The organism is Cryobacterium sp. TMT2-14, assembly GCF_004402465.1.
Classification (GTDB): domain Bacteria; phylum Actinomycetota; class Actinomycetes; order Actinomycetales; family Microbacteriaceae; genus Cryobacterium; species Cryobacterium sandaracinum.
In genome coordinates this window covers 1-45,573 of sequence record NZ_SOFV01000020.1, presented here as the reverse complement: position 1 = coordinate 45,573, position 45,573 = coordinate 1, and the positions used below count along the sequence as shown (strand labels likewise).

Sequence of the window (45,573 nt, the reverse complement as noted above, 5' to 3'; positions counted from 1 at the left end):
GGGGCTGTCGCTTCGAGGCAACTTACATAACTTAGCTGCCCGGCCACACCCTGTCAAATCACGGAAAGCAGCCGATTCCAAGTGCGCCAAAGCGACTCGAACAACCACCCACCAGACCAAACACGCAGCCGGAGAGAGTTACCATCTTAGGCCTCCCCCACACTCACCTGAAACAGGAACAAGCATGAGACGAAGCGAAAAACTGTGGTTCCACATGAGGCCGGGAAGCTTTGCGGCTTTCCGCACCTGTGGGGTACGTTTGAATACATTACGGCCGACACACCGGACCGTCAAAACCAGCAACCGCCCGGGCGTGTCACGCCCCAACGGGGCGGAAACACGGCTTCCGTGCAGCCGGGACGGCACCCTATTTCAGCACAGCGGCAGTGCCGCTCGGGGCAAGAGACTCGGCCTCGTCGTTCTTCACTTCGGCGGAAACCGAGGCATCCGCAACGGGGTGGGCGGCGCCCCTGTCCCCGCGGTACTTCCACAGGCCGATGCCGACCACGACGCCCGCGAGCAGGAGGGACATCAGGAGTTCCATGCGGGTGCGTTCGAGAATGGCCATGCCCGCGAGCAGTGCAACGATGGCGCCGATGGCCAGCCAGGTCAGGTAGGGGAAGGCCCACATCTTCAGGCTCAGGCGACTGGCGGCATCCGTGCCCATGCGCCGTCGCAGGATCAGCTGCGACACGGCGATGACGAGCCAGACGAGAAGCGCGATCGCGCCAGAGGTGTTGACGAGGAGAAGGAAGACCGTGTCGGGCGCGATGTAGTTCAGACCCACCGTGATGAACCCGACGACGGTGGAAGACAAGACGGCGGCGCGCGGCACGCCGCGGACGGAGATTTTCGACCACGCCGGGGGTGCGTCCCCGCGTTCCGACAGGGAGAAAAGCATGCGGCTCGCGGTGTAGAGACCTGAGTTCAGGCAGGAGAGCACGCTGGTAAGCACGATGATGTCCATGATCGTGCCGGCCCCGGGGATTCCGTAGAGCTCGATCACAGCGACATAGGGACTCTTGGCCACGGAAGCGCTGTTCCACGGAAGCAGCGTGACGACGACGGCGATGGATCCGATGTAGAAGACGAGGATGCGCCAGACGGTGGATTTGACAGCCTTCTTGACCGCGTCGACCGGGTTCTCGGACTCGCCGGCAGCGATCGTGGCGATTTCGGCGCCGAAGAACGAGAAGACGACCACGAGCACGCCGCCGAGGACGGCGCCGCTGCCGCTGGGGAAGAACCCACCGTTGCCGGTGAGGTTGCTCAGGCCGGGGGCCGCGACGCCGGGCATCAACCCGAGGATGGCCACGACGCCGAGCAGCAGGAAGACGGCGATGGCCGCCACCTTGATCGACGCGAACCAGAACTCGAATTCACCGAACATTTTCACGGAGGCGACATTGGTGCCCGTGAGGAGCACCATCAGTAGGAGTGCCCAGACCCACTGGTCGACCTCCGGCACCCAGCGGTGCACGATGGCGGCGCCGGCCGTGGCCTCGATGCCGAGGACGATGATCCAGAACCAGGCGTACAACCAGCCGATGCTCAGCCCCGCCCAGCGACCGAGGGCTTTGTCGGCGTAGGTAGAGAACGAACCGGTTTCTGGATGCGCTGCCGCCATTTCGCCCAGCATCCGCATGACCAGGATAACGAGCAGTCCCGCGGCCGAGTAGGCCACGAGGATGCCCGGCCCGGCCTGCTGGATGGCAGCTCCGGACCCGACGAAAAGGCCGGCTCCGATCACGCCGGCGATTGCGATCATCGAGAGGTGTCGCGGTTTCAGGGACTTGGACAGCTGCTGGCTTCCCCCGCCCTTTTTTGCGGCAGTGCGGTCTGTGTCTGTCTCGTTGGCCATGTCACTCCAGTTTCAGTGGGATGCTGCCACCCCGACGGTGGGGCCGACTGCTATCCATTGGTGCTTCGTGAGTCAGCGTATGACCGGCGATTACCGGCGCCGAAATCAACCCGCGGGTGGAAACGTGCTTGTAACGTGCGATTAATCGGCGGGCATGAGTGCGAGGACTTCGTCGCGGATGCGCACCATCACCTCAGGGGTCCCGGCCTCCACGGTGAGTCGCAGCTCGGGCCGCACCTGCTTCTGTTGCTGCTGCGGCGCTCGCTCCGGCTCGGTGCGCGATGGGCGCACGTTAAACCACCAGAACGGTTCGTCGACGCTCGTGAGGCCGATGACCGTAAGGCCGTCGATCTCCTCGAAGTCGGCGGAACCCGTGTAGGCGTCGACGACGCGCGCGTAGACCCCGGGCAGGTCGTCGACGGCCATGCTGATCTCGCCGGAATGAGCGTAGGGCATGGCATCCGCCGCCAGCGCCGACAACGGGCGGGGCTGGAATCCGAGCTCCGCCAGAACGTGCAGGGCCGCGAGCAGACCGCTGTCGGCGCACCAGAACTGCGGGAAGTAGTAGTCGCCGGAGTACCCGAACCCGAACACTGCCCCGGTGGCCCGCAACTCGGCTCGCATCAGGGATCCGCCGACCGAGGTGGGGACCGCGGCCGCGCCGGCCGCCTCGATCGTCTCCGCCACGAAGCGGGAGACGTTGAGGTCGTGCAGAACCACCACATCCCGGCCAGGGTCCATAATCCGCGCGCTCGCGATGGCGCGCCGGGCGAGCACGGCGCCGATCGCGGACGGGGGCACGACGCACCCGGTCTCGTCGACCACCACGCAGCGGCCGCCGTCGGCGTCGAAGCCGAGCCCGAGGTCGGCCTCGTGCTGGATCACGGCATTCCGCAGATCGGTGAGAGTGGCCGGGTCGGCAGGGTCGATGGTGTGCGGCGGGAGGTCCGGGCCCTGATCGAAGAAGAGCGGGACGATGGTGAGGGCTGCTGGGCGCGGTGTTTCGGCGGGGTCCGCCGCCGCGGAGGCGCCGCCGGCCGGGTCTCCGGCAGCTTCGCGGACATCGTCGCCGAAAACGTAGGGCACCGTGACGGCGGCGGCGCCGCGGCCGGCGTCGACCACGACGGTGAGCCGGCGGATGCCGGTGAGCTTGACGAGCGCGCGCAGCCCGGCCGCGTAGTCGGGCAGCAGGTCGAACTCGCGGCGGCGGCCGGGTGTCGCCACCGAGGCCGGCCCGGCGGCCAGATAGCCGACGGCGCGGTCACGGATGGCGCCGAGACCGTGGTCGTGCCCGATCTCTTGGGCACCCGCCCGAAGCATGGTGAGCGAGGAGGCGGTGATCCGGGCGGCCGGGGCGTTTTGGGCTCCCGAGCCGAATCGAATTTCGTCGGTGGAGCACACGCCGAGGTCGACGACGGTGGCCCCTCGGGCTTCCGCACCCCGGGTGAAGGCGGCCACGAGCTCGCCCGCCTCGCCCCGGTCGTGACCGAGGAGTACCTCGCGGCTCTGCGCGCCGACTTCGTCGACGAAGGCAGCGGCGAGGGCAGCCACCAACTGCGCGGTCAACGGTGCGGCAGTCGTGCCGCAAACCTCGCCCGGGCCGACGACGGCGCCCAGGCAGGCGGCGGCATCCGTCTGGTCCGTCATTCCGCGGATCCCGACTCGGCGTCCGGCCCGGCGGCCGGCTGTGCGTCCGGCCCGTCGGTGCGGAGGCGCACCAGCTGCCAGCCCTGCGGGGCTGCGGTCAGCCGGGCGTGCCGGGCGCAGAGGTCGAAGGTGTGCGGCTCGCGCTGCACGGCAAGCGGACCGAGGACGGCCATCGCGTCGGCATAGTCGAAAGTGAGAGTCGCGGCGGATTCCTCCGAGCAGGCGACACGGGAGCAGGGCCGGAATGACATTGGCTACAGGATACCCGTCAACGGGTCGAACTAGGATGAGGGCATGTCTCGAGTTCGCCGTTCCGCCGTATCGACGCCGGCCCCCGTTCAGCGCGGGCGAGGTCGGGACCGGCACGGCCGGGGCATCCGCAGCTCGGCGACCGGGCCTTATTTGCCGCCTCTGCAGACGCGCATCGACAACTTCGATACGACCGTGGCGTCAACCGTTGACTACCTCCGCTCGGTCTGGCCGGAGCAGCTGGGTGATGTGAGGTTCGTGGTTGCGGCCGGTCCTTCCTCGGTGCTGCCGGCCATCGGAGTGGAGCGCTGGGCCGTGAACGCCGCGGAGCGTCGCGTGGTCTTCTACCGTTTGCCGATCCAGCGCCTGACGCGGCTGCATCGGAACGACGACCTGCACCGGCGGATGGTGATCGAGAGCTGCGTGTTCCGCGCGATCGCCGAGCTGCTCGGCAAGGACCCGTGGGACCTGGCGCCGGATCGGTTCCGGCACTTCTAAGGTTCCGCTCGCGTCTTTTGCTGGCGGCGGCCGGGGTGCGCTCGGTCGCTTTTTTGTGCCCGGATCCCCGTAATTACGGAGCTTGTGGCCGAAGTTTGCCCCAATTTGAACTAATTCCAAACCGTTTGACGGAGGGGACCGAACCTCATTCAGCACCAAGAACCGCTGAATCCCAACCACAGACCCTAAGGATTTTCTCATGCGCTCATTCACCAAGACCACGCTCAGCCTCGCCACCGCGGGCCTCCTCATCGCCGGCCTCTCCGCCTGCTCGACCACAGCCGATGCGACCGCCCCGGCCGAGAATTCCTCCTCCTCTTCCTCCCCTTCCTCCGAGGGAGCAACCCCCAAGGCCCTCGCTTCGATCCCCGCATTGTCGGGCGTCGACACGTCCGTTCTCCTCGACGCCGACTTCGCTGCGGCGCTGACCAGCCTCGGCCTCACCCCCGGCACCGTGGGCACCGCCACCCTGACCGACGGCAGCCTGCACTTCCCGATCACCGGTGGAAACGTGGACTACTACGACCCCGAAGAGGACTACCGGCCCTTCGTCCAGGGCTCCATCGAGCACGAGGGCTCCGGCTTCTCACTGACCGCCGGCGAGACCACGGTCGAATTGACCAACTTCACAATCGACCCGGGCACCAGCAAGCTGTTCGGTGACGTGAGCGTCAACGGAGAGTCAGCCGCCACCCAGGTCCTCCTCTTCAACCTCTACGGCGGGACCCTGAAGCCGCTCCAGATGGACGGCGATAACGCCATCCTCGAGGGCACCACCGTGCACATCTCGGCTGAGGCCGCCGGCCTGCTCAACGACACGTTCATGACGGATGCTGTCGCTGACCAGCTCCTGGTCGGCATCGCGAAGATCACGGTCGCCACCAAGTAACACCGCTTATCAGGAAGGGCCCGCTGCGCAGATGCGCAGCGGGCCCTTCCTTGTGTTGCTCGCGGTGGTCGAGACGCTGACCCGGCGGCCCGGCGGCCCGGCGGCCCGGCGGCCCGGCGGCCCGGTTCTGCCGCCCGGTTCTGCCGCCCGGTTCTGCCGCCCGCCCGGGGCATCCGGGGCGGCCGCGGTCGCAAACTGCGGGGATTTTCGCAACACGCCGCACACCCAGGCACCACAACCGGCATTTCGCGAAAATCTCCGCGCTTACGTCACACAGCGGATGCGAGGTGAGGGCCGTGTGACCGATGCCAGCGGCAAACAGTTCAACGGATTGCGCCGTGGCCCCTCTTCTCCTTCACAATATGGGCGTCATCGGGTTATCCACAGAGCGATGACTGGTGCCGATCTGGGGCATGGAATGTCAGTGGGTACCCGTAGCGTCTCCCTCATGAAGCCCACTTACAGCGAGAAGTTCGAGTCCCGGGGCGACACTTCGAGGCGATTCAGGCGACGCAGGCGGAGTCCGCCCGAGTCGACGCCCGATTCGCCGCGCAGGTCAATGGAGCCCGCCGGTATTCCGAGATCACGGCCCGGACCGCGACTCGGGGGAGCTCCGTGCACCTGCCCGACGGGACGCTGAAGAAGACGTCACCGACCGGGCGCATCCTCCTCAGCGAACCAGCCACGATCATCCGCCCGGCGGGGCATCCGGCGGAGAAGGAGGAGAAGGCGGAAGAGTAGAAGGTGAAGAAGGCGCGCGAGCCGGATTCGGACGTGCCGGTACCGTTCTGATCGGGCGGAACAGGCGTCGTGCCACCTCGGGGCGGGCGCGGTGGATCGACATGACGACGATGACGACGATAGCCGTGGCGATGGCCACCCGGGTAAGCGGAATCGACGGGACCAGCAAGCGGAGGGTGAGGGCCATCGGCACCAGAAGCCATTCCCAGCGGCCGCTGAGGGCGATGAACGGCAGCAGCAGCAGGGCATACCAGGAGTACCGCGGGCTCAGAATGAGCAGCGCACTGCCGATCATGACAAGTTGGCCCAGCCAGGGCTGGTCGGGGTCCGTCTTCCAGATCACGAGCACGGCGATGACGAAAAGCAGCACACCGGCAACGATGACGGCCGAGCCGCCCGGGGCGACCAGCGAGAGCAGGGCGAAGCGGGTGCCGTCCTCGTACCCTTCCTCGGAGAGGTAGCCGGGCAGATAGCCGAGCACCCCGATACCGGTGGTCAGCACATACGGCACGTACAGCAGCAGGAAGGTGGCCACGGCGGCCACGGCGACCTTCCACCCCTGGCGCCGCAGCATGGCAGGGGCCGCGAGCACGGGAATCAGCTTGGTCGCGATCGCCGCGCCGAGCGCGATCCCACCGCTCCAATAGCGCCGGCCGGTGACCAGGAACACCGCGCTCAACGTGAAGACGACGCCGAGCATGTCGATGTGGGAATTCGTGACCGCTTCCGTGGCCACGAGCGGACACCAGGCCCAAAGCGCGGCGAACCGCTGGTCGATGCCGCGGCGGCGCATCCCGACCAGCAGCATCACCGTGGTGCCGACGCTGAGCAGGAGGCCCGTCAGTTGCAGGGGCCAGTACTCCGCATTCGGCCCGGTGACCGCCCGGACGTCGGCGAAGAAGATCTCGGCGGCCGGCGGATAGATCGTGGGCACTCCGGTGCGGTTCAGTGCCGAACAGAGAATCTCGTCGGACTCGCTTTTCAGCGCCGTCTGGATGCGTTCGCCGACGCACACGAGATCGCCGGCCGCGGTCAGCTCCGGAGCCGGAAACAACCAGTCGGGGCGCAGGGCGTCGAGCCGATCGTCGGCCGGCGTGTAGGCATACGGCGAAATGCCCGCGGTGGCGACGATGCCGTCCCAGGCGTAGCGCGCGGAGTCCGTGCTCGTGTTCGGCGGACCGACCATGGCCGTGGCCCCGATCCCGACCGAACCCGCCAGGATCAGCACGACCACGGCCCGGCCCCGCACCCCGCGCAGCAGGACCACGGCGAGCGCGAAAAGCAGCCACAGCCCGCTGGTGCAGATGACCAGAGGCACCGTGTCGCGTCCCGGCTTGAACAGGTCATACGCGAGCACGCTGAAGGCCGTCAGGGCCGCACTGGCGGCAAGGAGGAGGGAGACAACGGCGATACGCACCCTGCCATCCTGACGGAACCCGGGCATTTGGGCCCAACCGTCCCGGTGCGCGTCACCGGACCGTAAGGATTGCGCCGCCTCTCAGGGCACCCCGGATGATGCAATGGAACCATGAGACGAATGATGTACGAGGCCCAGCGCGCGCTGGCCTCCCCGGTGCGCAATCCCCGGCTGGCGGTCGTGATCGGCCGGCTGCTCGGCGCCGCGTTCATCGTCTGCTTCGGCACCGGCCTGTACAGCCATTTCCTGCAGGAGCCGCTGCCGTGGATGCGGTTCCCGACCCGGCCCGCGTCGCTCTACCAGATCACCCAGGGCACGCACATCGTGGCCGGCATCGCATGCTTCCCGCTGCTGCTGGCCAAGCTCTACATCGTCTTCCCCGACCTGTTCCAGTGGCCGCCGGTGAAATCGTTCCTACACCTGCTCGAACGCGCGTCGATCGCCCTCTTCGTGGGCGCATCCCTGGTGCAGATCACCATCGGCCTGATCAACACCTACCAGTGGTACCCGTGGCCCTTTCCCTTCCGCGAGGTGCACTACGCCCTCGGCTGGGTGTTGGTGGGACTGCTGGTACTGCACATCGGCATCAAGCTGCCGATCATCACACGGTTCTGGAACGGGCGCGCCGCTGCCGAGCACGAGGCAACGGATGCCGCGAGCGACGTTGAGTCACCGGCCGACGTCGAGGCGGTGCGGCTCTGGGGCAGCGGACGTCCGTCCGGTGTGACGGGCCGGTTGATCGCCTGGATCGACGCCACGCCCTCGTTCGTGAGCGAGACGAAGACCGTGAGCGAGACGACGACCGTGAGTCGCCGGGGCTTCCTCACCACCGTCGGAATCGCCTGCGCCGCCGTGGTGGGGCTGACCGCCGGCCAGACCTTTGCGCCTCTGGACGCGGTGAACGTGTTCGGTCCGCGCAAGAAGGGCGTCGGTCCGCAGGGCCTCCCGGTGAACCGCACGGCCGAGGAGGCAAAGGTCACCGCGTCGGCCGTCGCCGCCGGCTGGGTGCTCACCCTCGCTGCCGGTGGCGTGGAGCGCAGCTTCAGCCGCGCCGAGCTCGAGGCCCTGCCGCAGACCGAGGTGGAACTGCCGATCGCCTGCGTCGAGGGCTGGAGCCAACTGGCGCTCTGGCGCGGGGTTCGCCTGTCGGAACTGGCCGACCTGGTCGGCGCCGACACCGGCGCATCCTTTCGCCTGATCAGTCTCGAAGAGCGCGGCAGCTTCAAGAAGACCGAGATGGGACCGGAATACGTGCGGGACCCGCTGACCCTGGTGGCGCTCGAGCTGAACGGCGAGACGCTCGACCTGCAGCACGGTTACCCGGCACGCATGATCGCCCCGGGACGGCCCGGAGTGCTGCAAACCAAATGGCTGAGCCGGATCGAGGCGATCACCGCATGAACACCGCAGGTATGACAACAGCACGCGCGACCACCGCGCTCCCCCACGCCGGCGACCGACGGATGCGCGCAGCCCGCACCACGCTGATCCTGCTCGGCACGTCCGGGCTCCTCTTCGGCCTCTACGTTCTTTTCGACACAGTGCGGATCACCCGACTGCCCGGGGTGGCGCTCTGGATCGGCGCGGCGATCGTGCTGCACGACGCCGTGCTGGCGCCCCTGGTCTTCTTCTGCGGCCTTCTGCTGCGCCGCGCGGGGCGCCGCGTCACGGGCACGATCGTGCTGGTCGTGCAGGCCGCCATCGTGGTCGGCTCGATCATGACGCTGATCGTGGTGCCCGCGATCGTCGCCCGGTCGCTCACCTCGAACAATCCGAGCATCCTTCCGCTCGACTACGGTCGGAACCTCGCTCTGTTCTGGGTGGCCGTCGCCCTGGTCGCGACGGTCTGGTCGGTCGTGCTCTACGCTCGCAGCAGGCGCGCGAACCAGCGGCCGTCCAGCCGCCAGTCCTGAGCCACGACCAGACCGGTCGCTCCGGCACGGTCGCGGAGGCCGTTAATGCCGATTTCCGCCCAGGGGAACACGGCGCTGCGGCTCCCGGTTGAATCCTCGATGGTGCCGAGGTAGCTGTCGTCCCGGGCCGGGTCGTGGCTGAGTTCGACCAGGAGAACGCCGTCCGGCGCCAGCAGGTCGGCGCAGCGCGTGAGCAGAACGGATGCGTCGCCGCCGATTCCGATGTTGCCGTCGACGAGCAGCGCGGCCGCCCAGCCACCCTCCAGCGGCAGAGGGTCGAAGACGCTGCCCTGCAACACGTCGAGGCCGGCGTCTGCGGCCATGCGCACGGCGGTCGCCGACACGTCGAGGCCGAGCGCGGTCAGCCCCAGCCCCATGGCGGCCCGCACCATGCGGCCGGGGCCGCAGCCGATGTCGAGCACCGGGCCGGTGATCCCGTCGAGCAGGCAGAGGTCGGTGTCGTCGGCGTCGGCGCTCCACCGACCGGCGTCGATGGTGGCGTGCTCGCCGGAGGATATCCGGCGCAGGTAGAGCACGTTGTCGGCGTTCCGCAGCGCGGCGGCATAGGGCTCCGCGCCGCCGGCACCGAAGGTGGTCGGTTCGGCCCACTCCCCCTCGAGTTGTGCGGCCAGCAGCGTCATCGGAAATTGTCCGTCGGGCTCGGCGGCATCATGGCGGCCAGAGCCGTGGCGAATCTGCCGGTGGGCGCGATCCCCGCCACCCGGTGGGCGTCTTCGATGGTGTCCACATCGGTGAGGGTAGGCAGCAGGTTCACGCGCAACCCGGCATCCGTCAGCCGTTTCAGCTGCACAGCGCCAGTATCGTCCCGGGACATCGGCACGCCGCGGATCAGGTCGCCGGTCGGGTCGTTCAGGGCGAGCGCCCAGAAGCCGCCGTCGTTCGCGAAGCCGAACCAGGCATCCACGTCATCGGTCCAGTCGGTGAAGACGGGTTCGAGCAGGGCGGGGGTGACCTGCGGGGTGTCCATGCCGACCAGCAGCATGGGACCCTCGCAGGCGTCGAACACGGCCGCGAGCCGCAGGTCGAGGGTGCCCTCCACCTGTGGCAGGATCTCGTAGCCGGCAGCTGCGTTCGGCGCAATCACACCGTCGAAGGCCAGGATGCGGCGGGTCGCGGGCAGGGCGGCGACCGCGGCGAGAGTGTCGTCGAGGCTGGCCGCCGCCAGATCGGCGGCCTGTTCGAGGCTCAGCGGCGGGTGCAGCCGGGTCTTCACCCGACCGGGAAGGCATTCCTTGGCGATCACGACGATGGTCGTCATCGGCGCGTCTCCCGGAGGAGGGCGGACATGTCATTGACCGCGGTCAGGGTGCCGCGCACGGTTCCGGTCACCTTGCTGCGGCCGACCCTGGGCGAATACGTCGTGTCAACCTCGAGGATGCGCCAGTTCGCCGACGCCGCCTTCAAGAACATCTCCAGCGGATACCCGCTGCGGCGGTCCTGGAGATTGAGGTCCAGCACGGATTCGCGGAGCGCGGCGCGCATGGGGCCGAGGTCATGGATGTTCACCCCTGTTATTCGGCGCAGACGCCAGGACAGACTGGAATTGGCGAGGCGCGCGTGCAGCGGCCAGGATTTGGCGGTCACGGGCCGGCGGCGGCCGAGCACCAGGTCGGCGGATCCGGCCCGCACGGGATCGACCAGGAGCGGCAGTTCGGCCGGGTCCATCGACGCGTCGGCGTCGCAGAAGGCGACAATCGGCGCGGTGGCCGCCAGGAGGCCCGCGTGAGCGGCGGCGCCGAAGCCGCGGCGCGCCTCGTGCACGACCTGGGCGCCGGCCATGGCGGCGATCTCAGCCGATCCGTCGGTCGAGCCATTGTCGACGACGATGGCCCGATACCCCTCCGGGAGTCGCGACAGTACCCAGGGCAGGGCGTCGGCTTCGTTCAGGCATGGCAGCACGAGGTCCACCTGGAACACAGTCATGGGTCGACACTATGGGGGCCGGCTCCGCCGAAACGGCCAAAGAGATTACAGAGTGAGGAAGAAACGGTGTCGCCTGCTCCGGCCCGGCACACCCGGTGCCTGCCGCTCTATCCTGATTTCGTGCCTCCTTCCCTGCCCCCGGGTGATTTGCGCCCGCTACCGCCTCTCGAGCGCCGCATCCTCGTCGTCGACGACGACCCGACGGTGTCCGAGATCGTCTGCCGGTATCTGCGGGCGTCCGGGTTCGTGGTCGACGAGGCGGCAGACGGCTTGGACGGGCTCGCGAAAGCCGAACAGCTGCGGCCAGACCTGGTCGTGCTCGACCGGATGCTGCCACTCCTGGACGGAATCGAGGTGTGCCGGCGCATCCGCGGGGACTGGGAGATCCCGGTGATCATGTTGACCGCCCTCAACCAGGAGGAGGACCGCATCGACGGCCTCGAGGCCGGCGCCGACGACTACCTGACCAAACCGTTCTCCCCGCGCGAACTCGTGCTGCGGGTGCAGTCGGTGCTGCGCCGGAGCACCGCGCCCGCCGTGCCGGCCGGTCTGGTCTCGGCCGGCGACTTCGCCCTGGACGCGCAGGCGCACGAGGTGCGGCTGCGCGGCGAGCCACTGGTGCTCACCGCGCGGGAATTCGACCTGCTGGCCCACCTGATCAGGCGTCCGCACACCGTGCTCAGCCGGGAGGACCTGCTTCGTTCCGTCTGGGGCTGGGAGTTCGGCGACCTGTCCACGGTGACGGTGCACGTGCGCCGGCTGCGGGAGAAGATCGAGGCTGACCCGGCGCAGCCCCGGCTGCTGAACACGGTCTGGGGGGTCGGCTACCGGTTCGACCCGGTTCCGCTGGCTCCCACGGGGCGGCAGTCATGACACCGGATGTGCTCCTCACGGTCTCGCTGTTCACGCTGGCCTGCGCGGTGGTCGTCGGCGGCGCCGGCCTGCTCACCCTGCGCCTGCTTTCCCGCACCTCCCTCGTACTGCAGCTGATGGTGATCGCCCTTGCCACGGTGGTGTCGGTCGTCGGCGGGATGGCGGCGGTCGCCTCACAGACATACGTCTCCCGGCACGACCTCACGGTCTTCTACTCCGTGGCCAGTGTCGCCGGACTGGTGTCACTGGCCATGGCCGCGGTGCTCAGCCGTCAGCTCGCCCGGGACAGCCGCTCCCTGCGCTCGGCCGCGGCCAGCATCGAGCGCGGCGAACGGATCGCGGCGACCGACCGGCACAGCAACAACGAGTTCACGGCGCTGGCCGGGGAACTGGCCGCGACCGGGGAACACCTCGCCGAATCCCGTGTCCGCGAGAATCAGATCGAGGAGTCACGGCACGAGCTGATCGCCTGGATCTCTCATGACCTGCGCACGCCGCTCGCGGGCATCCGTGCCATGGCCGAAGCCCTCGAGGACGGCATGGTCGAGGACCCGGAACGGTACTACACGCAGATGCGCGGGCAGGTGGACCGGCTCACGGGCATGGTCGACGACCTGTTCGAGCTGTCGAAAATCCACTCCGGCACCTTGCGCCTGAGGCTGCAGCCGGTCTCGCTCTACGACCTGATCAGCGACACCGTCGCCGGACTCTGGCCGATCGCCCAGGCCAAGTCGCTCGACCTGCGATTCGCCGGAGAGAAGGGGCTGACCATCCTCGCGGACCCGCGCGAACTGTCCCGGGTGGTCGGCAACCTCGTCATGAACGCCATCCAGCATTCGCCGGCCGGCAGCTCGATCGTGGTCTCGGTCACGGCCAACACCGGATCGGGTGCCGGTGCCACCGACCACGCCGTGATCTCGGTAACGGATGCCGCTGGCGGCATCCCCGAGCAGGACCTCAGCCGGGTCTTCGAAGCCGGCTGGCGGGCGAGCGGTCCGCGCACCCCGGTGGCCGAACCGTTGGGCACCGGCGGCGCTGGCCTCGGCCTGGCCATCGTGCAGGGGATCGTGCGGGCGCACCACGGCGAAGTGCGGGTGCGGAACGTGCCCGGCGGGTGCCGGTTCGAGGTGCTGTTGCCGCGGCATCCGATCGCTACGCGCTGATCCACGCCGGACGCCCCGAACGAATTCGACGGAGATTTTGACTGAATCGGCGCCAGAAGCGCCGAAAAAGCCGGTTCACACGAAAATCTCCGTCGAATTGGTTCATACCGGGGCTACCGGGTGACTGCGGCGCGCAGGGGCGCGTTCGCGAAAGCGCGCATGCCCTCCTCGAATGAAATGCTGGGTGCCCAGTCCAGTTCGCGGCGGAGTCGCCCCGAGGAGGCAGTGATGTGGCGCACATCGCCGAGCCGGAATTGCCCGGTGACGACGGGGGTCGGTCCGTCGGTGGCCACGCTGAGGGCCGCGGCCATCTCGCCGATGGTGTGCACGACGCCGCTGCCCACGTTGAAGGGGCGGAAAGTGGACGGCTCGATGCCGGCGGTCCAGTCGAGCGCGGCGAGGTTGGCCGAGGCGACGTCGGCGACGTGCACGAAGTCGCGACGCTGGCCGCCGTCTTCGTAGACCCGTGGGGCCTCGCCGCGTTCCAGCGCCGAGCGGAACAACGACGCGACACCCGCGTAGGGCGTGTTCTGCGGCATCCCCGGCCCGTAGACGTTGTGGTAACGGAGCGCCGCGGCCCGGCCTCCGGTGGCGCGGGCCCATGCCGACGCGAGGTATTCCTGACCCAGCTTGGTGCTCGCGTAGACGTTGCGCGGGTCGAGCGGGTCGTCCTCGGAGATGAGCAGTGGCTCGAGGGCCTCACCGGTGGCCTCATCGACGGGGTCGAACACGCCTCGCAGCAGATCGGCCTCGCGGCGCGGTCCCGGACGCGTGAAACCCTCCGAGCCGCGGTAGCTTCCCTCCCCATAGACCACCATCGAGGAGGCCAGCACGAACCGGTTGATCCCGGCCTCGGTCATCGCCGCGAGCAGAACGGCCGTGCCGACCTCGTTGCTGTGCACATAGTCGGGGGCGTCGGCGAAGTCCACGCCGAGGCCGACCTTCGCGGCCTGGTGACAGACGGCATCCGTGTCGCGGAGAGCGAGCGCGACGACGGATGCGTCGGTCACGTCGCCGACGATCACGTCAACACCGTTCGGCAGCACCGGGAGTCCACCGTGCACGTCACTGCGGAGGGAATCGAGCACCCGTACCTGCCAGCCGCGGGCGAGCGCGTCCCGGACGATCGCGCCGCCGATGAAACCGGCCCCACCCGTGACGAGCAGGCGCCGGGTCACGCGTCGGCTCCGGCCGGCGCGGCAGGGGCAGGTGCAGGACGACGATCGAGCACGACGCCGACCTGCTCGGGGGCGATCAGCTCGCGAGGGGAGAAATTCTCGGGCAGGGCACGCAGGATGCCGTCGATCGCGGCCAGGATCCGCGGCTGGGCGGCCCGGAGACGCGTGAAGACCAGGCTGGCGGAAACGGTATCCGGGTCGGCCTCGACCTCGGCCTGAGGTGTGTCGGTCTGAGCGGTGTCGGTTTGAACGGTGGGCACCGTGGCCAGGCCTGCGTCGGCGTCGGTGACGAAGGAGAGATTGACCGTGCCCATGTTGAGTTCGGCGGCCAGGACGACCTCCGGGTACTGCGTCATGTTGACGGTGTGCGCGCCCGCGGCGCGGAACCAGAGCGATTCCGCCCGGGTGGAGAACCGCGGGCCCTGAATCACGACGCAGGTGCCGGTGGGTGCGAAGTTCTCCTCCAGCGTCGCGAGCGCGGCGATCGCGAGGCGGCGCAACTCCGGATCGAACGGGTCGGCCGCGGCCAGGTGCGCGACCGTGCCCTGGTCGTAGAAGGTGTCGGCACGGCCCGAGGTGCGGTCGATGAACTGGTCGGTCACCACCAGCATCCCCGGCGGGTATGCGGGGCTGACGCCGCCGACGGCCGACGAGGAGATGATGGCCTTCACGCCCAGCGACGCGAGCGCCCAGATGTTGGCCCGATAGTTGATCAGGTGCGGCGCCACCGAATGGTCGCCGCCGTGCCGGGCCAGGAAGGCGACCCGCCGGCCGGCCCGCAATCCGATGGAGATCGACGCCGAGGGAGGGCCATAGGGCGTGATGATGTCGACGGATGTCTCGGTGCCGGCGTCGAAGAGCCGGTACAGTCCGGACCCGCCGATGACGGCGACGCCCACGTCGGCGGTGCTGGTGGTGCTAGTGGTGGTGCTGGTGGTCTCGATCACGGGATCTCCAGAGGTTGGAAGACGGTTAGCGGGGGTAGACCCGGATCGGGGCCGCCAGCGGCCCGGCCTGGCTCAGCGGGAATGCCGCGAGCAGCCCGTCGCCCGCGTAGGCCACCGAAGCCACGGTCGAGGTGCCGCCGGACACGAGGTAGCGCTGCGACTGCTCCAACGGCATCGTGGCCGAGCCGCCGGCCGGCACCGCCACTGTGCTGGATGTGCCATTGTCGGGGGTGGCCGTGTAGGTGGCGTCGACGGTGCCCATGTTGACCAGGTTGAGTTGCGGGGACGGGCCGTCGGCGGCGGCCACCAGGAACTCGTCGGCGAGGGCGTCGGACGACGCGAACCAGGCGAAGTCGCGGCCTGCGGAACCCGCCGCGGAACTCTGCGCCGCGGCCACGATCGGCTCGCTGGCGGTCAGTTCCAGCGAGTAGGTACCGGGCACGAGCCCGGTCAGGGGCACCTCGGTGGCAACCCCCGGCTGGATGTCGACCTGGACCGAGGCCCCGGCCGCCTGGCCGGTCGCACCGGTCACACCGACCTGGACCGTCGCCGCCACCGTTCCGGGAACAAGCACCCGCACCGAGGTGACGTCGTCACTAAGGCCGCCGACCTCGTCGGGGGCATCCGATCCGGCCGCGTTGGAGACGATCACGCCGGCGATCGCCAGGGCTTCGGCGGGGCCGTTTGAGGGACCGAGGAGGTCGACGCCGCCGGGTTCCAGCCCGCGCACGATGCTCTGCTGCAGCGTGGCCGCCACCTGGCCGCCCTTGGATTGCACGTGCAGCACGGGTGAGCGGAGGTTGGGGGCCAGTCCGGCGAGGGAAACGACCCGCTGGGTGCCCGGCTGCACGAGGATTCCGGTGGAGCCGGGGGCATCCACCTGACCGGTCTCGCCGAACACGGCCAGGTCGACGGTGGCCACGACCGTGGTGGGGTTGCTGAGCAGCACGAGGCTGGTGCGGCCGATGTCGGTGGAACCGCCGACGAGCCAGCTATCACCGGCCGCCTCCCCGCAGCCCGCGACGGCCAGGCCACCGAGCGATTCGCCGCCCGCGATCTGGGACTGGCTGCCCGTGACCAGCGGTGCCGCCCCCGACCCGGGCGGGGTCGGAACGCGCAGCAACTGCGGTGCGCCGAACGATTCGGGGTTCGCGTTGTCCGGGGCCGCGATGGCTGTAACCTCCGGTTCGATCCACCCCGGCTCGCCCGACGCCGCATGGGCGCCGAAAACGGCTGCAGCGCTTCCGACGGAACTGGCTGCCTGTGCCTGGCTGGAATCCTCGGCCAGCACGAGGAGCGGCCCCGGGCAGACTCGTTGCTGCTCGCTCGGAGTCGGCGACACGATGATGGACGACGGCCCCTTCTCAACCGTGGGCCAGGTGACGAGGGTTGCCGCGCCGACGGATGCGACGACGACTCCGAGACCGACCAATCCGGCCACCGCCCGCGCCCCGAGCAGGGCGATTCCGCGTTTACTGGGCATGGTCGTGCTCCTCTGAACGGGCGCCGATTTCCGTGCCAGGTCCGGAGTCGGGTCCGGTACCGGAACCGACGTCCGGTGACGTTCCAGGGACGGCTTCAGTCGACGTGACCGGTGCGGCTGTGTCGAGGGCGCCCGCCGCCGCGGGCGTGACGGCGCGCTCGGTGGAGGGCCGGAAGCCGGGCGCGGGCTTCCTACGGGCCGCCGCCTTGGCGATACGCTTGTTCTCCCTGGTGCGGGCCTTCGCCGTGTTGCGGATGGCGTCCCGGCTGGCCTGACGCACCGCCTCCGGCCCCGCACCGGTAGGGATCGACAGGAGCACGGTGGCCCCGACCACAAGCACGGCGATGACGAGGAACACCAGACCGAGGGTGCCGCCGGCGTTGGCCGGGATGGCGCCGTTGGCCGCGGTGGGGACCGGGGCATCCGTCACCTCGTACTGCCAGAGCCGGCCGAAGACCGTGTCTCCCACCGGCGCCAGGGCGGCGTTGCCGTCGAGGGCGGTCGTGGTGCGGCCGGCGGTCTCTTCTGCCGCGGGGGTGACCGGCGCCGTGTTTCCGGGACCGGCCGGTGCGACGGCGGCCGGTCGAAGCAGCACGAAACGGATGCCGAAGTCGGCCAGGCCGGCCGCGGCGTCGAGCCCGCTGCGCGAGGCGAGGTTTCCGGCCAAAGTGGCCAGCTCCTCCTCCCGCGGGCTGAGGGTCACGTCGGTGCTGCTGAGGGTGGACTGGGTGTTCAGGGTGGCGCCGGGACCGCGCACGATGGTCGCGAGGATGCCCCCGTCGGGTTGCGGCACGATCTGCAGGGTGCCGACCCGGGCATCCGTCTGCGCCTCGGCGCTGACGAAGGCGGGCTGGGTGCGGTCGATGCCCTCGGCCACGACACTGGTGCCGAGGGGCAGGGCTGCGACCAGCGGCGCCACCACGATCACGAGCAGGGCGACCACGGTGACCGCCGGGGCGATGGCGAAGCGGCGCAGGCCGCGCAGGGCGAAGACGACCGCGCCGACCAGTCCGAGCCAGTACAGGCTGAGCCCGGCGCCGGCCCAGATGCCGACCGGCTGGCCGCCGACCGAGGAAAGGGAGAGCTGGCTGGCGGCGATGGCCGTGCCCGCACCGAGCAGGGCGGTCAGCAGCGCGAAGCTCGCGCCGCGGGCCCCAGGCAGGAAGAGGGCAAGGGCGCCGAGTACGGCCAGCGGGATCAGGAGCACCGGCACGAGCACGGACGCGTCGACACCGGGCAGCCCGAGCGTCTCGAGCAGCGGGGTCCACCCGCCGAGCTCACCGGACGGGAAGCCGAGCAACAGCTGCCACACCGAGACGTCGGGGGCGGGCAGAGGCAGGCCCGGGTCCGCCAGCAGGGCCAGCCAGTTGCCGCGCAGTCCCTGATTCCAGATCAGAGGTGCCGCGAGGGCGAGCGCCGCCAGAGGGATGCCGATGAACCGCATACCGCTGCGCCCACTGAGCAGCATGGCGATCAGCCAGACCACCAGGAGCGCGGGCGCGAGCGACGGCGCCGCAGCCACGATGGCGGCGAACAGCAGGGCCGCGGAGCCGGACGCCGACCACGAGCGGGCGGCCATGAACCCGGCGAAGAACAGCCACGGCAGCAGCAGGTGCACGAGGATCGCAGCCGGACGCCCGGCAGCGAGGGCGCTGAGGAAGGTGGGCGACAGCATCCAGAGTACGGCGGCGATGGCGCGAATGGACGCGCGCTCGGAGAGGCGGGTCGCGGCAAGCCAGGCGCCGAGGGCGGCCAGCGGCAGGGCGAGGAAGTGGAGCAGGACGAGCGAGAAGGACGGCGCCCAGAAGGTGAGCGAGCCCAGCACCGCCAGCACCGTGGCGAATGGGTCGGCGCCGCCGACAAAGCCCAGGCCGATGTCGCGCCAGCCGTAGCCGATGCTCCCCCAGAGTTCGGCGGGGGTGTCCGACAGTGGCAGCAGCGCGCCGCCGGTGAGGGTGCGGGCGCCGATCAGAGGGCCCAGGACGATGAGGCCGGCCACCAGGGCGGCCAACACGGTCCACGCGCCGCCACCGGAGATGAAGCGGATTTCGGGCACCTCGCCGTTCACGCTGGTGAGGCTGGCCTCACGGCGGAGCGCCTGGCGGCGGCGCACCTCGACGGTGGGCACGCGCAGCGAGGCGATCGACGCCCAGCCCAGGGTGCGGGTGGCACCGAAGCGGCGCCGGGCAGCACTCACCCGCAGACCGCTGAAAGCCGCGGCGAACGCGGCGGAGTACTCACCCAGAATCGCCCCGGGTTCCTTCTGCAGCAACTGCCCGAACGAGCGCAGCACCGCGAGGGGAACCAGGGCCAGCCAGTGCAGAGGGATCATCCAGCGCGGGGAGTAGACAAGCCGGCGATGCAGCTGCGCGGCGCGCATGGCACGGAGGCGCTTGCGGCGCGCGCGGCCGCGGGAGGAGCCGCTGGTGCCGGCAACGCCGTCTCCGGCTGAGGCCACCTGAGCCGCGGCGACGCCGGAGACGCGGTAACCGGCCATCCGCACGCGCACACAGAAATCGAGGGAGTCGTCCGCGGACGGCAGGGCCGGGTCGAAGCCGCCGAGCTGCTGCCAGACGAGGTGGCGCACCAGCATGCCGCCGGCGCTCACAGCGAGCACGTCGCCCATTCCATCGTGCTGGCCCTGGTCGAGTTCGCTCTCCACCAGGGTGACGGTCGCACCGCCGGGCGTCAGGGACTGCCCGAATTCGTGGATGTAGTCGCCGGCGTCCCAGTCCATGACCTTGGGACCGGCCACGGCAACGGATGGCGCAATCTCCAGTTCGCCGAGCAGGGCCGTCAGGGCGTCGGGTTCCGGCGCACTGTCCTGGGCGAGGAGCCACAGCATTTCGCTATCGGACTCGGCGGGCGCGATGACCCTCTCGGCCGTGACGATGGCCTCGCCGAAGCTGAGTCCGGCATCCGCTGAGATGAAGTGAGTCGGTGCGTAGGCAGCCAGAAGCGCGGCCGTAGTGTCGGTCGATCCGCAGTCGACCGTGATCACGACGTCGGGTTGACGTGTCTGGCGACTCAGCGCCTCGAGAGTGCGGTCGAGGTGCTTGGCGCCGTTACGGGCAACGAGGATGGCGGTGACTCTGGCATGCATATGGAGAACAGCCTAGATTGGTTCGGGCCCGATGAGGAGCAAGGGGAGGGGCGAGCCTGAAAAACACTGCTTCGCCTCCGGTGCCGCAGCCGGCGTCGGGTCCGGATTCGCATGCCGTGGGTCGTTTTAAGGCCCGTCTGAGGCCTAGCTGGCTCGCTTGCGCAGTTTGCGCCGTTCCCGCTCGGACAGGCCGCCCCAGATTCCGAACCGCTCGTCGTTGGCGAGCGCGTACTGCAGGCACTGGGTTTTCACCTCGCACGAGGAGCAGATCTTCTTGGCATCGCGGGTCGACCCTCCCTTTTCGGGGAAGAACGCCTCCGGATCGGTCTGCGCGCAGAGCGAGTCCGATTGCCACGACAGAAGATCGCCGTCGCCCACTTCCTTGCGAACCCCGGGAACACCCAGACGAACCGGGTCAATGAACCAGTCCTCCGGTACCCCGGCACGAGACTCTGATAGCGCCATATCGTCATCCACCCCACTGCAAAATGTGCCCAAAATTACGCGTCAGCCCTAATTACAGCCGTGTAATTCCTTGCCGTCAAGTCGCTGATACTAAACCGTCAATATTTGTTGGAGGGTTTCGACTCGCCCAAGAGCGAAAATCGGTGAGATTTGATTGGTCACAACGCTGAGACGGATGCCGTCTGCCGCGATTCCCAGGCGCTTTGCACCATCTCCTCTAGGCTGTGGCGCATGGCCCAGTCCAGATCGCGGGCCGCGAGTTCGCCGGAGGCGACGATCCGGTCGGGGTCGCCCGCGCGGCGCGGACCGATCACGGGCGCGAAGTCGATGCCGGTGACGGCCGCCACAGTGGACATGATCTGCCCCACCGACACTCCGTCGCCGCTGCCGAGGTTGTAGACGGGCAGCACCGGCTCGCCGGCGTCCAGGTGCCGGGCCGCGGCCACGTGCGAGAGGGCCAGGTCTGCCACGTGGATGTAGTCCCGCACGCACGTTCCGTCGGCGGTGGCGTAGTCGTCGCCGTTGATGCTCGGGATGCGGCCCTCCATCAGCGCGTCGAAGACGAGGGGGAAGAGGTTGTGCGGGCTGGTGTCGCGCAGGTCGAGCGCTCCGGACCCGACCACGTTGAAGTAGCGCAGCGCCGTGTAGCGCAGTCCGGCGGCGACGGCCTGGTCGCGCAGCAACCATTCGCCGATCAGTTTGGACTCACCGTAGGGAGATTCGGGGTTCTTCGGGGTTTCCTCGGTGACCAGGTCGGTGTGCGGGGTGCCGTAGACGGCCGCGCTCGAGGAGAACACCATCCGTTTGACCTCGCACTCCTGCATGACCGCCAGCAGGGTGGCCATGGCCGTGACGTTCTGCTCGTAGGTGTGCAGCGGGCGCTGCACCGAGACCCCGGCGTACTTGTAACCCGCGACGTGCACGACGCCGGTCACGGTGTGCTCGGCGAAGGTGCGCATCAGCAGCTCGCGGTCGAGGAGGGTGCCGCGCACAAACGGCACGTCGGCAGGCACGAATTCAGCGTGCCCGCTGGAGAGGTCGTCGATGACGACCACCTCGATGCCCTCTTTCAGGAAAGCACGAACGATGTGGGAACCGATGTATCCGGCACCTCCGGTGACAAGCCACGCCATCTGAACCTCGCAAGATCTGACGGCAATCAAGCACTGCCGCTCTGCAAGCCTAGCCTCGGTGGCGGGGCTGTCGCTGGTCGATCAGCGCGGCAGGTCGTCGGGGCGGGTCGCCCGGACGCCCGGCGCAGCCTGCCGCTGCCCGGAGCGAGTTCCCGGAGGGTGGCGGACGAGGGGGCGGGCAGGGTCGGGCAACGGATGGGGCCGTGATCGCGACGCGCGCGGGTGCGCCAGGCGGCTCGACCGCGAGCTGATCGGGTGCTCGCCGCGGCGCAGGGGCGACACCTGATGCGGGGGCCGGGAACCGACCCGGGCCCTGGCCGAGACGGTGGCGCGCCCGCAGCATCCGCTCGTGGAACGGCGGAAACGCGGCCGACGGCTCGCGCAGGTAGTCGTACTCCAGCGCCGTGACCATCGCCCGCACACACAACCCCCACTGTTTGCGAAGGAGCGCGTAGCTGAACCTCAGGGTGCGCCCGTTCTGGCTTGCAACCAGCAGATCACGTTCCCGGTCGACCTCGAAGGCGATCGGATCGTCATGCCAGTCCTTCCCATCGATCTCGACGAAGGTCGACGGCCCGATCTGGCCATCGAGATGCCCGACCCCGCTGACGAACGGTTGCGAAACGAAGGGGATGCCCGCGGCCAGGGCCTTGAGTCGGAATTCCGTTTCCCCACCCGCGGCGGCGCGTCCGTCGACCTCGTCGCGCCAGGACTGAACCCGCAGCGGCGCGCGGGCGAAGATCCAGCCCAGGTCGTCGCGGATAATCCCGACCCCGTTTTCCTGGGCGCTGTGCAACGCGGCATCCAGACACACGATTGCGGTGACCCTGTCGTGGTTGTTCAGAATGTGCACCAGGGCCTCGTGCACGCTGGTACGCCACACGCAGTCGCCCCGTCCGTCGATCGCGTCGTCGCTCCACGTCACGCGACACAGCACACCGTCGAGCACATCCAGCCGTGCGCGCATGTCCGTCGGGCGCCGCAACCCGCGCGCGGCGCTGGGGACGCTGACGTGGAGCCTGCCGGTGGTTGGGGTCCAGATCCCGTAGGACTTCAGGCAGCTCAATCCGGCCAGCCGGCCTCCGATCCGGAACGCCTCGACGGCCGACGGCGGCGCCGACGGAACCGAGTACCAGCCCTTGCGCACCCGCACGACCGTTCCCCGGTTGACCTCGCCGCGGAGGTGCCCATCGCTCCAGCCTCGGGCGCGGAGTGCGGCGCGTTTGACGAAGAGTCCGTGGTCGAGGATGTCCCTGGTGAGTGAGCGCATGGCCCGCAGCCTCGCAGCGGAGTCGAACCCGCGCCGCGGCATCCGTCACCTTGGGGATAACACGCCGCCCCCACCGGGTGGGGGGGCACCGTTTCCCGCCCGGACGCTACCGATCAGACCGCCCCAGCCCCCCCGCGCTGCTGCGCGGGGGGGCGACCGCGAACGAATTCGACGGAGATTTTACTCCGAACAGCGCACAAACCGGCAAATAGCTGGTTCGAGCGCAAAATCTCCGTCGAATTGGTGGGGAGCCAGGGCTAGGGGGTCGTGGCCAGGAAGACCTCGCCGACGCCGGCGAACGTGAGCGTGCCTTCGTCGGGCGTGATGTAGACGGACTCGCCGCGCTTGAGGGCGACGGATGCCCCCGCACCGGCCACCAGGAATCCCCCGGCCGTGCAGATGGCGATCGCGGGCCCCGTCAGCGTGAACTGCCGCATCGGCACTCCCGCGCGAGAAGCCGCAGCCGCACGAGCACCCGCATCAGCACCCGCACCCCCGGGAGAAGCAGCACCCGCATCAGCATCCGCATCCCCGGCTTCCGCCGCGATGTGCACGAGCACGAAGTCGTCCACGTCGGGTCGGTACTCCGAGACGCCCGGAGACGACAGCACGGGCGGAAGGTACGGCACGGGCAGCGGCGTGAATTCGAGCACCTCGAGCAGTTCGTCGACGTCGATGTGCTTGGGGCTCAGCCCGCCGCGCAGCACGTTGTCCGAGGCGGCCATCAGCTCCACACCGAGGCCGGACAGGTAGGCGTGGATGTTCCCGGCAGGCAGGTAGAGCACCTCGCCTCGGCGCAGCGACACCCGGTTCGTCAGCAGCGAGATCACGATGCCGGGATCCCCCGGGTAGGCACGGGCCAGGTCCCGCACGGTGGCGAGTTCGAGCGGGTAGTCGAGGATCGCGCCGCTCTCGGCCAGGTCGGCCGCGCTGACGGCGAGGGCAACCACCCGCTCGACCAGCCAGGCCACCTCGCCGGAATCGCCGCCGCGGCCGTCGCGCAACAACCAGTCGACGCAGTCGCGCAGAGCGTCGTCGCCGAGCAGGTGCCGCTCGAGCGCATCGAGCGCGCCGGGCTGCGGGTCGTCCGAGGCCACGTCGAGGGCGCGCAGCTCGCCCAGGATGCCGCGGATCTCGACCGGCTCGCGGAACCCACAGAGGGCCTCGAAGGTGTCGCTCAGGGCGAAAATCACCTCGGGCTTATGGAACGGGTCGCGGTAGTTGCGGTCCGCCGCATCCTGCGGAATACCGGCCGCGTTCTCCAGGCCGAAGCCGATCCGTGCCCGCTCCGCGGTCGGGTGCGCCTGCAGCGAGAGCGGTCCCGCGGCGGCGAGGATCTTCAGGAGATACGGCAACCGCGGAGCAGCGGGCGCGGCGAGCGCGGCGCCGAGGGCCTCCTCCGGGGCTGCGTGGATCCAGTCCAGGAGGGTGTGGTGGCCGCCGACCTGCTCGGGGTCGGTGATGACGCTCGGCGATCCCGGGTGTGCGCCCAGCCAGAGTTCGGCCTCAGCTGTGCCCGACGGATCGTAGCCGAGCAGACCCGCGATGGCGGTGGTCGAACCCCAGGCATAGTGCCGCGGCGTATTGGTGATGCCCACAAACATGGCGCTCTCCTGCACTCTTAGGTTTAGACCAAACTACCAACCGCTTGCGGCGTGCCGGTTCCGCGACCGTAGGCTGCGAACATCCGCCGACCGCCGCACGCCGGCCGTCGCCACCTTTGCAATGGAGCACCTGATGACCTTCGAGCTACTTCCCAGCGACTTCTACGGCTACGAGAATCTGCTGACCGATCAGGAGAAGACCGCGCTCGCCAATCTGCGCGCCTACCTCGAGTCCGACGTTCGGCCCATCGTGAACGGATGCTGGGAGCGCGCCGAGTTTCCGGCCGAGGTCATCCGGCCGCTGGCGGCGCTCGGGGCCTACTCCTTCGGCTGGCCTGAGACCCGGCCCTTCCAGAACTCCGCGGTGTTCCGCGGCTTCGTGGCCCTGGAGACGGCGCGCGTAGACGCATCCGTCGCCACATTCGTCGGCGTGCAGAACGGCCTCGCCTGCGGAACCATCTCGGCGACCGGCTCGCCGGAGCAACGCGACGAGTGGCTGCCGCGCCTGGCGAGCGGGGAGCTCGTGGGGGCATTCGGGCTGACCGAGCCGCTCTCCGGCTCGGACGCGGCGCAGGGACTGCGCACGACGGCCACCCGCACCGGCGACACTTGGCTTCTGAACGGCGCCAAGCGCTGGATCGGCAACGCCACCTTTTCCGACATCACCATCATCTGGGCGAAAGACACCGCCGACGGCATGGTCAAGGGCTTCATCGTGACCACCGACACCCCCGGCTACAGCGCCACCCGCATCGAGGGCAAGATCAGCCTGCGCTCGGTGCAGAACGCCGACATCGTGCTCGAGAACGTGATCGTGCCCGAAAAGAACCGGCTGCAGAACGCGAACTCGTTCAAGGACACCGCCAAGGTTCTGCGCCTGACCCGAGCCGAGGTGGCCTGGGCGGCCGTGGGAACGTCGATCGGCGCCTACGAGGCGGCCGTCGCGTACGCGAAGGAGCGCACGCAGTTCGGCAAGGAGATCGGCGGCCACCAGCTGGTGCAGGACCTGCTGGTGAAGTCGCTGGGCAACATCACCGCCAGCCTGGGCATGGTCGTGCGGGTCTCGCAGATGCTCGACGAGGGCAGCCAGCGCGACGAGCACGCCGCCCTGGCCAAGCTCTTCACGACTGCCCGGATGCGCGAAACGGTCGCCTGGTGCCGCGAACTATTCGGCGGCAACGGCATCGTGCTCTCGTACGATGTGGCGCGCTTCTTCTCCGACGCCGAGGCCGTCTACTCCTATGAGGGCACCCGGGAGATGAACACCCTGATCGTGGGGCGCAGCATCACCGGCCAGGCGGCCTTCGTCTAGGCGAGTCAGGGGCCGCGCCCGCCCTAGCCGCGAGCCCCGAGCCCCGAACCGCGAGCCCCGAGCCCCGAGCCCCGAGCCCCGAACGAATTCGACGGAGATTTTGGCCAAACCAGTCCCCAGAACCCCGAAAAAGCGCTTTTACGGGAGAATCTCCGTCGAATTGGTTCAACGCCGAGCGGGCCCGACTCGCGTCGGGAGGCTACGCCAGCGTCAGGAAGAGCTTCTCCAGCTCCTCGACCGTGAGGGAGTTCTCCCCCTGCGGGTTGTCGAGGCACTCGCGCATCGCCGTGGAGACGATGACGAAACCGGCCTTGTCGAGGGCGCTGGACACGGCGGCAAGCTGAGTGACGACATCCTTGCAGCTGCCGCCGGCCTCGACGGCGGTGATGACCGCCGCGAGCTGGCCCTGGGCCCGGCGCAGCCGGTTGAGGATCTTCTTCTGGTTCTGTTCCCCAGCGACGTCGGCAGCAGCGACGTCGGCAGCGGTAGCGGTGATTTCGGTCATGCCGGAATCCTTTCAGACTTGGCGGCGATGACGGGCATCAGGCCGAGAGCGGTTTCGCCGGCGATCCAGGTGCGGTAGCCGCCGTCGAGGTTCTGCACGTCCAGCCCGTTCTGGCTCAAAATGCGTGCGGCCGTGTGCCCGCGCTGGCCCACCTGGCAGTGCACGATCACAGGTGCGTCGGGCAGCTCGGCCAGGCGGTCCCGCAGTTCGTCCACCGGAACGTTGATCGCGCCGGGAATGTTCCCGGCGGCGAACTCCGCCGCCGAGCGCACATCCACGAGCACCGCGCCCGCGGCCCGGGCGGCGGCCAGCTCGTGCCACTGCAGCGCACGCGTCGTTCCCGCGGCAAGGTTGTCGGCGACATAGCCGAGCTGGTTGATCGGGTCCTTCGCCGACGCGTACTGCGGCGCGTATGCCAGCTCGAGGCGGGTGAGAGCGGATGCCGTCAGTCCGCCGGTCATCGCCGTCGCCAGGATGTCGATGCGCTTGTCGACGCCGCTGCCGCCGACGATCTGGGCGCCGAGGATGGCATCCGTCGCCGGGTCGACCAGGAGCTTCATCGACATGCCCTCGGCGCCGGGGTAGTAGGTGGCGTGCGACGCCGGGTGGGTGTGCACGACCCGGCGCGCGCGGCCGCGCTGCACGAGACGCTTCTCGCTCCAGCCGACCATGGCCGCCGTCAGGCCGAAGATGCCGAGGATGGCGGTTCCGAGCACCGGGGAGGCCGACGCGGGCTCGCCGGCGATGCTGTCGGCGGCCGCCCGGCCGTGCCGGTTTGCGAGGCCGGCCATGGTGATCAGGATGCCGCTGTCGTCGACGGCGTCGATCTTCTCGACGCCGTCGCCGACCGCGTAGATCGACGGGTCGTTGGTCTGCTGACTGCCATCGACGGCGATACCGCCGCTCGCGCCGATCGTGATGCCCGCCCGGGCGGCGAGCGAGGTGTCGGGGAGCACCCCCACGGAGTCGATGACGAGGTCGGCCGGAACGACGGATCCGTCGCTGAGCTTGACTCCCGCGTCGGCGGCGGCGACGACGGTCGTGTTCAGGCGTACGTCAACGCCCCGCAAGAGCAGCTCGTCGAAGATCGGCGCGGCCATCTCGGCGTCGAAGGGCCCGAAGACCTGGGAGCCGAACTCGACCAGGGTCACGTGCACGCCGCGGCGAACGAGGTTTTCGACGGCCTCCAAGCCGATGAACCCGGCGCCGATGACGACGGCGGAGGCCTGACCCGTGACGCCGGCCAGCAGAGCGGTGATGTGGTCGACGTCGTCGACCGTGCGCAGGGTGCGAGTGGCGAGGCCGGCCGGGGTGATCCCGGTTCGGGCCGTCGCTCCGGCAGCCAGGATGAGGCGGTCGTACGTCTCGGTGGTCTCGGCGCCGGTCTGCGTTTGGCGCACGGAGACCGTCTTCGCCTCCCGGTCGATCGCCGTGACCTCGTGGTCGACGCGCACGTCGAGGCGGAAGCGGGCCCCGAGGGATGCCGGGGTCTGGAGTAAAAGATTGCTGCGGTCCGTGATCACGCCGCCCACGTAATAGGGAAGTCCGCAGTTTGCGAACGAGACATAGTGGCCGCGTTCAAATACAATGATGTCTGCCGTTTCGTCCAGCCGACGCAACCGCGTCGCCGCCGACATTCCGCCCGCAACTCCACCAACAATGATCGTTTTCATTCGAACCTCCGGGATAAGTATACCCTAGGGGGTATAGAAAATGATCGGTGGCCGCCCCGGCACGCTCTAGCCTTAGACACATGCCCGCCGTCCAGAGCCGATTCGTCGTTCGCACCTTCGCGACGCTCGTCTTTTTCTCCGTCCTGGCCGGCCAGTTCTGGCGCAGCCTGTTCGGCTGGTGGGGCTACGGCGCGATCGCGCTGGTCATCGTCGTGAGCAGCGTCGTCGCCCTCGTCAAATTGAACCCGGACTGGATGTGGTCGCGGTTCCCGAAATCGCTCATCGCCTTCCTCGGTCTGGCCACCCTGTCGCTGGCCTGGTCGTTCTACCTCGGCGCCTCCCTGATCGGAGTCACCCTGCAGTGGGCAACCACGCTGGCCGCACTGTTCCTCGCCCTGTGCCTGAGTTGGGCCGAGCTGCTGCGCACGCTCGCCGCCGCACTGCGCTGGATCCTCGCCCTGTCCCTCGCCTTCGAGCTCATCGTCGCCCTGTTCGTGCGGCAGGCCGTGCTCCCCTTCTGGGTCGACTACGGCACCCGCAACGTGCCGGAGTCGTACTACTGGACCCGCGGTATCCTGCTGCAGGGCGGGCCAATCGAGGGCATCGTCGCCAACCGCAATTTGCTCGGGTTCGTGGCACTGATGGCCGTGATCGTCTTCGCCGTTCAGCTCGCCGCCGGCACCGTGAGCCGCAACTGGGGTCTGGCGTGGCTGGGCCTCGGGGTGTTCGTGCTGCTGGTGACCCGGTCCGCAACCGTGACGCTTGCTGCTGCCGCCGTCGCCGCAGCGCTGCTTTTCGCCCTCTGGGCCCGCCGCCGGCTCCCCGAGGGGCGACGGCCGGTGTACCTGGTGGCCGGGGCATCCGTGGTCGTCGGCGGTGTCGGCCTGGTGGCCCTCACGCCGCAGCTCCTCGCCCTGCTCGGCAAATCCGCCGACCTCACCGGCCGCCTCGACATCTGGCGCAGCGTGGCCGGGCTGGCCGCCGAGCGCCCGGTGTTCGGCTGGGGCTGGGTGAGCTACTGGGCCCCCTGGGTCGAACCCTTCGAGGGTCTCGCCGTGCGCCGCGGCGTCGTCTACCTTCAGGCGCACAACGCCTGGCTCGACGTCTGGCTTCAGCTGGGCGTCCTCGGGCTGATCATCTTCGCCGCCGCCGTTTTCTCCACGCTGTGGCGCTGCTGGTTCCTCGCGGTCGACCGGCCCAGGCGCGCCCTCGCCGACACGGAACCCTACGCGGCCTCCGCCCTGCTCCCGCTGCTGCTCCTGGTAGCCCTGATCGCCCAGAGCCTGGCCGAAAGCCGCATCCTGATCGAGTCCGGCTGGCTGCTGCTGGTCGTGCTCGCCGTTATCACGAAGCGACAGCAGGCAACCAATCAACGGATGCCTTAGGCGGTAGCGTGGGAACGTCATGACCTACCGCGCGTATCCCCCCGCCGTGCCGGACCAGTTCACGCGGCTGTTCGCCTCCCCCAAGTTCGCCTCCTCGCTTGCGCTGGTCATCATCGGCTTCGCCTTTTCGACCACTGCCCTGCGCGCCGTGATCGGCCCGCCCGGCGTCGTCGGCATTCTCGTGGGCCTCGTCGTGCTGGCCGCGTTCTCGCTCACCGCCCGCTGGGCCGGCGTCGACTGGCACGGGCTCCTACCGATCTCGATCATGGTCTTCGTGGGCTGGTGTGCCCTGTCGGTGCTGTGGTCCAGCTACCCGCTGCACACCCTCAGCGCCTCGCTCTACCAGCTCGCCTTCACCTTTTTGGCCATCTACATCGCCCTGGCCCGCGACACCATCCAGGTCGTGCGCGCCACTGGCGACGTGCTGCGGGTGCTGCTCGGAGTGTCCCTGGCTCTGGAAGTGCTCTCCGGCCTGCTGCTCGACACGCCCTTCGTCTTCCTCGGCATCCAGGGCAACATCGACTCTTTCGGGCCCGTGCAGGGCCTCTTCGGCTCTCGCAACGTGTTCGGGTTGGTCTCGCTGATCGCGGCGGTCACTTTCGCGGTCGAGCTGCGGTCCCGATCGGTGCGGCGCGGGCTCGGCATCGGCTCCATCGCCTTGGCCGTGTTCGGCCTGCTACTCACCCGCTCCCCCGTCATCCTCGTGGTGGCCCTGTTCGTGGGCCTCGCCGCGCTGGCGCTGATCTGGCTGCGCGCCACGCCCGCCGCGAACCGGTGGCTGCTGCAGATCGGGCTGCTCGGCGGCACCGTCGTGGCCGGCATCATCGCGGTTGCGGCCCGCGCGCGCATCACCGACCAGCTGAACGCGGGCAGCGAGTTCGAGGCCCGCACCACACTCTGGGGCGAAATCTGGCGTCTGGCCATGCTGAACCCGCTCGAGGGCTGGGGCTGGGCCGGTCTCTGGCCCATCGACGTCACGCCCTACGGCTGGCTCAGCTTCGTCACCGGGCGCCCGCAGGCCTCCGCGCTGAACGCGTTCCTCGACGTCTACTTCCAGGTCGGCCTGGTCGGCCTCCTGTCGTTCCTCGCGCTCGTGACGCTCGCCTTCTGGCGGTCGTGGCTGCTCGCCTCGGATAAGCGCTCGATGGTCTACGTCTGGTCGCCGCTGGTGCTGGTGACCCTGCTGGTCACCTCGGCGGCCGAAAGCACCGTGCTGGTCGACTTTAGCTGGCTGCTGCTGCTGATCTGCGCCGTGAAGGCCGCGCAGGGCAAGAGCTGGCGCAGCCTGTTGCAGCCCACCCCGCACCGGCACCCGGAGAACTGAGCAAGGGCCGACCCCACGCCGACGACGAAATCTAGGCCCGGCGGATGTCGACCGAGAGGATGCCCAGGAACATTCCCGACATCGCCGTCTGGAAGCCCAGCATCATGAACAGTGCCGCCGGCACCGCCAGGCGCATCGTGTCAACCGGGTCCTGAGGGCCGAAGCCCGATGCGCCCCACGTGGCCAGCTGAACGATCGCGACACCCAGGCCGGCCATGAAGAGAGTGAGCCCGACGACCGCTCCGCTTTCCAGGCTCGCTCGCTCGGCGAACCGCTCGAACGCCTGACTCCGCGGGAGATGGAACCCCTCGTGCCGGCCGTAGAGCTTGGTCAGCAGGGCGAACAACACCGCCTGGTACCCGACGACCGTCAGTGCGGCCAGATACACCTGGCTGGAGACATCCAGCCCGACCCGGCCGATCTCCAGTGGCCCGAACACCAGGGCGACGGTAGCGAGCAGACCGACTGCGAACGCCACCGACCCCGGGATCAGGAACAGCCAGCGGGGGTTGAACAACAGCAGGAACCGCAGGTGACGCCATCCGTCGTGCCAGCTCCGCAGGTGCGGCGGACGGCTCCGGCCATCTCTGGACAGGGTGGTCGGTACTTCGCTGACGCGTAACCCGTCGAGGGTGGATTTCACGACGATTTCGCTGGCGAATTCCATGCCGGTGGTGATCAGGCCGAGGCCGAGGATCGATTCGCGGTTGAAGCCGCGCAGGCCGCAGTGGAAGTCGCGGATCTCGGAGCGGAACAGCATCCGCCCGATCGTCGACAGAACCGGGTTTCCGAGGTATTTGTGCAGGGGCGGCATGGCCCCGGGTTCGATCCCGCCGCGGAACCGGTTTCCCATCACGAGTTCATCGCCGGCCCGGAGCCTTGCCACAAAGGGGTCCAGGGCGCTGAAGTCATAGCTGTCATCCGCGTCGCCCATGATGACATAGGTACCCCGCGCGCCGACGATCCCCCCCATCAGTGCGTTGCCGTATCCCTTCGCCGCAACGGGTACGACCCGGGCGCCGTGGTCGAGGGCAATCTGCTGGGATCCGTCGATGCTGCCATTGTCGGCGATGACGACCTCGCCCACAATCCCCGCGCCGGAGAGGTAGGCCTGGGCCTTGTCGATGCAGATGGCAAGGGTCTCCGCCTCATTGAGGCAAGGCATGACGATCGAGAGTTCGATCGCGACGACTGCGGATTCGACAGCGGATTCGACAGCGGTGGAGTCGGTCATGATGTCCTTTTGCGAGGGGGAACTGTGGAGATGGTGTGAAACGGGTGAAGCGATTGCAGCCTAACGGAGCGTGACCGCCACCGACTGCGGCCACCGAGACCGGGACCGTCGGAACGAGGCCATAACCACGCAGCAGGTGGTCACCGAATATCCCGCGATCACACCGGCCACGGCGGCGCCCGACCCGCTCCAGGCGGGAGTGCCGACGAGCATGACGACCAGTCCTGTCACCAGCCCGGCGATGGAGGCGACCGTCGCCACCATGGTTCGACCCGTCGTGAGCAGGAAGGCGGTGGCAACGAGGCCGATCGAGAACGCGAACACGCCGATCAGGAGGAGCGCCATGATCGGCCCCGCGGCCCGGTAGCCGGCTCCGAAGACGATGCTCACGATGAGGGGGCTGGCCAGCGCGACGGCCCCGAACACGATCCCCAGACCGACGAACATCACCCCGAAGACGCCCAGATAGTTCTTCAGTGCTGCCGCCGGGTCGACAGCCGCCCACTCTGAGAACCGCGGAATCAGAACCTGGGTCACCGCCTGGCTCAGCATCGACGCCGGTGTGGCAAGCGCCATCGCCGCCGCGAACAGCCCGGCCTGGGCCGGGGATTCGACGATGAACACGTAGACCATCGCGAACTGGATCAAGCCGTTCGAGGCCAGGAGCCCGAGCGAGTTCCAGGAGATGAGCTTCCAGATGGTGGCCGGTGCGGTGACGGCCTCCTGGTTCAGGGCATCGTGCCCGCGATGCGCGCCGCGCAGGGAATGCAAGCCGAACAGGGCGTACCCGATGGCGAGCGGCCAGAGCAGGGCCCACGGCAGTTGCGCGGCCAGGACCACGATCAGTAGAACCATGGTCAGTGCGGAGGAGATGACATCCCACACGGCTGTCGAGGTGATTCGTCCCAGACCAACCTCGATGCCGCGCGCGAGAATGTAGCCGGAATACGCGACGATCAGGGCGGCGATCGCGGCCGCATCCGCCGGCTCCGCCCCCAGCGCGAAGATGCTGACCGGGATGCCGATCGCGAGAATGACCAGGCAGGAAATCCAGAAGGATCGCTGAATCAGGCGCAGGGCGTGCACCGGGGAGTATCCGAGCGCCCGGGCATGGGAAAGGAAATGGGAGGCCGCGTTGCCCGCCCCGGTCGGCCAGAGCAGGGAGAGAATGAGCGACAGCGCGATCCACGCTGACACCTCTGCCAGCTCGCTCGGCCCCATAAACCGACCGATGAGCACCGTGTACGCAAAACGGGACAGCCCCTGAGCCAGGACGCCTAATGTGGAGAGAGCCGCCTGGGACATGAGCGAAGATGGTTTCACTCGTGAATGCTATCCGGCCATCACGGTGATCCGCCCACTGCGGCCCTCGTCGGCCACGAAGGAGATCCCGGTGACACTCGACATCATGATGCCGTTCTACGGTCGTGTCGACCATTTTCAGGCTGCGGTGCGCAGCGTGCTCGCGCAGGTCGACCCGGACTGGCGGCTCGTGGTGATCGACGACCACGACCCCGACGAAACGGCCGGCCGGTGGCTGCGGGGGCTGGCAGACCCCAGAATCATCTACCGCCGTAATCCGGTCAATCTAGGCATCAACGCGAACTTCCAGGCATCCATCGACCTGGCCGAGAACGAGTGGCTGACAATCTTCGGCTGCGACGACGTGATGCTCCCCGACTATGTCGGCCGGATCACCCAGCTGATCCAGGAGCATCCGACGGTGGCCTTCATCCACCCCGGCACACGCGTCATCGACGAGCACGGGCAGGTCAGCACACCCCTCATCGACCGGGTCAAGTCCCTGTACCGGCCCCGGTTCCACGGTTCACTCGAACTCGCCGGGGAGCCGCTCGCGGTGAGCATCACGCGGGGCAACTGGATGAACTTTCCGGCGATCGCCTGGAACCGCTCCGCGGTCACGGCGGTCGGCTTCCGGCCGGATTTCAGCATTGTGCAGGATCTCGGGCTGGCCCTCGACCTCGCCGTGCGTGGCGGGAGCCTACTGCTTGACGACCAGGTCGTCTTCGAGTACCGTCGCCACGCGTCCAGCGTCTCGTCCTGGCGGGCGGCCGACGGAAGCCGCTTCGCCGAGGAACAGGGCTTCTTCCGCGGCCTCGCGGTCGAGTTCAACGGCCACGGCTGGCCCCGTGCGGCGCGAGCCGCACGCCTGCACCTGTCGTCCCGGGTGAACGCACTGACCCGAATCCCGGACGCCATGAGGGCCCGGCGCAGCGACGGCATCCGGATTCTGCTGCGTCACGCCCTCGGACTCACCGTCGCCGCGACGCCCAGAGACTAGGGCGTAACCACCCGGTAGATCGAGAGGCTGGACTTCGGCAGGTCAAAGGTGCGAACCGGGGACAGGCAGTCCAGATCGAGGCGTTTGTCGTCGGCGAGCACGTAGCCGACCTCAGCCTGGGCGAAGGTGGAACAGGCATCGAAGCTCACGCTGATCTGATCGGCGGCGGGATTGGTAACGACCGGTTCGCCCGGCCCGGCCACCCAGCTCACGCCCGCCAGCCGGTTCCATTGCAGCGTGTACACACCGGCTGGATCGATGGCGCCCCACATTCCGGCAGAGGGCGCGCCCTGAAAACCGTTGTAGGCCCGCACCCCGGACTCGAGCAGCATGGCTGTGGTCAGCCCGCCGCCGACGCCAACCCAGGTTTTTGGAGCCGCCTCGTCCAGGGCGACGACAGCCTGGGACACGTCAGTTTCCCGCAGGTCGAAAACGCCGCGGTAGATCGGATTGGTCAGGCCGGAGCCGGCAACGGTCACGATCAGAAACGCGGTCGCGGCGAGTTGTGGCCTGCGCCGAGCGACGAAGTAGATAGCCGCGGCCGACAGCAGCGCCCAGAGCCACCACAGCTGCACCGGCTCCAGCATGCCTGGCAGCCGTCGCCAGGCCAGGGCGCCGATTGCAAGCTGGGAGAGCAGGAAGGCGATCGCAGCGGCTCCGGCCAGCCACTTGCCGGCCCGCGCCCGCTTCTGGTCGAGGTAGGCGATGACGTAGGCGACCAGGGCGATGGAGGCCAGCCCCATCCCGAGTCGAACCCGATTCGGCGTGGTCTTGTCGAGCAGCAGCAGCCGAGCGATCGCATCCCAGCCGGGCAGGTAGAGATACGCCAACAGCACCGACACGGATGTGGCGAGGCCGATCATCGCCCAGGGAAGGGTTTTGTGCATCCTCGCCTCCCTGGCGATGATCCAGACGACGACAGGAATCAGGAAGATGCCCAGATAGAAGAACGTCGCGGCCTCGGACGAATTGCCACCGAGAAAACCAGCCCGCTGCTCATTCAAGGCCTGGGTGAACGAGGAGCCAACGGCGGAGGCGAAACTCAACGGCCCGTTGCCGCCCGTCGGAGTTGACCGGTTCCCCGGATACGCGGTGCCCAGAAAAGCCTGAACGGTTGACAGCTTGGTGGCCAGCCACACCACCGCCACGACGGATGCCGCCGCGCCACCGACGAGGACCGGGACAACGCGTGCCAGCGTCGCCCGCCACCTCGCGCCCCGGCGCAGTTGTTCGATCATCAGGGCAATCCCGAAGAACAAGACCACAACGGCGGCCGGCACGATGAACGGGACGTAGATTCCCATCGCCATCACGACGGTCAGGTAGGCCACGAGGGCGGAGAAAGCCCAGCGGGACCGTCGCGACGGACTCTGGAACGCCCAGACCAGAGCCGTCATCGTGACCAGCGCCCAGACGGCCGGCCACAGTGTGGTCGAGAGGAACCACCATTGGAACAACGGGCTGAAGAAGAACCCGACCGCGAGCATCGCCGACACCCCGGGCCGACGCGGGATGACGGTGACCAGGAACGCGTACGCCGCGGCTGCGAGAGCAAGCCCGGGCAGCCACCACTTGAAGGCGATGGCATGGTCGACGTCCATCAGCATGAAGCCCCAGAGGTGAGGCCTGAAGGCGACAGACCAATCCACGCGCGGGAGGTCCTGCGGCAGGGTCGCGTCCATGCCGCCCGGGAAGGTCTCGTTGGTGAGCGGCAGGCCCTGTTCGACCTGGGCGATGGCCCAGACCGTCTGCACGTTCCACTCATCGGAGCGCGTGACCTGCGGCTGTCCGGCGATCAGGTCCGGGTCGGCGCCGTACGACACCTGGCTGAAGAACACGCCGGAGGACGAACCGTTGATGCCGAGCGCCACGAGCACGATGCCGAGGATCAGCAGCAGAGCGGGGAACGCCAGCAGGAGTCGCAGCCGCGGCAGGCCGTGGGGATCTGGTTCGACGGCGCGACTGTAGCCATCCCGCGCTGCCCTGAATCTGGAGCCCCAACCGCCGGCACGCATTCGAGAGTTGTTCACCACGAACCTTTCAGATCCCTGTGCGGGACGCCCCCACGTCGAAGTCCGACCCCTGCCACGTCTCGGACTTGTTTTCTCAGAGTAGAGGATCGCCGACCCTAGAGCGGCTGAACCAGGTCTCGCAGAACGTCCTGGGGGCCCAGACCGAACCGTGCGTACCCACCGGTGCGCCACTGGCGCAGAACGGGGAGCACGCGGCGGAGCCGGGCGCTCGGCAGGGCGCTACGAGCGCGCTCGTGCGCTGCCTTCGCCGCAATCAGGCGAAGGTACGCGTCGGACGGAACCGGAACCAGGCCCGGCGCACGGTCATCAAGCGCCTCGGCCCTGGCCAGCAGACGCGCGTTGCGCTGTGTGCGTGGCGCCTGCAGCCTGGACAGCCGGCCGGCCGCATCCAGGCTCGTGACGCCGATCTGGTTGCCGCCGTGTTGCCGGTAGTCGACCAGGGTGTCGCCCAGGAAATCCACGGTCCCCGTCGCCGCGGCAACCATCGCCAGCCATTCGTCGTGCACCCACGCCTCCGGGAATGGGCGGGCCCGGTCGACGAGGTCGCGGCGCAGCATCACGGTGGCGCCGGTGACAATGTTGCGCCGTAAGAGCACGTCGAATGCGCGCCCCTGATGCACGTCCCTCTTCTCGGTCTCGGTGATGCCGAGCGTCGTGAAGAGTGTCCTACCCAGGAAGTTCCCATCACCGCCGACGAGAAGGGCATCCGAGTGCAGCAGCTGCAACTTCGGCCGTCGCATGAACTCACCGATCATTATCTGGACGCGGCCGGGGGCCCAGACGTCATCCTGATCGCTCAGTGCCAGCAACTCGCCCGAGCACTCTGACAGGGCCTGCTCGAAGTTGGCTGCGACTCCGAGCGGCACCGCATTTCGGATCACCCGGAAGTCCACAGCAGCGTCACCACCGTCTGCCAGCCACTCAGCACGCACCCGCTCGAGTATGCCGAGGGTGCCATCCGTGGACGCGTCGTCCGAGACGATGATCTCGCTCGGCGGTGTGGTCTGGCTCAGGATGCTTCGGAGTTGTTGCGCGATGTAGGCGGCACCATTGAAGGTGCACAAGGCCACTGACACGGTGGGCTGCCGGGCGGTTTCCATCACTCCGTGCCGTGACGAAACCAGCCGGCCAGAGCACGCTCAATTCCGATCGCACCCACCAGGCTCTCCAGAGCATTGTCGAATGGCAGCGCATAGGTCGTCACCGCGGCGCTGATGGTCGGTGCCGGGATCTCAGCTCGTTCCATTCCGACGACATTCGCCCCATGGACTCTCGCTGGATTGCCGTAGGCCTTCGCGAAGGGCGGCACATTGCGCGTCACCACAGAGCCCATCCCCACCATGGCCCCTTCTGCGATATAGCAACGCTGATGGACACTCGATCCCAACCCGAGGTTTGCACCTTCCCCCACGCGAACGTGACCGGCGAGCAGAACGCTGGACGCCAGGGTGGCTCGGTCCCCGACAGTGCAGTCATGCGCGATGTAGCTCTGGTTCATCAAGAACACATCGCTGCCGACACGCGTAATGTCGTGCCACCCCTGGTGTATCTGCACGTACTCACGAATGACATTCCTGTCACCGATCACGATTCCCCTACCGGTGTCGAGCTCTGCCGCATCCATCGGATGCTGCCAGCTCCTAACCTCTGGCGGAGCACCGATGATCGCTCCGGTCCCAATCCAGTTACCGTCACCGATGGTCACAGGGCCGATGATCACGACAAGTGGCCCGATCAGATTGCCGGATCCGAGCGAGACCTCACCGATCAGCTGTGCGGTGGGATGGATGGAATTCATTGTGGCCTAACTCTGACAGAGCGTACGGGTGGAAGCGGTCCGCGAAGGGTCCGGTACTGTGGAAAGAACGCGACGTCGAGATTCGATTCACAAAATCTAACTTACGAGGCACAATGATTCCCATTACCACTGTCCAGTTTGGCGAAGAAGAACAAGCGCTCGTTATGGAGGTCTTGCGATCAGGCGCCGTGGCTCAGGGCCCAATGGTTGCCAAGCTCGAGAATCGATTCGCAGAACTCTTCGGGATCCCTCACGCCATCGCCGTGAACAACGGCACGACGGCCCTGGTCGCCTCACTTCAGATTCTGAATCTCAAACCCGGCGATGAAGTGATCACGACACCTTTTACGTTCGCGGCCACCCTGAACGCCATTCTCGAAGCCGGAGCCACGGCGACTTTCGCCGACATCCGTGCAGATGACTTCAACATCGATCCGACCTCACTCGCCGAGCGAATCACGGACAAAACCAAGGTCATCCTTCCCGTTCACCTCTACGGCCAGATGGCTGACATGGATCCGATCCAGGCGCTTGCCACCGATCGCAGTCTTCGAATCCTTGAAGACGCGGCTCAGTCCCACGGCGCCAGCTACAAGGGCCGCTATGCGGGAAGCTACGGCCTGGGCACCTTCTCCCTGTACGCGACGAAGAACATCACGACGGGCGAAGGCGGACTTATCACGACCGATGACGACGAACTCGCCGACCGGCTCCGCGTTTTGCGGAACCAGGGCATGCGGTCACGCTATGTCTACGAGATGGCCGGGCATAACTATCGCCTGACAGACCTCCAAGCGGCCCTCGGCCTTCCACAGTTGGAACGCTACGAGCAGACCGTCAGCACTCGCCGCCGGAATGCGGACAGGCTGATCGAGGGGCTGGCGGACGTGCCCGGCATCGTCGTGCCACGCCAGATTGAGGGCCGCGGCCATGTCTGGCACCAGTTCACCGTTCGGGTCACGCCGGAAGCCCGCCTGAATCGCGACGAGTTCGTCGCAGCGCTTGCGGCGCGCGGCGTCGGCAGCGGAATTTACTATCCCAAACTGGTGTTCGACTACGACGCCTATCGCACACACCCGCGAGTGATCACGTCCGACGTTCCCGTGGCCGAGAAGATCGTTTCCGAGGTCGTCTCGCTTCCTGTGAACACGACCCTGACGGATGCTGACCTCAGCGAAATCATCACGGCCGTTCGCGCCATTGCGGGGGCCTGAGTCATGTCGGCTCGCAAGCGTGTAGTCCTGGTCGGCGCCGGCAATATGGGCAGCCACCATGCCAGAGTGATCTCCCAGTCCGATCGCGCTGAGCTCGCCGTCTTGGTGGACCCGCGTGAAGAGATCGGCCGTCAGGTCGCCGATCGGTATGGGGCAACCTGGGCTCCTGAGCTCCCGGACCTGTCCGATCTGGATGCGGTCGTAGTTGCCGCTGCCACCGAGGCTCACTACGACCTTGCCATGCAGGTGTTAGCCCAGGACCGGCCGCTTTTGATCGAAAAACCGGTTGCTGACAGCCTTCTCCGCACCCGGGAGGTCCTGGACCGGGCTGAGCAGCGGGACCTTCCGCTCATGTGCGGTCTGCTGGAGCGCTACAACCCGGCAGTTCTGACGGCTCGGTCCCTCCTTGAGAACCCGGTGCACGTCATCGCCACGCGCCACTCCCCGTACGCGCCGCGCATCCGCACCGGCGTTGCCTGGGACCTGCTCGTGCATGACGTGGACCTCGCGATCAACATCATCGGCTCGGCACCCACAAGTGTCGATGCGACTCTCGGCTTTTTCCACCGGGACTCCGCTCCGCTCGCAGAGGACGTCGCTGAGACGACCCTCGGATTCTCGAACGGCGCCATCGCCCGCGTTTCTGCGAGCCGTGTGGGCCAGCGGAAGATCCGACAGCTCTCCGTGTATGAACTTGATCGGCTCATCGAAATCGATCTGCTTCGACGCGACGTGACGATTTACCGTCACGTATCCGAGAATTCAGTGGACGACGGTCGCGGTTACCGCCAGCAGACGGTCATCGAGATTCCCGAATTGGTGACGTCGCAGGAACCGCTCACGACCCAGTTCACGAGATTCCTCGACACCATCGACGGTCTTGTCGACGCGGCTGCTGAACGCGCGACGATCGTGCCGTCCCACGCCGTGATCGACCAAGTTATTTCCCGGAAACTGCTGCTCTGAGGTGCTGGCCTCCGGAGACCCCCTCGGCGACGACGTAGCGAGACAATCGGCATTCGGTCGAATCGTGCGCCATTCCGCCGTGCGTTACCTTGTCGCCGGAGGCTTGGCATTCTTGGTCGACATCGGCATTCTTGCTCTGCTCAGGGAGGTGCTGGTCTGGCCGCTCTGGCTCGCGACCGGCGTCGCCTTCCTCCTCAGCTTCTTCTTCACCTACTCAATCCAACGGTATTTTTCGTTTGAATCGAGTGCAGCACACGGCGTCGCACTACTCAAGTACGCGGCGCTCGTCGGCTTCAACACCATCGCCGTTGTCTTCATCGTGACGTTGATCAATCCCACACCACTCGGCTGGCTCGGGGGCAAGGTCATCGCCACTGGCCTGTCAACGGTGTGGAACTACTTCGCCTATCGTTATTGGGTGTTCGCCGACACCCGCCCCAGTAAGAAGGACTAGACGTGTACCAAGGAGCCTGTATCGCGGCCGTCGTGCCTGCGTACAAAGAGGAACGGATGATCGCGACGGTCATCGAAACCATGCCCGATTACGTTGATCACATCGTGATCGTCGATGATTGTAGTCCCGACGACACAAGCGGTGTCGTTGCGCGACTGGGCGATGACCGGGTGACGCTGATCCGCCATGAGGTCAACCAGGGGGTCGGCGGTGCCATCGTCACCGGGCACAAGGCCGCCATGGCTCTCGGGGCTGACGTCAATGTCATCATGGCCGGCGATGCCCAGATGGACCCGAATCACCTTCCGGATCTCCTGGACCGCGTCACCCGTGACGGTTACGGTTTCGCCAAGGCGAATCGCTTCTTCGCACCCGAGTCCTTCGAGGGGATGCCGAATTACCGGGTTTTCGGCAACATCGTTCTGTCTTTCATGACCAAGCTCGCCTCCGGCTATTGGAACCTGTTTGATCCGCAAAACGGCTATACGGCCGTTCGCACAGAGGTCCTGAAGCGTGTCCCCCTCGACCGGGTGTCACGTCGCTACAGTTTTGAGAACGATCTGCTCATCCACCTCAATATCCTTCAGGTGGGTGCCGTCGATGTTCCCATCCCTGCGGTCTACGCCGACGAGGTTTCTTCGATCCGACTCAGCAAGGTCGTACCGGAACTGCTGAATCTGCTTGTGCGGGGCTTCTGGCGTCGCATCTGGTATCGCTACGTTCTTTGGTCCTTCTCCCCCATCGCACTCCTGCTGGTGCTGGGGCTCGGGCTGTTCAGTATCGGGGCCGTAATCGCGATCTGGGTCTGCTTCCAGGTCGCCAGTTCCGTGATCGCGACGGCGGCGACGGTGATGTTGGCCGCTCTGCCTCTAATGATCGGTACCCAACTCCTAGTCAGCGCACTTCAACTGGATATCCAGGCAAGTCCGTCGGAGCCGACTTTCAGTCCATTTCAAAAATAGCGGCCTCCCGGTCAGCTCGCCCGGGACAGCCATTCGGACAACTGCCGGACCTGCGGCGCCTCGGGTGCCAGCGCGAGCCCAGCCGTAACCACGGGCATGCGCACCTCGGCGAGCCAGCGATTCAACGCGTCGGGGGGAATTCGCGTTTAGGTGGCCAGGATGGTCAGGTATGCGGCGGCACGATCGGCGTCGACCAATCCCACAGCCTCCGGCACCATGCCGACGATCGCGAATTCCTCCAGCGTCAGTGAGTGCTCCCCCGGTATTTCGGTGGTGCCTGTTAACGCCGACTGAAAACAGGGCCACTTCTGCCAGGCGAGTTCTAGGTCTCGTCGCAACACTCCACCAAGATTTGGAGTGTGAAGATGGCCAGACGTGGGCGCAAGAGAAACCTCAACCGCGAAGACGAGTATTGGGAACTCATCCTCGCCGGGATCGGAACGATCGCCGCCGCGAAGCGCGTCGGAATCGGACGCACGACCGGCCACCGTTGGCGATCTCAACGTGGCGGGATCGCCCCGCTACGACTTGCTGAGGCATACCGACACGAACGGTACCTGAGCCTGATCGAACGTGAGCGGATCGCTTTGTTCAGACGAGAAGGATTCTCCATCCGGGAGATCTCCCGGCGACTTTGCCGGTCACCGTCGACGATCAGCCGCGAGCTTCGCCGCAACATGCGAAAACACGACCGCGGCCAGTACGACGCTGTCCTGGCCCACGCACGAGCACGAGAGAAGGCCCGACGGGCGCGAACAGGGCGCATCGGGCAAGACCTCCAGCTCCGCGACCTGGTTCAAGACAAACTGAAACTTGACTGGAGCCCCGAACAGATCAGCTACTGGCGACGAGACACTCACCCACAGAAACGATCGTGGCACGTGTGCCACGAAACGATCTACCAGGCCCTGTACTGGCCGGGTAACAGCGGTTTGACCAAAAAATTGACACCACACCTAAGAACGGGCAGGCCACTGCGCAAGCGTCGACGGCGCCCCGACGTACGCGCCCCACGCTTCATCGCACCAGCGACCCTGATCGACCACCACCCCAGGTCGTAAACGACAGGTCCCGGTTCGGAGACTGGGAAGGGGACCTCATCATCGGCACGCGCACCCGTTCAGCGATCGGCACCCTGGTAGACCGCAAGAGCGGCCACGCCGTCCTCCTCCACCTCCCCGGCGGGCACACCGCAGCTGAAGTCAACGCATCGCTCATCACCGCGATGTCTGCCCTACCGCAGGAACTCCGGCGGACTTTGACCTGGGACCAGGGCGCCGAAATGGCCAGCCACGACAAGATCGCCTCCCTCTTCACCGACGGCGTGTTCTTCGCTCACGCCGGCAAGCCCTGGCAACGCGGATCCAACGAGAACATGAACGGATTGCTGCGGCAGTACTTCCCTAAGCACACCGACCTCGCCATCCACAGCGCCGATGACCTCGCCGCTGTCGCGATCAAGATCAACAACAGGCCCCGGAAGCGACTCGGTTGGACAACACCAGCCCAGCTCCACGCCGACGTACTACGATCCAGCTAACCAATCAGTGTTGCGACGACCGCTGGAATTCGCCCTAGAACTCGCCTGGCGTTTCTGGCCCTGATTTCAGTTGGCGTTAACAGTGCCGAATCCTTCCTCATCGCCGGGCTGTCCTCACGACTCGAATGGACCATCGGCAGCCGTCGACGGGAATGCCCGCCAGACGCCCAGAATGTGTGCGCACGACGCGACACTACCTGCTACGCCCGCGGGACGACCTCATAGATCAAGAGTTGGGAGGGCCCCTCCCGAACAGTCGCGACAGGAGCCAAACAGTCCTGCGTTAGCGGAGCATCTGACAGAGCATAAAGGACCTGCTCCTGAGCAAATTCTGAACAGGAATCGAATGTCATTCGAATTTGGTCAGGAGCGGGGTTCTCAGGATTTGGGCCTCCCTCACCCGCAACCCATGTGATATTCGCGAGGCGATTCCAGGCCTCCTCATCGGTTTCTTCCGGATCGATTTGCTCCCACATTTCAGGAGACGGAGCGCCCTGGAATCCGTTGTACCCAGGGAGGCCGGAATGAACCAGCACGGCCGTCGGAAGGAATGATTCGCCTACGCCCACCCATGCGCCACTCTTCGTGTCGTCGAGGCGTTGCATGACCTGGCTTACCTTGGTCTCATTCAGGTCGTAGACACCGACATAGATCGGATTCACGTTGATCGACCCCACGAGTGAAAGAACCACGAAACTAATGCTGCCCCAGAAAGCCAGGCCCCGAGCGAACAAATAGATGGCAAGAACGAAAAGAACCGAAATGACCTGCCAGCCCCAGGAGTCTGAGACTATTCCGGCATCCCTGAGAAACAGGTATCGAAGCAGGAACACGACCGAGAGCGCCCCGAGGAAAGCGGCACCGATCGCTCCGAGTTGAGGAAGCCGCCTTCCCGTGCGAGCGACGTAATCATCGGATCGGGCGATCATTATCGCAATCGTAACGACCGAGAGAATACCCAGTGCAATTCGGACTCGTCCCGATGTTGTTCGGTCAAGAAGAAGAAGATGTGCCAGCCAATCCCATCCTGGGACAATCAGGAAGGCACCGACTGTCATGCAAAGTGCAATTACAGCGACGACTACACCGTCAGTCGGGCGGCCCGCACGCCAATCCTGTACGAGCATCCCAATGAGAGGCACCAGCAGGAAGAGCCCAAGGAGGAAGAAGGTCGATGCTTCCGACGCATTGCCTCCAAGGGGTACGCCGTTCGCTAAGGCGAGGCCCTCCGTGACGGGGGCGCCGAAGAGAGCCACGACACCGTCCCGTTCGAGTCCACCGGTTTCTTCGAATCGCTGTCCCGGATAGATCGTTGCGAGGAAGCGCCCGATGGTCTCCGCACGCGTGAAGAGCCATAGGACCAGCACAAGTACTGCCGCCAGACCAGCCCACAAGAGTGGCGTGATTCGCTTCAACCGTCCCACGAACCCTGCTGTGGGGCTTGAACTGTCCGTCAAAACGACTCCAGCAACAATGGCGATGGCCGTCAGCACCGCGGGCACGATAAAAGGGACGTAGACGCCCATACCCATCGTCACCGTTAGGTATCCTGCGGCTGTACTTATCGTGACGCGCGGCCCCAGCCGGTTGTCTCGGAGGAGCCAGAGAGCCGCAGCCATGACGAGGAAACACCAGGCAGCGGGCCAAAACGTAATTGGCAGAAACCACCATTGAAAAAATGGTGCAAAGAAGAAACCGACCGAGATCATTGAAGCCGTGACAGGTCGCTTGGGGATTAGCGTCATCATGAACAAAAACGATGCGGCCATCATGGCGAAGCCAGGAAGCCACCACTTCAGCGCCATTGCGTTGTCGAGGGGAAGAAAAAAGAACCCGAGCAGGTGTGGGCGGAAAGCAACCGACCAGTCGCCGGAGGGAAGATCGCTCTGGACCGTGGTATCCGAGCCGCCGGGAAAGGTTGCGTTCTCCACCGGGAGGCCCTGTTCGACCTGAGATATCGTCCAGGCAGTTTGGACCGCCCATTCATCGCTCCGAATCGCTTGCGGATTCCCCGAAATCAGCGCGGGGTCTGATTCATTGCTGAAGAACTGGCTCAAAAACCCGGTCGATGAGCCCGTTATCCCCAGGGAAACGAGAGCGATGAGGAGCAGGCTCAAGAGGGCAGGAAATCCCCAGAGAGCTATTCCCTGCGGGAGGGATGTCGGACACTTGGGCCTCGGCTTCCTACCTTGGTCTCGGCGGCGCGGCAGCGGGCTTTGAGCGCGCGACGGCTCACCGGCGGGATTGTTTCCACGACCGGCATCTTCTTTCAAGTCCAAACCAAATCCGTTCAACAATGGAGCTCGCAGGGCATTGGACATCAGGTGGCGCTCGCTGACCCCTGACGCTACGACCGGACGATCATAACGCTACTGGATCGTACGACCGCCGCCCGCGGACGACCAGTAGATGGTCCCGTTCTGGAAGGCCTGGGAACAGCCCCCATCGGCCAGCCCACAGATCTCAGCAGCGATCGGCCAACCCAGCGCCCCG

At 67.2% G+C, this 45,573-nt stretch carries 39 protein-coding genes; 15 read left to right on the top strand and 24 right to left on the bottom strand.

The genetic code is table 11. The features are described from left to right. Positions 1 to 367: 367 nt before the first annotated feature. From E3O28_RS08065 to E3O28_RS08055, 3 genes are all read right to left on the bottom strand, one after another. Entirely contained in the window at positions 368 to 1,861 is a 1,494-nt protein-coding gene (locus tag E3O28_RS08065) for an amino acid permease (protein ID WP_134415578.1), read from the bottom strand. A gap of 141 nt (positions 1,862 to 2,002) precedes the next feature. Beyond that, on the bottom strand, positions 2,003 to 3,508 hold the full coding sequence (gene manB / locus E3O28_RS08060; RefSeq protein WP_134415577.1) for a phosphomannomutase/phosphoglucomutase: 1,506 nt from the start codon (positions 3,506 to 3,508) through the stop codon (positions 2,003 to 2,005). Beyond that, positions 3,505 to 3,759, bottom strand: a complete 255-nt coding sequence (locus E3O28_RS08055; RefSeq protein ID WP_134401190.1) for a DUF3499 family protein — start codon at positions 3,757 to 3,759, stop codon at positions 3,505 to 3,507. The genes manB and E3O28_RS08055 overlap by 4 nt, the downstream gene beginning before the upstream one ends. A gap of 43 nt (positions 3,760 to 3,802) precedes the next feature. Here E3O28_RS08055 and E3O28_RS08050 point away from each other — a divergent pair, with 43 nt between their 5' ends. Then, complete coding sequence (locus tag E3O28_RS08050) at positions 3,803 to 4,255, top strand: metallopeptidase family protein (protein WP_134415576.1); 453 nt, start codon at positions 3,803 to 3,805, stop codon at positions 4,253 to 4,255. Between the two features lie 199 nt (positions 4,256 to 4,454). Further along, entirely contained in the window at positions 4,455 to 5,144 is a 690-nt protein-coding gene (locus tag E3O28_RS08045) for a hypothetical protein (protein WP_104099185.1), read from the top strand. 688 nt (positions 5,145 to 5,832) lie between these two features. Here E3O28_RS08045 and E3O28_RS08040 read toward each other — a convergent pair. Beyond that, positions 5,833 to 7,302: a glycosyltransferase family 87 protein gene (locus E3O28_RS08040; protein WP_134415575.1), complete on the bottom strand. Its 1,470-nt coding sequence runs from the start codon at positions 7,300 to 7,302 to the stop codon at positions 5,833 to 5,835. Positions 7,303 to 7,413: 111 nt separating this feature from the next. Between E3O28_RS08040 and E3O28_RS08035 the strand changes: the two genes are divergently transcribed. Together E3O28_RS08035 and E3O28_RS08030 are read left to right on the top strand one after the other, a co-directional pair. After that, positions 7,414 to 8,703, top strand: a complete 1,290-nt coding sequence (locus tag E3O28_RS08035) for a molybdopterin-dependent oxidoreductase (protein WP_104171422.1) — start codon at positions 7,414 to 7,416, stop codon at positions 8,701 to 8,703. Positions 8,704 to 8,714: 11 nt separating this feature from the next. Continuing rightward, positions 8,715 to 9,215, top strand: coding sequence for a hypothetical protein (locus tag E3O28_RS08030; RefSeq protein WP_104099189.1), 501 nt, complete (start codon positions 8,715 to 8,717; stop codon positions 9,213 to 9,215). Here the strand turns inward: E3O28_RS08030 and E3O28_RS08025 are convergent. From E3O28_RS08025 to E3O28_RS08015, 3 genes are read right to left on the bottom strand one after another with little or no spacing between them, the layout of a single operon-like run. Further along, on the bottom strand, positions 9,164 to 9,856 hold the full coding sequence (locus E3O28_RS08025) for a methyltransferase domain-containing protein (RefSeq protein WP_104099190.1): 693 nt from the start codon (positions 9,854 to 9,856) through the stop codon (positions 9,164 to 9,166). The genes E3O28_RS08030 and E3O28_RS08025 overlap by 52 nt on opposite strands. Further along, positions 9,853 to 10,494 (bottom strand): DUF2064 domain-containing protein, encoded by a 642-nt coding sequence (locus E3O28_RS08020; protein WP_104099191.1) that lies wholly within the window; start codon positions 10,492 to 10,494, stop codon positions 9,853 to 9,855. The genes E3O28_RS08025 and E3O28_RS08020 overlap by 4 nt, the downstream gene beginning before the upstream one ends. Then, positions 10,491 to 11,159 carry a glycosyltransferase family 2 protein gene (locus tag E3O28_RS08015; protein WP_134415574.1) on the bottom strand — a complete coding sequence of 223 codons (669 nt, stop codon included), beginning with the start codon at positions 11,157 to 11,159 and terminating at the stop codon, positions 10,491 to 10,493. Before E3O28_RS08015 ends, E3O28_RS08020 begins: the two co-directional genes overlap by 4 nt. A gap of 120 nt (positions 11,160 to 11,279) precedes the next feature. On the opposite strand from E3O28_RS08015, the gene E3O28_RS08010 reads away from it, so the two are divergent. Beyond that, positions 11,280 to 12,032: a response regulator transcription factor gene (locus E3O28_RS08010; protein WP_233191092.1), complete on the top strand. Its 753-nt coding sequence runs from the start codon at positions 11,280 to 11,282 to the stop codon at positions 12,030 to 12,032. Further along, positions 12,029 to 13,195, top strand: coding sequence for a HAMP domain-containing sensor histidine kinase (locus tag E3O28_RS08005; protein ID WP_134415573.1), 1,167 nt, complete (start codon positions 12,029 to 12,031; stop codon positions 13,193 to 13,195). The genes E3O28_RS08010 and E3O28_RS08005 overlap by 4 nt, the downstream gene beginning before the upstream one ends. Before the next feature lie 113 nt (positions 13,196 to 13,308). Here E3O28_RS08005 and E3O28_RS08000 read toward each other — a convergent pair whose 3' ends face one another. The 8 genes from E3O28_RS08000 to manA all read right to left on the bottom strand — a co-directional run bounded on the left by E3O28_RS08000 (position 13,309) and on the right by manA (position 24,378). Continuing rightward, positions 13,309 to 14,373: an NAD-dependent epimerase/dehydratase family protein gene (locus E3O28_RS08000; RefSeq protein ID WP_134415572.1), complete on the bottom strand. Its 1,065-nt coding sequence runs from the start codon at positions 14,371 to 14,373 to the stop codon at positions 13,309 to 13,311. After that, positions 14,370 to 15,320 carry an MTAP family purine nucleoside phosphorylase gene (locus E3O28_RS07995; protein ID WP_134415571.1) on the bottom strand — a complete coding sequence of 317 codons (951 nt, stop codon included), beginning with the start codon at positions 15,318 to 15,320 and terminating at the stop codon, positions 14,370 to 14,372. The genes E3O28_RS08000 and E3O28_RS07995 overlap by 4 nt, the downstream gene beginning before the upstream one ends. Before the next feature lie 25 nt (positions 15,321 to 15,345). Continuing rightward, a complete protein-coding gene (locus E3O28_RS07990; protein ID WP_134342640.1) occupies positions 15,346 to 16,803 on the bottom strand; it encodes a DUF5719 family protein in 1,458 nt (485 codons plus the stop codon). Next, a complete protein-coding gene (locus E3O28_RS07985) occupies positions 16,793 to 19,906 on the bottom strand; it encodes a glycosyltransferase (RefSeq protein ID WP_134415570.1) in 3,114 nt (1,037 codons plus the stop codon). Before E3O28_RS07985 ends, E3O28_RS07990 begins: the two co-directional genes overlap by 11 nt. A 144-nt stretch (positions 19,907 to 20,050) precedes the next feature. Further along, the gene (locus tag E3O28_RS07980; protein WP_134342688.1) at positions 20,051 to 20,371 is read right to left on the bottom strand and encodes a WhiB family transcriptional regulator; all 321 of its coding nucleotides are present in this window, start codon (positions 20,369 to 20,371) and stop codon (positions 20,051 to 20,053) included. Positions 20,372 to 20,529: 158 nt separating this feature from the next. Next, positions 20,530 to 21,504 carry a UDP-glucose 4-epimerase GalE gene (gene galE, locus E3O28_RS07975; RefSeq protein WP_104100300.1) on the bottom strand — a complete coding sequence of 325 codons (975 nt, stop codon included), beginning with the start codon at positions 21,502 to 21,504 and terminating at the stop codon, positions 20,530 to 20,532. Positions 21,505 to 21,553: 49 nt separating this feature from the next. Further along, complete coding sequence (locus E3O28_RS07970) at positions 21,554 to 22,774, bottom strand: hypothetical protein (RefSeq protein ID WP_134415569.1); 1,221 nt, start codon at positions 22,772 to 22,774, stop codon at positions 21,554 to 21,556. Positions 22,775 to 23,031: 257 nt separating this feature from the next. Beyond that, on the bottom strand, positions 23,032 to 24,378 hold the full coding sequence (manA, locus tag E3O28_RS07965) for a mannose-6-phosphate isomerase, class I (RefSeq protein WP_134415568.1): 1,347 nt from the start codon (positions 24,376 to 24,378) through the stop codon (positions 23,032 to 23,034). Positions 24,379 to 24,511: 133 nt separating this feature from the next. Between manA and E3O28_RS07960 the strand changes: the two genes are divergently transcribed. Then, entirely contained in the window at positions 24,512 to 25,690 is a 1,179-nt protein-coding gene (locus tag E3O28_RS07960; protein ID WP_134415567.1) for an acyl-CoA dehydrogenase family protein, read from the top strand. A gap of 199 nt (positions 25,691 to 25,889) precedes the next feature. On the opposite strand, the gene E3O28_RS07955 is transcribed toward E3O28_RS07960, so the two are convergent. Together E3O28_RS07955 and E3O28_RS07950 are read right to left on the bottom strand one after the other, a co-directional pair. Next, positions 25,890 to 26,195, bottom strand: coding sequence for a metal-sensitive transcriptional regulator (locus E3O28_RS07955; protein ID WP_104100304.1), 306 nt, complete (start codon positions 26,193 to 26,195; stop codon positions 25,890 to 25,892). Next, positions 26,192 to 27,868 (bottom strand): FAD-dependent oxidoreductase, encoded by a 1,677-nt coding sequence (locus tag E3O28_RS07950; RefSeq protein WP_134415566.1) that lies wholly within the window; start codon positions 27,866 to 27,868, stop codon positions 26,192 to 26,194. The genes E3O28_RS07955 and E3O28_RS07950 overlap by 4 nt, the downstream gene beginning before the upstream one ends. Positions 27,869 to 27,948: 80 nt before the next feature. On the opposite strand from E3O28_RS07950, the gene E3O28_RS07945 reads away from it, so the two are divergent. Both E3O28_RS07945 and E3O28_RS07940 read left to right on the top strand, forming a co-directional pair. Next, the gene (locus E3O28_RS07945) at positions 27,949 to 29,253 is read left to right on the top strand and encodes an O-antigen ligase family protein (protein ID WP_134415565.1); all 1,305 of its coding nucleotides are present in this window, start codon (positions 27,949 to 27,951) and stop codon (positions 29,251 to 29,253) included. A gap of 19 nt (positions 29,254 to 29,272) precedes the next feature. Next, positions 29,273 to 30,577: an O-antigen ligase family protein gene (locus E3O28_RS07940; RefSeq protein ID WP_134415564.1), complete on the top strand. Its 1,305-nt coding sequence runs from the start codon at positions 29,273 to 29,275 to the stop codon at positions 30,575 to 30,577. Between the two features lie 31 nt (positions 30,578 to 30,608). On the opposite strand, the gene E3O28_RS07935 is transcribed toward E3O28_RS07940, so the two are convergent. Together E3O28_RS07935 and E3O28_RS07930 are read right to left on the bottom strand one after the other, a co-directional pair. Beyond that, a complete protein-coding gene (locus tag E3O28_RS07935) occupies positions 30,609 to 31,811 on the bottom strand; it encodes a glycosyltransferase family 2 protein (protein WP_198411551.1) in 1,203 nt (400 codons plus the stop codon). A 60-nt stretch (positions 31,812 to 31,871) separates the two neighbouring features. Beyond that, positions 31,872 to 33,134: a hypothetical protein gene (locus E3O28_RS07930; RefSeq protein WP_134415563.1), complete on the bottom strand. Its 1,263-nt coding sequence runs from the start codon at positions 33,132 to 33,134 to the stop codon at positions 31,872 to 31,874. 70 nt (positions 33,135 to 33,204) lie between these two features. On the opposite strand from E3O28_RS07930, the gene E3O28_RS07925 reads away from it, so the two are divergent. Then, on the top strand, positions 33,205 to 34,113 hold the full coding sequence (locus tag E3O28_RS07925; protein WP_134415562.1) for a glycosyltransferase: 909 nt from the start codon (positions 33,205 to 33,207) through the stop codon (positions 34,111 to 34,113). On the opposite strand, the gene E3O28_RS07920 is transcribed toward E3O28_RS07925, so the two are convergent. The 3 genes from E3O28_RS07920 to E3O28_RS07910 form a co-directional block, all read right to left on the bottom strand. Continuing rightward, positions 34,110 to 36,143 carry a hypothetical protein gene (locus E3O28_RS07920; protein ID WP_134415561.1) on the bottom strand — a complete coding sequence of 678 codons (2,034 nt, stop codon included), beginning with the start codon at positions 36,141 to 36,143 and terminating at the stop codon, positions 34,110 to 34,112. The two genes, E3O28_RS07925 and E3O28_RS07920, sit on opposite strands and share 4 nt — an antisense overlap. Before the next feature lie 98 nt (positions 36,144 to 36,241). Next, positions 36,242 to 37,246 carry a glycosyltransferase family 2 protein gene (locus tag E3O28_RS07915; RefSeq protein ID WP_134415560.1) on the bottom strand — a complete coding sequence of 335 codons (1,005 nt, stop codon included), beginning with the start codon at positions 37,244 to 37,246 and terminating at the stop codon, positions 36,242 to 36,244. After that, complete coding sequence (locus tag E3O28_RS07910; protein WP_134415559.1) at positions 37,246 to 37,944, bottom strand: UDP-N-acetylglucosamine acyltransferase; 699 nt, start codon at positions 37,942 to 37,944, stop codon at positions 37,246 to 37,248. Before E3O28_RS07910 ends, E3O28_RS07915 begins: the two co-directional genes overlap by 1 nt. Here E3O28_RS07910 and E3O28_RS07905 point away from each other — a divergent pair. The 4 genes from E3O28_RS07905 to E3O28_RS07890 all read left to right on the top strand — a co-directional run bounded on the left by E3O28_RS07905 (position 37,920) and on the right by E3O28_RS07890 (position 41,540). After that, positions 37,920 to 39,158: a DegT/DnrJ/EryC1/StrS family aminotransferase gene (locus tag E3O28_RS07905; RefSeq protein ID WP_241973056.1), complete on the top strand. Its 1,239-nt coding sequence runs from the start codon at positions 37,920 to 37,922 to the stop codon at positions 39,156 to 39,158. The genes E3O28_RS07910 and E3O28_RS07905 overlap by 25 nt on opposite strands. 3 nt (positions 39,159 to 39,161) lie before the next feature. Next, entirely contained in the window at positions 39,162 to 40,124 is a 963-nt protein-coding gene (locus E3O28_RS07900) for a Gfo/Idh/MocA family oxidoreductase (protein ID WP_134415558.1), read from the top strand. Positions 40,125 to 40,188: 64 nt separating this feature from the next. Further along, positions 40,189 to 40,578, top strand: a complete 390-nt coding sequence (locus E3O28_RS07895; protein WP_166784767.1) for a GtrA family protein — start codon at positions 40,189 to 40,191, stop codon at positions 40,576 to 40,578. A 2-nt stretch (positions 40,579 to 40,580) separates the two neighbouring features. Continuing rightward, positions 40,581 to 41,540 (top strand): glycosyltransferase family 2 protein, encoded by a 960-nt coding sequence (locus E3O28_RS07890; protein WP_134415556.1) that lies wholly within the window; start codon positions 40,581 to 40,583, stop codon positions 41,538 to 41,540. Positions 41,541 to 41,686: 146 nt separating this feature from the next. Here E3O28_RS07890 and E3O28_RS07885 read toward each other — a convergent pair whose 3' ends face one another. Continuing rightward, positions 41,687 to 41,881 (bottom strand): hypothetical protein, encoded by a 195-nt coding sequence (locus tag E3O28_RS07885; protein WP_134415555.1) that lies wholly within the window; start codon positions 41,879 to 41,881, stop codon positions 41,687 to 41,689. 602 nt (positions 41,882 to 42,483) lie between these two features. Here E3O28_RS07885 and E3O28_RS16675 point away from each other — a divergent pair. Beyond that, positions 42,484 to 43,080, top strand: coding sequence for an IS30 family transposase (locus E3O28_RS16675; RefSeq protein WP_198411552.1), 597 nt, complete (start codon positions 42,484 to 42,486; stop codon positions 43,078 to 43,080). A 200-nt stretch (positions 43,081 to 43,280) separates the two neighbouring features. Here the strand turns inward: E3O28_RS16675 and E3O28_RS07875 are convergent, their stop codons facing one another. Continuing rightward, entirely contained in the window at positions 43,281 to 45,197 is a 1,917-nt protein-coding gene (locus tag E3O28_RS07875; protein WP_134415554.1) for a hypothetical protein, read from the bottom strand. Positions 45,198 to 45,573 lie beyond the last annotated feature (376 nt).

Coding starts and splice junctions, on each gene's coding strand:
- E3O28_RS08065 (WP_134415578.1), bottom strand. CDS start 1,861: ATGGCCAACGAGACAGACACAGACCGCACTGCCGCAAAAAAGGGCGGG.
- manB (WP_134415577.1), bottom strand. CDS start 3,508: ATGACGGACCAGACGGATGCCGCCGCCTGCCTGGGCGCCGTCGTCGGC.
- E3O28_RS08055 (WP_134401190.1), bottom strand. CDS start 3,759: ATGTCATTCCGGCCCTGCTCCCGTGTCGCCTGCTCGGAGGAATCCGCC.
- E3O28_RS08050 (WP_134415576.1), top strand. CDS start 3,803: ATGTCTCGAGTTCGCCGTTCCGCCGTATCGACGCCGGCCCCCGTTCAG.
- E3O28_RS08045 (WP_104099185.1), top strand. CDS start 4,455: ATGCGCTCATTCACCAAGACCACGCTCAGCCTCGCCACCGCGGGCCTC.
- E3O28_RS08035 (WP_104171422.1), top strand. CDS start 7,414: ATGAGACGAATGATGTACGAGGCCCAGCGCGCGCTGGCCTCCCCGGTG.
- E3O28_RS08030 (WP_104099189.1), top strand. CDS start 8,715: ATGACAACAGCACGCGCGACCACCGCGCTCCCCCACGCCGGCGACCGA.
- E3O28_RS08025 (WP_104099190.1), bottom strand. CDS start 9,856: ATGACGCTGCTGGCCGCACAACTCGAGGGGGAGTGGGCCGAACCGACC.
- E3O28_RS08020 (WP_104099191.1), bottom strand. CDS start 10,494: ATGACGACCATCGTCGTGATCGCCAAGGAATGCCTTCCCGGTCGGGTG.
- E3O28_RS08015 (WP_134415574.1), bottom strand. CDS start 11,159: ATGACTGTGTTCCAGGTGGACCTCGTGCTGCCATGCCTGAACGAAGCC.
- E3O28_RS08005 (WP_134415573.1), top strand. CDS start 12,029: ATGACACCGGATGTGCTCCTCACGGTCTCGCTGTTCACGCTGGCCTGC.
- E3O28_RS07990 (WP_134342640.1), bottom strand. CDS start 16,803: ATGCCCAGTAAACGCGGAATCGCCCTGCTCGGGGCGCGGGCGGTGGCC.
- E3O28_RS07985 (WP_134415570.1), bottom strand. CDS start 19,906: ATGCATGCCAGAGTCACCGCCATCCTCGTTGCCCGTAACGGCGCCAAG.
- E3O28_RS07980 (WP_134342688.1), bottom strand. CDS start 20,371: ATGGCGCTATCAGAGTCTCGTGCCGGGGTACCGGAGGACTGGTTCATT.
- galE (WP_104100300.1), bottom strand. CDS start 21,504: ATGGCGTGGCTTGTCACCGGAGGTGCCGGATACATCGGTTCCCACATC.
- E3O28_RS07970 (WP_134415569.1), bottom strand. CDS start 22,774: ATGCGCTCACTCACCAGGGACATCCTCGACCACGGACTCTTCGTCAAA.
- manA (WP_134415568.1), bottom strand. CDS start 24,378: ATGTTTGTGGGCATCACCAATACGCCGCGGCACTATGCCTGGGGTTCG.
- E3O28_RS07960 (WP_134415567.1), top strand. CDS start 24,512: ATGACCTTCGAGCTACTTCCCAGCGACTTCTACGGCTACGAGAATCTG.
- E3O28_RS07955 (WP_104100304.1), bottom strand. CDS start 26,195: ATGACCGAAATCACCGCTACCGCTGCCGACGTCGCTGCTGCCGACGTC.
- E3O28_RS07950 (WP_134415566.1), bottom strand. CDS start 27,868: ATGAAAACGATCATTGTTGGTGGAGTTGCGGGCGGAATGTCGGCGGCG.
- E3O28_RS07945 (WP_134415565.1), top strand. CDS start 27,949: ATGCCCGCCGTCCAGAGCCGATTCGTCGTTCGCACCTTCGCGACGCTC.
- E3O28_RS07940 (WP_134415564.1), top strand. CDS start 29,273: ATGACCTACCGCGCGTATCCCCCCGCCGTGCCGGACCAGTTCACGCGG.
- E3O28_RS07935 (WP_198411551.1), bottom strand. CDS start 31,811: ATGACCGACTCCACCGCTGTCGAATCCGCTGTCGAATCCGCAGTCGTC.
- E3O28_RS07915 (WP_134415560.1), bottom strand. CDS start 37,246: ATGGAAACCGCCCGGCAGCCCACCGTGTCAGTGGCCTTGTGCACCTTC.
- E3O28_RS07910 (WP_134415559.1), bottom strand. CDS start 37,944: ATGAATTCCATCCATCCCACCGCACAGCTGATCGGTGAGGTCTCGCTC.
- E3O28_RS07900 (WP_134415558.1), top strand. CDS start 39,162: ATGTCGGCTCGCAAGCGTGTAGTCCTGGTCGGCGCCGGCAATATGGGC.